Annotated in this window: 47 protein-coding genes (1 of these 47 running past the window's edge); 23 read left to right on the forward strand and 24 right to left on the reverse strand. The window is 45.1% G+C overall.

Annotation, left to right across the window (positions count from 1 at the left end):
• Positions 1-922 precede the first annotated feature (922 nt).
• From ACXAGV_RS08805 to ACXAGV_RS08835, 7 genes are all read right to left on the reverse strand, one after another.
• The gene (locus tag ACXAGV_RS08805) at positions 923-1,168 is read right to left on the reverse strand and encodes a hypothetical protein (RefSeq protein ID WP_474872929.1); all 246 of its coding nucleotides are present in this window, start codon (positions 1,166-1,168) and stop codon (positions 923-925) included.
• A 131-nt stretch (positions 1,169-1,299) separates the two neighbouring features.
• Positions 1,300-1,851, reverse strand: coding sequence for a hypothetical protein (locus ACXAGV_RS08810; protein ID WP_474872930.1), 552 nt, complete (start codon positions 1,849-1,851; stop codon positions 1,300-1,302).
• Positions 1,852-1,978: 127 nt separating this feature from the next.
• The gene (locus ACXAGV_RS08815) at positions 1,979-2,563 is read right to left on the reverse strand and encodes a hypothetical protein (protein ID WP_474872931.1); all 585 of its coding nucleotides are present in this window, start codon (positions 2,561-2,563) and stop codon (positions 1,979-1,981) included.
• A 389-nt stretch (positions 2,564-2,952) separates the two neighbouring features.
• Positions 2,953-3,624 carry a hypothetical protein gene (locus ACXAGV_RS08820; RefSeq protein ID WP_474872932.1) on the reverse strand — a complete coding sequence of 224 codons (672 nt, stop codon included), beginning with the start codon at positions 3,622-3,624 and terminating at the stop codon, positions 2,953-2,955.
• Between the two features lie 1,119 nt (positions 3,625-4,743).
• On the reverse strand, positions 4,744-5,067 hold the full coding sequence (locus tag ACXAGV_RS08825) for a hypothetical protein (protein ID WP_474872933.1): 324 nt from the start codon (positions 5,065-5,067) through the stop codon (positions 4,744-4,746).
• Positions 5,068-6,029: 962 nt separating this feature from the next.
• On the reverse strand, positions 6,030-6,488 hold the full coding sequence (locus tag ACXAGV_RS08830; protein ID WP_474872934.1) for a hypothetical protein: 459 nt from the start codon (positions 6,486-6,488) through the stop codon (positions 6,030-6,032).
• Positions 6,489-6,540: 52 nt separating this feature from the next.
• Positions 6,541-6,927 carry a hypothetical protein gene (locus tag ACXAGV_RS08835; RefSeq protein WP_474872935.1) on the reverse strand — a complete coding sequence of 129 codons (387 nt, stop codon included), beginning with the start codon at positions 6,925-6,927 and terminating at the stop codon, positions 6,541-6,543.
• A 286-nt stretch (positions 6,928-7,213) separates the two neighbouring features.
• Between ACXAGV_RS08835 and ACXAGV_RS08840 the strand changes: the two genes are divergently transcribed.
• Complete coding sequence (locus ACXAGV_RS08840; protein ID WP_474872936.1) at positions 7,214-8,182, forward strand: integron integrase; 969 nt, start codon at positions 7,214-7,216, stop codon at positions 8,180-8,182.
• Between the two features lie 77 nt (positions 8,183-8,259).
• Here the strand turns inward: ACXAGV_RS08840 and fadA are convergent, their stop codons facing one another.
• Entirely contained in the window at positions 8,260-9,423 is a 1,164-nt protein-coding gene (gene fadA, locus ACXAGV_RS08845) for an acetyl-CoA C-acyltransferase FadA (protein ID WP_024015658.1), read from the reverse strand.
• Positions 9,424-9,441: 18 nt separating this feature from the next.
• Complete coding sequence (gene fadB, locus ACXAGV_RS08850; protein ID WP_474872937.1) at positions 9,442-11,592, reverse strand: fatty acid oxidation complex subunit alpha FadB; 2,151 nt, start codon at positions 11,590-11,592, stop codon at positions 9,442-9,444.
• A gap of 494 nt (positions 11,593-12,086) precedes the next feature.
• Between fadB and ACXAGV_RS08855 the strand changes: the two genes are divergently transcribed.
• The 3 genes from ACXAGV_RS08855 to ACXAGV_RS08865 all read left to right on the forward strand — a co-directional run bounded on the left by ACXAGV_RS08855 (position 12,087) and on the right by ACXAGV_RS08865 (position 16,562).
• Positions 12,087-14,150 (forward strand): transglycosylase SLT domain-containing protein, encoded by a 2,064-nt coding sequence (locus ACXAGV_RS08855; RefSeq protein WP_474872938.1) that lies wholly within the window; start codon positions 12,087-12,089, stop codon positions 14,148-14,150.
• 167 nt (positions 14,151-14,317) lie between these two features.
• Complete coding sequence (gene pepQ / locus ACXAGV_RS08860) at positions 14,318-15,649, forward strand: Xaa-Pro dipeptidase (RefSeq protein WP_474872939.1); 1,332 nt, start codon at positions 14,318-14,320, stop codon at positions 15,647-15,649.
• A gap of 196 nt (positions 15,650-15,845) precedes the next feature.
• A complete protein-coding gene (locus ACXAGV_RS08865) occupies positions 15,846-16,562 on the forward strand; it encodes a ZIP family metal transporter (RefSeq protein WP_474872940.1) in 717 nt (238 codons plus the stop codon).
• A gap of 221 nt (positions 16,563-16,783) precedes the next feature.
• Here the strand turns inward: ACXAGV_RS08865 and ispB are convergent, their stop codons facing one another.
• Complete coding sequence (gene ispB, locus ACXAGV_RS08870) at positions 16,784-17,758, reverse strand: octaprenyl diphosphate synthase (protein WP_474872941.1); 975 nt, start codon at positions 17,756-17,758, stop codon at positions 16,784-16,786.
• A gap of 855 nt (positions 17,759-18,613) precedes the next feature.
• On the opposite strand from ispB, the gene rplU reads away from it, so the two are divergent.
• The 3 genes from rplU to cgtA all read left to right on the forward strand — a co-directional run bounded on the left by rplU (position 18,614) and on the right by cgtA (position 20,633).
• A complete protein-coding gene (gene rplU / locus ACXAGV_RS08875) occupies positions 18,614-18,925 on the forward strand; it encodes a 50S ribosomal protein L21 (protein WP_012517169.1) in 312 nt (103 codons plus the stop codon).
• A gap of 15 nt (positions 18,926-18,940) precedes the next feature.
• Entirely contained in the window at positions 18,941-19,198 is a 258-nt protein-coding gene (rpmA, locus tag ACXAGV_RS08880; RefSeq protein WP_012517170.1) for a 50S ribosomal protein L27, read from the forward strand.
• Positions 19,199-19,454: 256 nt separating this feature from the next.
• The gene (gene cgtA, locus ACXAGV_RS08885) at positions 19,455-20,633 is read left to right on the forward strand and encodes an Obg family GTPase CgtA (protein ID WP_474872942.1); all 1,179 of its coding nucleotides are present in this window, start codon (positions 19,455-19,457) and stop codon (positions 20,631-20,633) included.
• A gap of 111 nt (positions 20,634-20,744) precedes the next feature.
• Here the strand turns inward: cgtA and ACXAGV_RS08890 are convergent, their stop codons facing one another.
• The gene (locus ACXAGV_RS08890) at positions 20,745-21,110 is read right to left on the reverse strand and encodes a hypothetical protein (RefSeq protein ID WP_474872943.1); all 366 of its coding nucleotides are present in this window, start codon (positions 21,108-21,110) and stop codon (positions 20,745-20,747) included.
• A gap of 163 nt (positions 21,111-21,273) precedes the next feature.
• On the opposite strand from ACXAGV_RS08890, the gene folA reads away from it, so the two are divergent.
• A complete protein-coding gene (folA, locus tag ACXAGV_RS08895; RefSeq protein WP_474873244.1) occupies positions 21,274-21,771 on the forward strand; it encodes a type 3 dihydrofolate reductase in 498 nt (165 codons plus the stop codon).
• 129 nt (positions 21,772-21,900) lie between these two features.
• Here the strand turns inward: folA and rpoS are convergent, their stop codons facing one another.
• From rpoS to ACXAGV_RS08945, 10 genes are all read right to left on the reverse strand, one after another.
• Positions 21,901-22,893 carry an RNA polymerase sigma factor RpoS gene (gene rpoS, locus ACXAGV_RS08900; RefSeq protein ID WP_474873245.1) on the reverse strand — a complete coding sequence of 331 codons (993 nt, stop codon included), beginning with the start codon at positions 22,891-22,893 and terminating at the stop codon, positions 21,901-21,903.
• 72 nt (positions 22,894-22,965) lie between these two features.
• The gene (locus tag ACXAGV_RS08905; protein ID WP_474872944.1) at positions 22,966-23,835 is read right to left on the reverse strand and encodes a peptidoglycan DD-metalloendopeptidase family protein; all 870 of its coding nucleotides are present in this window, start codon (positions 23,833-23,835) and stop codon (positions 22,966-22,968) included.
• A 1-nt stretch (position 23,836) separates the two neighbouring features.
• Positions 23,837-24,415 (reverse strand): YqaA family protein, encoded by a 579-nt coding sequence (locus ACXAGV_RS08910; RefSeq protein ID WP_474872945.1) that lies wholly within the window; start codon positions 24,413-24,415, stop codon positions 23,837-23,839.
• Positions 24,412-25,047: a protein-L-isoaspartate(D-aspartate) O-methyltransferase gene (locus ACXAGV_RS08915; RefSeq protein WP_474872946.1), complete on the reverse strand. Its 636-nt coding sequence runs from the start codon at positions 25,045-25,047 to the stop codon at positions 24,412-24,414. Before ACXAGV_RS08915 ends, ACXAGV_RS08910 begins: the two co-directional genes overlap by 4 nt.
• Positions 25,048-25,128: 81 nt before the next feature.
• Complete coding sequence (truD, locus tag ACXAGV_RS08920; protein WP_474872947.1) at positions 25,129-26,214, reverse strand: tRNA pseudouridine(13) synthase TruD; 1,086 nt, start codon at positions 26,212-26,214, stop codon at positions 25,129-25,131.
• Positions 26,211-26,684 carry a 2-C-methyl-D-erythritol 2,4-cyclodiphosphate synthase gene (gene ispF, locus ACXAGV_RS08925; protein WP_474872948.1) on the reverse strand — a complete coding sequence of 158 codons (474 nt, stop codon included), beginning with the start codon at positions 26,682-26,684 and terminating at the stop codon, positions 26,211-26,213. Before ispF ends, truD begins: the two co-directional genes overlap by 4 nt.
• Positions 26,684-27,430: a 2-C-methyl-D-erythritol 4-phosphate cytidylyltransferase gene (gene ispD, locus ACXAGV_RS08930; RefSeq protein WP_474872949.1), complete on the reverse strand. Its 747-nt coding sequence runs from the start codon at positions 27,428-27,430 to the stop codon at positions 26,684-26,686. Before ispD ends, ispF begins: the two co-directional genes overlap by 1 nt.
• A gap of 5 nt (positions 27,431-27,435) precedes the next feature.
• Positions 27,436-27,726 carry a cell division protein FtsB gene (gene ftsB, locus ACXAGV_RS08935; RefSeq protein ID WP_474872950.1) on the reverse strand — a complete coding sequence of 97 codons (291 nt, stop codon included), beginning with the start codon at positions 27,724-27,726 and terminating at the stop codon, positions 27,436-27,438.
• Between the two features lie 98 nt (positions 27,727-27,824).
• Positions 27,825-29,540, reverse strand: a complete 1,716-nt coding sequence (locus ACXAGV_RS08940; RefSeq protein WP_474872951.1) for a TIGR03545 family protein — start codon at positions 29,538-29,540, stop codon at positions 27,825-27,827.
• Positions 29,541-29,868: 328 nt separating this feature from the next.
• Positions 29,869-31,491 carry a methyl-accepting chemotaxis protein gene (locus ACXAGV_RS08945; RefSeq protein ID WP_474872952.1) on the reverse strand — a complete coding sequence of 541 codons (1,623 nt, stop codon included), beginning with the start codon at positions 31,489-31,491 and terminating at the stop codon, positions 29,869-29,871.
• A 444-nt stretch (positions 31,492-31,935) separates the two neighbouring features.
• On the opposite strand from ACXAGV_RS08945, the gene putA reads away from it, so the two are divergent.
• From putA to ACXAGV_RS08975, 6 genes are all read left to right on the forward strand, one after another.
• Positions 31,936-35,733 carry a bifunctional proline dehydrogenase/L-glutamate gamma-semialdehyde dehydrogenase PutA gene (putA, locus tag ACXAGV_RS08950; RefSeq protein ID WP_474872953.1) on the forward strand — a complete coding sequence of 1,266 codons (3,798 nt, stop codon included), beginning with the start codon at positions 31,936-31,938 and terminating at the stop codon, positions 35,731-35,733.
• Positions 35,734-35,996: 263 nt separating this feature from the next.
• The gene (locus tag ACXAGV_RS08955) at positions 35,997-37,448 is read left to right on the forward strand and encodes a TolC family protein (RefSeq protein WP_474872954.1); all 1,452 of its coding nucleotides are present in this window, start codon (positions 35,997-35,999) and stop codon (positions 37,446-37,448) included.
• Positions 37,445-38,947 (forward strand): efflux RND transporter periplasmic adaptor subunit, encoded by a 1,503-nt coding sequence (locus ACXAGV_RS08960; protein WP_474872955.1) that lies wholly within the window; start codon positions 37,445-37,447, stop codon positions 38,945-38,947. Before ACXAGV_RS08955 ends, ACXAGV_RS08960 begins: the two co-directional genes overlap by 4 nt.
• Positions 38,937-42,164 (forward strand): efflux RND transporter permease subunit, encoded by a 3,228-nt coding sequence (locus ACXAGV_RS08965; protein WP_474872956.1) that lies wholly within the window; start codon positions 38,937-38,939, stop codon positions 42,162-42,164. The genes ACXAGV_RS08960 and ACXAGV_RS08965 overlap by 11 nt, the downstream gene beginning before the upstream one ends.
• Entirely contained in the window at positions 42,136-42,876 is a 741-nt protein-coding gene (locus ACXAGV_RS08970; RefSeq protein ID WP_474872957.1) for a response regulator transcription factor, read from the forward strand. Before ACXAGV_RS08965 ends, ACXAGV_RS08970 begins: the two co-directional genes overlap by 29 nt.
• A complete protein-coding gene (locus ACXAGV_RS08975) occupies positions 42,870-44,204 on the forward strand; it encodes a sensor histidine kinase (protein ID WP_474872958.1) in 1,335 nt (444 codons plus the stop codon). The genes ACXAGV_RS08970 and ACXAGV_RS08975 overlap by 7 nt, the downstream gene beginning before the upstream one ends.
• 154 nt (positions 44,205-44,358) lie before the next feature.
• Here ACXAGV_RS08975 and ACXAGV_RS08980 read toward each other — a convergent pair whose 3' ends face one another.
• Positions 44,359-44,961, reverse strand: a complete 603-nt coding sequence (locus ACXAGV_RS08980; RefSeq protein WP_474872959.1) for a TIGR04211 family SH3 domain-containing protein — start codon at positions 44,959-44,961, stop codon at positions 44,359-44,361.
• 172 nt (positions 44,962-45,133) lie between these two features.
• Here ACXAGV_RS08980 and ACXAGV_RS08985 point away from each other — a divergent pair, with 172 nt between their 5' ends.
• Together ACXAGV_RS08985 and ACXAGV_RS08990 are read left to right on the forward strand one after the other, a co-directional pair.
• Positions 45,134-46,639: a CYTH domain-containing protein gene (locus ACXAGV_RS08985; protein ID WP_474872960.1), complete on the forward strand. Its 1,506-nt coding sequence runs from the start codon at positions 45,134-45,136 to the stop codon at positions 46,637-46,639.
• 59 nt (positions 46,640-46,698) lie between these two features.
• Positions 46,699-47,772, forward strand: a complete 1,074-nt coding sequence (locus tag ACXAGV_RS08990) for a helix-turn-helix domain-containing protein (RefSeq protein ID WP_474872961.1) — start codon at positions 46,699-46,701, stop codon at positions 47,770-47,772.
• Positions 47,773-47,835: 63 nt separating this feature from the next.
• On the opposite strand, the gene mutH is transcribed toward ACXAGV_RS08990, so the two are convergent.
• Positions 47,836-48,513 (reverse strand): DNA mismatch repair endonuclease MutH, encoded by a 678-nt coding sequence (gene mutH / locus ACXAGV_RS08995; protein ID WP_474872962.1) that lies wholly within the window; start codon positions 48,511-48,513, stop codon positions 47,836-47,838.
• Positions 48,514-48,625: 112 nt separating this feature from the next.
• Here mutH and rppH point away from each other — a divergent pair, with 112 nt between their 5' ends.
• From rppH to ACXAGV_RS09030, 7 genes are all read left to right on the forward strand, one after another.
• A complete protein-coding gene (gene rppH, locus ACXAGV_RS09000) occupies positions 48,626-49,168 on the forward strand; it encodes an RNA pyrophosphohydrolase (RefSeq protein ID WP_474873246.1) in 543 nt (180 codons plus the stop codon).
• Positions 49,169-49,303: 135 nt separating this feature from the next.
• Positions 49,304-51,595, forward strand: coding sequence for a phosphoenolpyruvate--protein phosphotransferase (gene ptsP, locus ACXAGV_RS09005; protein ID WP_474873247.1), 2,292 nt, complete (start codon positions 49,304-49,306; stop codon positions 51,593-51,595).
• Positions 51,596-51,598: 3 nt separating this feature from the next.
• Positions 51,599-52,405 carry a sulfite exporter TauE/SafE family protein gene (locus tag ACXAGV_RS09010; protein ID WP_474872963.1) on the forward strand — a complete coding sequence of 269 codons (807 nt, stop codon included), beginning with the start codon at positions 51,599-51,601 and terminating at the stop codon, positions 52,403-52,405.
• A gap of 4 nt (positions 52,406-52,409) precedes the next feature.
• A complete protein-coding gene (gene lgt / locus ACXAGV_RS09015; RefSeq protein WP_474872964.1) occupies positions 52,410-53,222 on the forward strand; it encodes a prolipoprotein diacylglyceryl transferase in 813 nt (270 codons plus the stop codon).
• A gap of 8 nt (positions 53,223-53,230) precedes the next feature.
• Positions 53,231-54,064, forward strand: a complete 834-nt coding sequence (locus ACXAGV_RS09020; RefSeq protein ID WP_474872965.1) for a thymidylate synthase — start codon at positions 53,231-53,233, stop codon at positions 54,062-54,064.
• 9 nt (positions 54,065-54,073) lie between these two features.
• A complete protein-coding gene (locus tag ACXAGV_RS09025) occupies positions 54,074-55,138 on the forward strand; it encodes a response regulator (protein WP_474872966.1) in 1,065 nt (354 codons plus the stop codon).
• Positions 55,135-56,109, forward strand: a complete 975-nt coding sequence (locus ACXAGV_RS09030; RefSeq protein WP_474872967.1) for a GGDEF domain-containing protein — start codon at positions 55,135-55,137, stop codon at positions 56,107-56,109. Before ACXAGV_RS09025 ends, ACXAGV_RS09030 begins: the two co-directional genes overlap by 4 nt.
• 13 nt (positions 56,110-56,122) lie before the next feature.
• Here the strand turns inward: ACXAGV_RS09030 and ACXAGV_RS09035 are convergent, their stop codons facing one another.
• Positions 56,123-57,671: the 3' portion of a response regulator gene (locus ACXAGV_RS09035; RefSeq protein WP_474872968.1), read on the reverse strand. 632 nt of this gene lie beyond the right edge of the window; the window shows 1,549 of its 2,181 coding nt (coding positions 633-2,181); its start codon lies off the right edge, out of view; the stop codon is at positions 56,123-56,125.

Genomic DNA, 57,671 nt, shown 5'->3' on the forward strand with positions numbered 1-57,671 from the left:
CGTGTTAGCGTCCCAGCGACCGGAGGGAGTGCCAACAGCGTTTTGTTAGGCGTACAAAGAAACGTACGCAGCTTTGCTGCCACCACTAGCCAAATAGACCGCGTGTTTAAATTATTGAATTTAAGATAAAACAACCCAGTGCGAAATGCCAGATGTAAGCGACATTGCCGGATAAAAGAGCGAGTTTAGACAGCTGGTGATGTTGAATGTTGGCGTTGCTGTGTTGATGAAAAACGCGTTGCTAAAGCCGTTAAAATAACTGAGAAAGCTAGCTGTGAAGACAACCTACCGAAACAACCTTTATGCTGGAATGTCACGCTTAAACCCACATTTTTATGCTGTAAGTAAATGACGCCTAACTTTAAGCTAAGGGGCGCTAGCATGTGGGCTAAAATCCGAACGAAGTGAGTCAGCCCACATGTTAGCGTCCCAGCGACCGAAGGGAGTGAACTTGAGCGCTTTGTTAGAAGCAGAGCCTGTTCCTTTGGCCTTATTAAAAACTAATAGAGCCAGCATACGATTGATTATTAACACAAACAAGCAAAACGACAGTGCAGTGATGTTTTTGATTTGACTGAAGCAAGCCGCCTTTTGGACTAACAAACGCATTGGCGCTTGCTGACGGTGAACAACAACTTGGCGATAAAGCGCCTAATGCGCAACCTTTGAGGTTAATGTGGCGATATTAAAGCTACCACAAGCCAGAGCGATGCTAATGAAAACAGGTGAGGGTAGTTGCACTGGGTTTTTTATAAAGCCAAACGCAGTTTAGGCTGACGCCTTATAACTTTTAAATAAGGGGCGATAACGCGTAGGGCATAATAGCGAAGCGGCCCTGCGTGTTAGCGTCCCAACGAGCGACAGCGAGTGACTTTATTTTTTTGTTATATGCGAGCATAAACAACCTTGAATCCAGTGCTCGTTATCTTGGCCTACTGAATGGATTTATTTGAAAAGGGTTTTTACTATGTTTGCCCGCATTCCAAAAGCCCAAAGCGAGTAGTGCAATTAAAACTGCTTTAGCGCAGCCATGCAATACAGCAATAATGTCTGGTAACGCAAATAAGCTTGAAACAAATAGTGTTACAGCAAAAAAGCCACAAATGAACGCACCAAGCAGTGCGAATGCCTTGGTGACTGGATGAAAAGCGTTGCTTTGTTTATTCATAAAAATTCCGTTTTCAATTTCCTAGAAGCATATAACTTTTAAATAAGGGGCGCAGGCATGTAGGGCATAATGGCGAAGCCGCCCGGCATGTATGCGTCCCAGCGAACGAAGTGAGTGACTTGATTTTTTTGTTAGATGGCATTAGCCGCAAGTGTTCGAAGCTCACTTTCGTATCCTTGCAAGTTGAAATTCGTTGAGCACTTATTCATAAAACCATGAAAATAAGGCACCTGCCTAATTTTGGTTCTTTCTGTGTTGCGCAATTCCGAGATTAATTCTGGTACCGAAAAGTGTTTTTCTGTTTTTGGGAAAACAAGAGTAACTGGAAATAATGGAACAACTTTTCGGTTGTTTCTTATTTGAGACCCGTAAAAGCATATAGCTTTTTTTATGCGTGAAGATGCAAAACTTTCTGAGAGATTCCAAATGGCAGCAGCACCGATACTGAATCCGACGAGATTTACAGAAGAACCCAAGTTGGTTAGCGAGTTAATCAAATGCTTGCTGTAATTTCCCAAGCCGATATTAGAGGAGAAATACTCGTATGCATCGCTTTCAGTTTGGAACATTTTATATTGACCGTCATACGGGTCGACGATGAGATGGTTCTTACAAATGATATTTGCCAACTCTTCAAGAGCTGGTGTTTTACCAAAAATATCTGCAACGATTACAGTAGTCACCTAAATCTCCGTGCCATCTAACTTTTAAATAAGGGGCGCAGGCATGTGGGGCATAATGGCGAAGCCGCCCCGCATGTATGCGTCCCAGCGAACGAAGTGAGTGACTTTATTTTTTTGTTAGGTGCGTTTATGAAAAATGACACAGACCTGCCTTTTTAATGTAAGGAGCTAAAGCCGCTATCGTTGTGTTGTCACGATACCAAACAATATAAGTATAATCCCATTCCTCTGAGATAACGCATTCTAGTTCTGGAATTACAAACTGATAAAACTGTGAAGAGTCTTTATTCAATGATTGTTCATAGCTATCAAGAACAGTTGAAACGTTGGTTATTTTAGTTAGTGTTTCAGTGCTGAAATTTGCCTTTTGAATTTGAAACTTACTTTCTAAAAGAAATAAGAAATTGTGAAATCTTTGCCACTCATGCTCAGTGACCGAATCCAGTTTGTACTGGTTGTTTTCACCGAGCCAACCAGACCATAAGGAAATGTATTCCTTTCGAAATTCCGATTTTACTTCCGAATTCTGAAAATATTTGCGATACATGGTTTTACTTGAAGCACCTAACGCAAAGCTTTGGGGCGCTAGCACGTGGGCTAAAATCCGAACGAAGTGAGTCAGCCCACGTGTTAGCGTCCCAGCGACCGGAGGGAGTGCCAACAGCGTTTTGTTAGGCGTACAAAGGAACGTACGCAGCTTTGCTGCCACCACTAGCCAAACAGACCGCGTGTTTAAATTATTGAATTTAAGATAAAACAACCCTGTGCGAAATGCCAGATGTTAAGGACATTGCTGAATAAAAGAGCGAGTTTAGAAGACTGGTGATGTTAAATGTTGGCGTTGCGGTGTTGATAAAAAGCGAGTTGCTAAAGCCGTTGAAACTACCGAAAAAGCAAGCTGTAAAGACAACCTAGCGAAACAACCTTGATGCCGGAATGTCACGGTTGAGCTTACTTTTTAATGCTGTAAGTAAATGACGCCTAACGCCCGCATAACGGGCAAAAATACGTAGGCTATAATACTGAGCGAAGCGAAGGGAGCCTACGTGTTTTTGTCCCTAGCGAGCGTAGCGAGTGTTAATGCGTTTGTTAGCTTCCTTGTTATTCGAAGAACATACTTGCTGCTTTAGTTGCTGCATCTTCAGAATAATAAATAAGTTTTAAGACTTCGCTGTGTTCTAGTTTCGAAACGTCGTTAAAATTTTGATAAACAGAGCTATGGTGGTCATTTGTAATAAATGTACTACCAACATATTTTCCAGAATTAGCGTCAAATACTAGCGCTACATAAATAGGGACAAAACTCCTGACGTCGCTCATTTGAGTCTTGAACCATGCTCCACTGCAAGCCTCGCCTTTATAAAAGTTTTCGTAGTCTCTCGCGACAAGGAGAAAGTCTAAGTCATACTTAGCTTGAATTTCTCTAAGCTTATTTAATCCCTGTGGCACCAATTTGGCACTAGCGTCCCAGGATGAGTAACTTAAATAATTGCTCCAATCAATACTAGAGTCTATTTGAACGGGAGTGTTAAAAGTGTTTTTAATTCCTTCAACATAGCCTTTTGTGACTAAGGCGTTGACATTTTCAGTAATAGGGTAAATTTCTTCAGTGTTTTGGAATACTGTCTTGCCAAGGTGGGTGTGGCATAGTTTTAAAGTTTCATTTAGCTTGTAGTCAACACCGATTCGACTATTTTTGAAAGAAACTGGTTCAGATGTGCTTGAACATCCGACTAATAAAAGACATACACTTAAAAAAAATACAAGTTTCAATTTAAAACCTCTGGGAAGCTAACGCTAAGCTTTGGGGCGCTAGCACGTGGGCTAAAATCCGAACGAAGTGAGTCAGCCCACGTGTTAGCGTCCCAGCGACCGGAGGGAGTGCCAACAGCGTTTTGTTAGGCGTACAAAGGAATGTACGCAGCTTTGCTGCCACCACTAGCCAAATAGACCGCGTGTTTAAATTATTGAATTTAAGATAAAACAACCCTGTGCGAAAAGCCAGATGTTAACGGTAATGCTGGATAAAAGAACGAGTTTAGAAGACTGGTGATGTTAAATGTTGGCGTTGCGGTGTTTATGAAAAGCACATTGCTAAAGCCGTTAAAACAACTGGGAAAGCTTGCCGCGAATACAACCTAGCGAAACAGCCTTTATGCTGGAATGTCACGCTTAAACCCACTTTATTATGCTGTAAGTAAATGACGCCTAACTTTCCAATAACGGGCGCAGACATGTGGGGCATAATGGCGCAGCCGCCCCGCGTGTATGCGTCCCAGCGAACGCAGTGAGTGTGTTGATTGGGTTGTTATACACCCCTACCCAAACTCCCACTATTCTGACTCAATTTATTTATTATATACGCTGTCATTTTTTGGTTAGCAGTAAAAGACAAAAATAACAGAATAAACCCGATGGAGTAAGACAAATGATCAGGAACGTATTTAGGCTCCGAAGGCACGAAAACAATAGCGATTAATAGCGCTGAAATGACTGTGACAAGAATGTTGTCCGAAGTTGAATAGGTCTTTGGTTTATTCAGCCTTACAACTAACTCGGATAGAAATGAAGATATAATAAAAGTTGAAAATAAACCTACAAACCACGTTCCGCGAATCAGCCACATTAACTGAATATCAGAGTAAGTAGTGTTTTCTAGAAATGGAATGACATTAAATGGGTGGAGCCCTATCCATGCGGCAGGAAACGCTAGTATATGCCAAATTAGTGCAAACATTACAACTCGATAAATCAACGCTTGGTCTCCACTAGGGTGTATAACTTTCCAATAACGGGCGCAGACATGTGGGGCATAATGGCGAAGCCGGCCCGCGTGTATGCGTCCCAGCGAACGAAGTGAGTGTGTTGATTGGCTTGTTAGCCACGCTTTGCTTACGAAGCACTTGTTTGAAACTTACGCATAGCTTTAACGACATTAATAATCGGCAATGTCGAGAAGAGAACAAAAATAGCTATGAAAAGCATAAGGTTTAAATAAGCTAAGTAAGCCAACACCCCAATTAAGATTTGCACAGTACCAGATAATAAGAAGCTACTGCCTACGTATTTGCAGAAAGCAGGTAAGTCAGCAATTTTAGAAAAGTCGATGCCGTTAAGTACATCCGCTTTTTGCTTGAAGGTAAGCAAATAGCCAATGATTAAATATATAAAGCCGCTTAAGCAAGATATTAAAAGAATTAGAAAACCTATATCCATGGAAAATCCTTTTTAGTGGCTAACGCTAAGCTTTGGGGCGCTAGCACGTGGGCTAAAATCCGAGCGAAGCGAGCCAGCCCACGTGTTAGCGTCCCAGCGACCGAAGGGAGTGCCAACAGCGTTTTGTTAGGCGTACAAAGGAAAGTACGCAGCTTTGCTGCCACCACTAGCCGATTAGACCGCGTGTTTAAATTATTGAATTTAAGATAAAACAACCCTGTGCGAAATGCCAGATGTTAACGGTAATGTTGGATAAAAGAACGAGTTTAGAAGACTGGTGATGTTAAATGTTGGCGTTGCGGTGTTTATGAAAAGCACATTGCTAAAGTTGTTTAAACAACTGAGAAAGCAAGCCGAAAGGACAACCTAGCAGAACAGCCTTGATGCGGGAATGTCACGGCTGAAGCCACTTTTTTATACTGTAAGTAAATGACGCCTAACGCTAAGCTTTGGGGCGCTAGCACGTGGGCTAAAATCCGAACGAAGTGAGTCAGCCCACGTGTTAGCGTCCCAGCGACCGAAGGGAGTGACAACAGCGTTTTGTTAGGCGTACAACGAAACGTACGCAGCTTTGCTGCCACCACTAGCCAAATAGACCGCGTGTTTAAATTATTGAATTTAAGATAAAACAACCCTGTGCGAAAAGCTAGATGTTGACGGCAATGCTGAATAAAAGAGCGAGTTTAGAAGACTGATGATGTTAAATGTTGGCGTTGCGGTATTGGCGAAAAGCGCGTTGCTAAAGCCGTTAAAACAACCGAGAAAGCTAGCCGCGAAGACAGCCTAGCGAAACAACCTTAATGCTGGAATGTCACGTCAGAACCCACATTTAAATGCTGTAAGTAAATGACGCCTAACGGCCCGCATAACGGGCAAAAATACGTAGGCTATAATACCGAGCGAAGCGAAGGGAGCCTACGTGTTTTTGTCCCAGCGAGCCCGCGAGCGAGTTTATGCGTTTGTTAGCTATGTCTTAAAACTTCAATCCCAAGTACACATGATACGGATAAAAGGCCGAACCACCCTAAAATATGCCCAAAGTCCTCGCCGAAATAATCTAGTGACGAAAAGCCTTCAATGATTTCACTGGCAGGTTTGGAAAACACGATAAGACTAATACTTAGACCTGGTTCCCATAGCAAATACCAATAAGTTGATAATCTCCAGCTAGTCCCTTCAGTTGTAGCTATGAAAAAGGTCAACACAGTGAAGAATACAATGCCAATAATCTTGGAGTTTCTCCACCTTTTAAAACTGGTCGCTAATGAATGCTGATATTCATATTTTGAGTAAAGGAATACAAAGGCAATTGGCGACAAATAGAGTAAAAAAATAGCAAATGAAAATAGCATGTTCACCAAAATAGCTAACTTCCAAATATGGGGCGCAGACATGTGCGCAATAATGGCGAAGCCGCGCACGTGTTTGCGTCCCAGCGAGCGGCAGCGAGTGACATAATTTGTTTGTTATGTTTCATTTACTCCGGCCGTAAATAGTAAACTCGTTGGACGATGCGTCTTTAAAAAATGTAACGCTGTTACTACCGGTTGAGCGTAACAAATGAACTTTTTCAGCGAGGTTATCTACTGTAACGTTTTCTACGTAACTGTCAAAATAACAGCCAGATACTTCTTTATTAAATGAGCTATTGGAGTTGAGGTTAAGGTCGAGCGCTTTGTATTCGGAAAGAAAACTAGGTCCGATGATATTTGTCTCACTAGACGGCGTACGTAATTTATTAATACATTCCGCTTGTGACGAATTAGCTATGACCAAGTTTGCAGATTTCGGGCTGAACTTAAATTGATAGACATTAATTGCTAGTGACAATGCCAGCGCGGCTATCAAGAATACTTTCACTTAATTTTCCTCGAAACATAACAATTTAATCGTTCCCTAAACGGGGCGATTTAACGAACCAGAACGGGGTTTTTGTCCGTTTGGTTTTAAATATGGTTAAACCATAACCTATCGATAGGGTTAGTAAAATACGTTTTTGGTGTATTTTGCTCAAAAGTTAAAAACACCAAATCGGGTTGCAGGTGAATTGGGGGGATTTCGTGAATACTCTTGCAATAAAACAGGTACTAAAGTCAGTTATCTCGTTGTGATTTTTTAAATAGACTTTTTTATTTTGGAGTCGAACATGAAGTCCCAGTTTATTAAATCCCTGTACGAGCACATGATGCTCAAGCGCTATGCAAAGCGTACCATACAAACCTATATCAACTGGATTTCAGACTACATTCGTTTTCATAAATTTCAACACCCGAAAGACCTCGACGTTCTGCATGTTGAAGCATACCTTACGCATTTATCCATCAAGCGAAAAAATGCGCGGTCTACACAAGCCACTGCACTAAATGCGCTGGTTTTTCTCTACAACAAGTATTTAGAGCAGCCGCTACCTTCCGACATGAATTTTGTGGGAAGTGGAAGGGAAAGGAAGCTGCCAGTTGTGTTAACCCAGTTAGAAGTAAAAGCATTGCTTGGTAGGGTGCCTACCCATCATTACCTAGCAGTAGCACTTCTGTATGGAAGTGGCCTTAGGTTAATGGAGTGTGTTCGCCTTAGAACGGGAGATATAGACTTCGACTACAAGTGTGTGAGGATTTGGTTTGGGAAAGGGGGCAAGCATCGAGTGGTAACGCTGTCAGAATCACTTATCCCACTTTTAAAAAATCATATAAGTGAAAGTGAAACACTTTTGCAACGAGATTTGATGGTGCCAGACTTTGCTGGTGCTTGGATCCCGCACGGGTTGAGGAAAAAGTATCAACAGCGTAATAAAACGCTGGAATGGCAGTATTTGTTCCCCGCATCAAAACTAAGTATTGACCCAGAAAGTAAGCTACTGCGACGACATCATATAGATGAAAAACAGATACAGCGCGCGGTAAGTCGTGCTTCAAGTGATGCGGGAATAATTAAGCATGTTACGCCACACACGCTTCGTCACTCATTTGCTACGCATTTACTGCAATCAGGTGCAGACATCAGAACAGTGCAAGACCAACTAGGTCACGCCGATGTTAGAACTACTCAAATCTATACCCATATACTTCAACAAGGGGCTAATGGTGTTGTCAGCCCACTTTCTAATTTAGCGTTTTAGTTTTCTTGTTCACGGAAACAAAAAAGGGCCTGAAGGCCCTTTTCAAAATTTAGCTTTAAACACTTTTATATAAACGCTTATACACGCTCAAATACAGTAGCAATACCTTGGCCTAAACCAATACACATGGTTGCTAAGCCTAGGCTTACGTCTTGTGATTCCATTAGGTTGATAAGCGTACCCGAGATACGTGAACCAGAACAACCTAGTGGGTGACCAAGTGCAATAGCGCCACCGTTAAGGTTAATCTTAGTATCTAGATGGTCCATCCAACCTAGCTGCTTAATGCACGATAGTGCCTGAGCCGCGAACGCTTCGTTAAACTCTGCAAGTTCAATATCGTCCATAGTAAGGCCAGCGCGCTTAAGGGCTTTTTGTGTTGCTGGCACTGGGCCATAGCCCATAATTGCCGCATCACAACCAGCCACTGCCATTGCACGAATTTTCGCACGTGGCGTTAGGCCAAGCTCTTTCGCACGGTCTGCCGACATAAGTAGCATACCTGATGCACCGTCAGACAGCGCAGAAGACGTACCCGCCGTAACCGTACCGTTTACTGGGTCAAACACAGGGCGAAGTGCCGCCATGCTCTCAGCCGTGCTTTCTGGGCGTACTACTTCATCGTAGTCAATTAGCTTTAATACGCCGTTTGCGTCGTGACCTTCAACAGGTACAATCTCGTTAGCCCAGCGGCCTTCAAGGTGTGCTTTGTGCGCTAGCTGGTGCGAGCGTGCACCGAATGCGTCTTGTTGTTCACGAGTAATTCCGTTTTGACGGCCAAGTAGCTCGGCGGTCATCCCCATCATGCCCGACGCTTTCGCTGTGTATTTAGCAAGGCCTGGGTGGAAGTCGATGTTGTAGTTCATCGGTACGTGACCCATGTGCTCAACACCACCAATCATGTAAATGTCACCACGGCCGCTCATGATGCCACTTGTTGCATCGTGAAGGGCTTGCATTGATGAACCACATAAACGGTTAACCGTTACCGCGCCTGTTGTGCGTGGAATTTGTGTTAGTAGTTGCGCGTTACGTGCAACGTTGAAGCCTTGTTCTTTAGTTTGCTGAACACAGCCCCAAATGATGTCTTCAATTTCCGCTGGGTTTACGCCAGGGTTACGCTCTAGTAGCGCGGTCATTAGCGCAGCAGATAGGTCTTCTGCGCGCACATTTCTGAAAACACCGTTTTTTGAACGACCCATAGGGGTACGTACGCAATCGATTACGACCACTTCTTTCATTAGTTTTTCCTCCGGGTCTTATGCGAAATATGATTTACCAGCAGCGGCCATTTCACGAACGCCATCTGAAATCTGATAAATTGGACCAAGTTCAGCGTACTTGTCTGCCATAGCAACAAAGTTCGCCAAGCCAATGGTTTCAATCCAACGGAAAATACCACCGCGGAATGGAGGGAAACCTAAGCCGTAAAGTAGCGCCATATCTGCTTCAGCTGCGCTATCTACAATGCCTTCTTCCAGGCAGCGAATTGCTTCGTTTGCCATAGGGATCATAAGGCGTGCAATAATGTCGTCAGCTTCAAAGTCTGTCTTGTCAGCTACGTGTGGTGCCATTAGAGCATATGCTTCTTCAGCAGGTGTTTTAGACGGCTTGCCGCGCTTATCAACACCGTAGTTGTAGAAACCTTTACCGTTCTTCTGACCTAAACGCTCTTCTTTGTAGAACAGTGTTACCGGGTCGTTGTCTAGGCGAGCCATACGCTCTGGAATACCCGCTGCCATAACGTCTGCTGCGTGATCGCCAGTGTCGATACCTACAACGTCCATTAGGTAAGCAGGGCCCATTGGCCAACCGAAGATTTTTTCCATTACTTTATCAACCGCAACAAAGTCTGCGCCGTCGATAAGTAGCTTACTGAAGCCCGCAAAGTACGGGAACAATACGCGGTTTACTAAGAACCCTGGGCAGTCGTTAACCACAATTGGGGTTTTGCCCATTTTAAGGGTAGCGGCTACTACTGCATTGATGGTTTCTTCAGAGGTTTTTTCGCCACGAATAATTTCAACAAGCGGCATGCGGTGCACTGGGTTGAAGAAGTGCATACCACAGAAGCGCTCTGGCTTGTCTAAGCTTTCAGCTAGCTGGTTAATAGAGATAGTCGAAGTATTTGAAGTGATGATAGCGTCGTCAGCTACATTGTCTTCTACTTCTTTAAGCACAATGCCTTTTACTTTCGGATTTTCTACAACCGCTTCAATAACAAGGTCTGAATCTTTAAGTGTGCTGTACTCAAGGGTAGGGGTAATAGCGTTAAGTGTTTGCGCCATTTTAGTCGCATCAACTTTGCCGCGCTTCATGCCTTTACCAAGAATTTTGGCCGCTTCTGAAAGGCCAAGGTCTAGTGCACCTTGGTTAATGTCTTTCATGATTACCGGTGTGCCTTTCACAGCGCTTTGGTATGCAATACCGCCACCCATGATGCCAGCACCTAGTACAGCGTTAAGCTTAGATTGCTTAGTAGCTGCTTTCGCTTGCTTTTTACCTTTGCTCTTAACTAGCTGGTCGGCAAGGAAGATACCAATTTGTGCTTTCGCAGCGTCTGTTTTCGCAAGCGCTACAAAGCCTTCGTTTTCAAGCTTAAGTGCGCCGTCACGGTCTAGTCCAGCTGCTTTTTGTACTGTCTCAACCATTTTGTGCGGTGCCGGGTAATGTTTACCAGCTTGTGCAAATACCATGGCTTGAGCAGTAGAGAAGCTCATCATAGCTTCGTTTTTGTTTAGCTGTAGTGGAGCTTTCTTAACCGCACGACGTGCTTGCCAGTCAAGTTTACCGTCAGCTGCGTCTTTCACCATTGAAAGCGCACCTTCAACGAGTGCTTCTGGAGCAACAACTGCGTCAACCGCACCTTCAGCAAGGGCTTTTGCGCCTTTTCTGTCGCGGCCAGTAGTCATCCACTCAAGCGCATTATCTGCGCCAATAAGACGAGGTAGGCGAACCGTACCACCAAAACCAGGCATAAGGCCTAGCTTAACTTCTGGCAAACCAATTGAAGCCGTGGTGTCTGCAATACGCATGTCACATGCCAATGCCATTTCACAGCCGCCACCAAGCGCGAAGCCATTAACAGCAGCAATGGTAGGGAAAGGTAGGTCTTCGAAGCGGTCGAATACTTGTGACGTATTGGCAACCCACTGTAGTACTTCGGCATCGTCCATGGCGAAAAGGCCAGTGAACTCGGTGATATCTGCACCTACGATAAATGCAGGTTTTGCACTGCGTACTACTAAGCCTTTAACATCGCCTTTAGCAAGTAGGGCTTGGGTTGCTTCGTCAAGTTCGCTCACTGTTTGGCGGTCGAACTTGTTTACTGAACCTTCGGCGTCGAATACCAGCTCAGCAAAGCCGTCATCTAACAGGCTGACGGAAAGACTTTTGCCTGTGTATATCATTATCATCTCCTTCGGCATTGGCCAGGATGTTAGTGAAGTAATCCAACTGATTTGTAGGGTCGTATGCATTCACTAACGCGTTAGGGTGGCTAGATTCTTTACAAAGCCACACAAAATTTCAACAAAAAATCAAACAAGCGTTTCAATTTGTCTAAGGTAGTGGTCGGATGACTTAAATTCAAGTCTAAATATCGAATTCAAGCTTCATTTCGATATTGGTGGTTGTATAATGAGCGTTATTGGCCCAAAGCGCCAATCCAGCAAAAGAATAATCTACAATCACGTCAACTATGTGTGTAAAGCATAGCTAACGACAGCTGGCACAACATCTTCTTTGGCAAGGAGCCAGACTGACATTTTTCCCTCGTTTGTAAAAAAATGTAGTGGGTCAGTCGCAATGCTGCTTTTTCAGCAACATTTTATAATCAGCTCGTTTTGGCAAAGTCGCCAACGCTCATAAGCGTTCGAGTGTAGAACAGGGTAGGAGCTCTATTGTGTCTGGTTTTTATTTTAGTTCACGGTCAGGTCAGCGCTCGCTGGCAAAAAATAATAAATTATTCGCCTCCGTTGTGGGGGCATTAGTTTGCTCGCTTTCTTCATTTTTCTCTATTGGCGCATGGGCTGCACAGCCTTTAACACTACCCGAAGATATTTTCGAAAAAGATCGCGCTCGTTATCTGGAAGTTGAAAAAAAGCTGTTAACGTATTCGAAGCGAAGCGTTCAGCGCCTCGATAATGACATTTATGAATTGGCGAACTATCCACTTTACCCGTACCTTCTACGGCTTAAATTAGAGCGCACAATGTCGATAAGAACAAAGCGCGAAGTTAAACAGTTTTTACAAGACTTTAACGGTCAGCCGGTAAGCTATGGCGTGCGTTATAAATGGCTTAACTACCTTGCTAAGAACGATTATCGCAGCACTTTCTTAGACAATTATCGCCCCGGCATGGGCGCAAGGCTTACCTGTATTGCGCTTAATTACCGCTTAAAAGAAGGTGAAAGCGAACAAGCTATATTGCCAGAAGTTGACGCTTTATGGCTTCACGGTCAGTCGCAACCGGATGAATGCGATCCGCTTTTTGCTAAGTGGAAAAAAGCGGGCATGATGACACCAGAAATGGTGATTGAACGCATTGAAATTGCGGCAAAAGAAGATAACCGAAGCATTATCTCTTATCTTAAACGCCAACTTCCCGGTGATAAGCAATACCTAGCTGACGCATGGCTTTCGGTAACCCGAGACACCAGCCGAGTAAATAGAACGGCGCTCTTTCCACTAAAAAATGCATCGCATGAAGCTGAGGTAATTGTATGGGCGGTCGAGAAACTTGCGTGGCGAAACCCTGACTTAGCGGGCACGGTATTTAACCGCTACAACGACAAAAACGTGTTCTCGCCAGCGCAGCAGCACGTTATGCGAAGAGCGATAGCGCTTAGCTACACGCTAGACCGCCTTCCTCAAGCGCATTATTGGCTTGAACTTGCTGATGTGCAGGGGGCCAGTGAAGATGTAAAGCTTTGGCATATTTCCCATTTATTGCGCACGAAAAAGTGGCAGGAAGTGGTTAATGTTATTGATAGCGCTCCTGCCAGTTTGCAGCAAGAAGAAAACTATCGCTACTGGAAAGCCCGTGCTTTAGAAGCGCTTGGTCAAACTATGCAGGCTACGGTGCTTTATAAAGAGCTTTCTCAAGAACGCCATTATTATGGCTTTATGGCAAGTGCGCACATAGGCGAAATTCCGTCGCTTGCACACACGCCAGCACCAAGAGACACAGCAGCTATTGCCAGTGTGGCGAAAACCCCTGCTACCATGCGGTCTGTTGAATTTTTCAGGTTAGACAGAACCACAGAAGCGCGCCGAGAGTGGTTTTATTTACTGTCGCATTTACCCGAATCGAAAGTGACCGATGCGGGCATTTTGGCGTATGAGTGGGGCTTGTACGATCAAGCTATTACCAGTTTTGCGCGAAGTGGCTATTGGGATGATGTCGAGCGCAGATTCCCACTGGCCTTTAACGATGTATTCAGCGAAAAATCTCAGGCATATAGCATTTCAAAGTCGCTGGCAATGGCTATTGCACGCCGCGAAAGCTCGTTTAGAAGCGATGCTATCTCGCCAGTTGGAGCGGCAGGTCTGATGCAGTTAATGCCTGGAACAGCACGTTACGTGGCAAAAGAAAAAGTAAGTAGAAACAAGCTGTTTAAAGTCGACGACAACGTTGATTATGGTGTGCAGTATCTGCGTTATTTGATGGACAAGCTCAATAATAACCCAGTACTGGTTTCTGCGTCTTACAACGCGGGGTGGCGCAAAGTATTGGAATGGCTGCCTGCTGATGAAGCGCTACCGGTCGATATCTGGATTGAAAATATCCCTTATAAAGAAACTCGCGCCTACGTAAAAGCTGTTATGGCGTACCAGCATATCTACGATCAACAGCTAGGTGGAAACGAGAACATCTTCCCTCAACTTACCCGCGATATGATCCCTTCCGCAGATGCAGTAAGTACACATCCGGTAACAGGTACACTGCAACTAGCACCGCGATAGCTATCAAAGGTTAGGCGTATACGGGTACGCCTTTCATTACGTTACTATTTTGCCAGTATGGGAAACTTAACGTATACAACAGCACAGCGGTCTGAGCCAGTATGCATGTCATGCTGGCCTCGTGGTACACTAGTAGCTAACTAACGACTAAAAAGATAAGAGGGGCTATGTCGCAACATAAAGCAACCTACCAACAGCATATCGAAGAGCTTCAAGCTAGAACTCGCGAAGCACTACAGCGAGAAGGGCTAGACGGACTAGTTATTCACTCAGGGCAGGGCAAACGTCTTTTCTTGGACGATAATCACTACCCATTTAAGGTAAACCCGCAGTTCAAAGCATGGGTGCCTGTGATTGATAACCCTAACTGTTGGCTGGTGGTAAACGGTATAGACAAGCCTACGCTTATTTTCTATCGCCCTGAAGATTTCTGGCACAAAGTGCCACCTGAGCCAAATGACTTTTGGACTGACAGCTTCGACATTAAACTACTTCAACAGGCCGACGCGGTAGAGAAATTTCTGCCTTACGATAAAAGCCGTTTTGCCTATGTAGGCGAATATATTGAAGTGGCAAAAGCGTTGGGTTTTGACAATGTAAATCCAGACCGAGTGTTGCATTATTTGCACTATCAACGTGCTTATAAAACCGACTATGAACTTGACTGCATGCGTGAAGCTAACAAGTTGGCGGTGGCAGGTCATAAGGCCGCTGAGCAAGCCTTCCGTGAAGGAAAAAGCGAGTTTGATATTAATCTTGCTTACGCAACGGCAAGCCGACAAGGTGACAACGATGTGCCGTACACCAGTATTGTGGCACTTAACGAGCATGCTTCAATTCTGCATTACATGCAGTGTGATACCGTAGCGCCAAAAGAATCACGTTCGTTTCTGATTGATGCAGGTGCAAATTATCATGGCTATGCGGCAGATATTACACGTACTTACGCTCAAGAAGGGGTTCATAATTCAGCGATGTTCCGCGACCTCATTCAAGCGGTAGATAAGGTAACGCTGACCTTAGTCGATTCGTTAAAGCCGGGTGTCGCTTACACAGACATTCACTTGTTAGCCCACGATGGTATTGCGCAAATTCTTCACGATACCGGCATGGTGAACCTAACGCCGCCAGAAATCGTGGATATGGGCATTACGCGCACGTTCTTCCCTCACGGCATTGGCCACTTCCTGGGTCTACAAGTTCACGATGTGGGCGGATTGGTTAATGATGACAGAGGCACGCCTAAGCCTGCTCCTGACGATCACCCGTTCTTGCGCTGCACGCGTATGGTAGAAGCGCGTCAAGTGTTCACTATTGAGCCGGGCCTGTACTTCATCGATAGTCTACTGCGCGACCTTAAAGCGACGCCTGCGTCTAAGTACATCAACTGGGATACCATTGATGTATACAAACCGTTTGGCGGCATTCGCATTGAAGACAACATTATTGTGCATCGCGATAAGAACGAGAACATGACCCGAGATTTGGACTTAAATTAATCGATTTTTTGTGTATAGCCAACACAACCCATCGGAATAAATGCAAAGAGCAGCCTTAGGCTGCTCTTTTTCGTTACGCGCTTTTAAAATGTACGGAAATTTACATCTATGCGGACTGGTATTATTTGTAAACCAATGGTGCTGTGTGTAGTAATCAATAGGAAGATGTACAAACAATGGTTAGAAAGGAGTCGTTATGCAACAAGGCGATATCGTAGGTTTATTAATAATGGCAACGGTGGCAGGTCTTGCTATGCCCGCAGGCGCTATTTTAGCGACTTACCAAGGCATTCAGCCTAAGTGGCTAGAAAAAGAGTTACGCCATGGCATTTTAGCGTTAGGAGCAGGAGCGCTAATTTCAGCCGTGGGTCTTGTACTTGTACCTGAAGGCATAAAAGACGTATCGGTATTTATGGCCATAATGTGCTTCGTTGGCGGTGCCTTAGCTTTTATGGCCCTTGATATTTACTTGGCGAAAAAGAAAACCGAAGGCAGCCAGTTAGCCGCCATGCTTAGTGATTTTGTACCTGAGTCTATCGCCCTTGGTACAACGGCAGCATTAGGCGGTGGCACTATGTTGTTAGGCCTATTGATTGCGGTTCAAAATCTACCTGAAGGGTTTAATGCCTACAGAGAGATGTTGCCCAAAAACAAACTGCGTAGCAATAAACTCATTGTTATCTTTGTTTTGATGGCGCTACTTGGCCCCTTGTTCAGTTTGCTAGGCTTTTATTATTTAGCCCAATTCCCAGTGGTTATGAGTGGGATCATGTTGTTTGCTGCAGGTGGTATTCTTTATTCAGTGTTCCAAGATATTGCTCCGCAAATTCGTATGGAAAACCATTGGTTGCCACCCCTTGGCGGTATTCTTGGTTTCTTAGTAGGCCTGATCGGCTTTATGCTAGAAGGCTAGCTTGTAAAAATGCGCTAAGCCCGAACGCAGCACAAATGCTTGGTTAAAGCAGAAAACGTATATTTCTTTACCTGCTTGCAAGAGTTGGGGAAGTGCTTAGCGCACCAATAAGTTCAAAGCCTACGTGGCGTATAATATTCTGGCTTTACTAACAAAAAAGGCGTGTTGCTTACAACACGCCTACTCATATCACTTATCGACAATTGGTTATTTATCGCTAGTTAGCTCGTACGCTCAATTGAAATATGTGCCAGTGCAATAAGCGCTTCTTTATATTCAGAGTCTTCTATAGCGTTAAGGCTATCAATGGCCATTTGCACTTCTTTTTGTGCACATTGACGTGTGTAGTCCAAAGCGCCGGTTTCTTTCATAATACCTTGAATACGCGTGAGGTGTGGTAGGCCATTACTTTGTTCAATGGCTTCTTGAATAAGCGCTTTGTCGTCGTCATTATTTGCATGCCACATAGCGTACAACAATGGCAGCGTAGGCTTACCTTCAGCTAAGTCGTCGCCAGCATTCTTGCCCATTTCTTCACTGTCAGCCATGTAGTCCAGAATATCGTCAGCTAGCTGAAAGGCAGTACCCAGGTGCTTGCCGTATTCTTGCATGGCGTGTTCAATGTGCTTATTTTGGTCGGTCAGCACAGCCGCTAACTGTGTAGCAGCTTCAAACAAGCGCGCTGTTTTGCCGTAGATAACGTCAAAGTAGCGGGCTTCTGTAGTGCTGGCATCGTTACAATTCATCAACTGCAACACTTCGCCTTCTGCAATTTGGTTTGTGGCTTCCGACAGTATTTCCATAACGCGCATGCGTTTAAGGCTTACCATCATTTGAAAAGAGCGAGTATAAAGAAAGTCGCCTACCAATACCGATGCCTGATTACCAAAGATAGCATTTGCAGTCTCACGCCCTCTGCGCATGGTTGACTCGTCAACCACATCGTCGTGTAGCAGGGTAGCGGTATGAATAAATTCTACAATTGCTGCAAGCGTGTGGTGATCATTATTATTAATACCCATTGCCCGCGCACTTAACACGGTAAGAAGTGGGCGTAAGCGTTTGCCGCCACTGTTTACTATGTAAAAACCAAGCTGATTAATAAGGGCAACATCAGAGTCGACTTGTTGTTGAATCAGCTGGTTTACCGCCTGCATATCATCATTAGACAGGGCGCGGATTTGATCTATATCCATAGGCATGGCAATAAATACTTACTCTTACGTCTTGGGCAATTATTGGTGGCGATTGTACCTTAATCATCCGTACTATCCACCAAATTGTCTTAAAAAATGACGGCTTAACGCATTTACCTGTAATTCCTTAAATACGGTTAAACCGAAAGTGAAATTAGTTGGAACGCAATCCACTAGCGAAAAACTGTTTTTTTGCAGCGTGTTCGTTTGAGCATACTCTTTCTAAATCCAGCGAATCCATTCAATTACCTTTGATTATAGGTACTCTTGTTAATTTTTCATTCCAAAGCGCTATTTTTTGATGTTTAAGTAAGTATATTGATGAGTTCTGCCAAAGGAAGTTTGGCGCTAAAACACAAAATGAAACGGATGACAGGGATCGCAATCTGACGTTAAAAGTAAAGCGGTGTGGTGTTGAAGCGAGCCGCAATTGGGACCCAATAAGGGCTTTTTCAAACAAGCCCTAGCACTATAGTCGTAGCAATCTTGACTAATAGTAAAGTCAGAATTTTAGCATTTGATCGTACTTCCACGCTGTCGATCTGGTAGCGATCCCGCTAACTGATCTGTCGCAATAAGGATCGCGCTTTTCATCAGACTTAACTTGTAATACAGCAATTTTTATCTATCAACGCTACGAGTTTTTTGCTGATTTAACGAATAAAATTGTGATTTTTTAACGGTTTTTTGGCATTTGAAGCTGCATCAAATAAGCAATTGGGGCATAATTCGCCCCATGTTGGAAAAATAATCTATTTTTCTGCGAATCGGGGTTGTGATTTACGGATGTTTCACGTACAATTCGCGCCCTGTTTTTTGAATTGAAGCGTCAGTGGACGCAGAGCGGAGTTAACTATGTACGCGGTTTTCCAAAGTGGCGGTAAACAACACCGTGTGGCCGAAGGCCAAACCGTTCGTCTTGAAAAAATCGAAGTAGCCCCAGGCGAAACGGTTGAATTTGACAAAGTTTTAATGGTAAGCAACGGTGACGACGTAAAAATCGGCACACCAATCGTTGCTGGTGGTAAGGTGACTGCTGAGGTTGTTACACACGGTCGTGGCGATAAAGTAAAAATCGTTAAGTTCCGTCGTCGTAAGCACTCTCGTAAGCAAGCGGGTCACCGTCAGTGGTTCACAGAAGTGAAAATCACTGGTATCAACGCATAATAGGAGCACGAACACATGGCACACAAAAAAGCTGGTGGTAGTACCAAAAACGGTCGTGATTCAGAGAGTAAACGCCTAGGTGTTAAGCGCTTTGGTGGCGAATCTGTTCTTGCTGGTAACATCATTGTTCGTCAACGTGGTACTCGTTTCCACGCTGGTGACAACATGGGTATCGGTAAAGACCACACGTTGTTTGCACTAAAAGACGGTAAAGTTCAGTTCGACGTTAAAGGACCGAAGAACCGTAAATTTGTAAGCATCGTAGCTGAGTAAGCGCGAAAGCTTCTCGCCGAACAGGCTTAGAAAAACCCCGCGCAAGCGGGGTTTTTTGTTTTGTGAAACCTTTCTTTCTTTTACTGTTCTTATTTATGGCGTGTAAATTCTAGAACGAATTAACGCTAGGCAAGGTTTTACTTCTCGTTTTTTAGAATGCTGAGCAGACACAAAAGCGCCAATGGGTAATTTGGTGTAAACTTAGTATTCGCATTAAAAAGTTAACAACCCACGGCATTACAGCCCGGAGTGATAAATGAAATTTGTAGATGAAGCTGAAATTCGCGTTGAAGCCGGTGACGGTGGCAACGGTACCATTGGCTTTAGAAGGGAAAAATACGTACCTAAAGGTGGCCCAGACGGTGGCGACGGTGGTGACGGCGGCAGTGTATTCTTACAAGCCGATGAAAACCTAAATACATTGATCGATTATCGCTTCGAGCGTTTTCATCGTGCTGAGCGCGGCCAAAATGGGCAAGGCGGCAACTGTATCGGTAAGAAAGGCAAAGACCTCACCGTAATGGTGCCAGTGGGTACACGTGCTACTGACAGCGATACTGGTGAAGTACTGGGTGACTTAACTCGCCATGGTCAAAAGCTAAAAGTGGCACAAGGCGGTTTTCACGGTTTAGGTAATGCTCGCTTTAAAAGCAGTACTAACCGTGCCCCACGTCAAAAGACTAATGGTACGCCTGGTGAAATTCGCAACCTTAAGCTAGAGCTTATGCTTCTAGCCGATGTTGGCTTACTCGGTATGCCTAACGCGGGTAAATCAACCTTTATCCGCTCTGTATCGGCAGCTAAGCCTAAAGTGGCTGACTACCCGTTTACTACGCTAGTGCCTAACTTAGGTGTGGTTCGCCAAGACTCACAGCGTAGCTTCGTTGTCGCTGATATTCCTGGTTTGATTGAAGGTGCAGCCGATGGGGCAGGTTTAGGTATACGCTTCTTAAAGCACTTAGAGCGCTGCCGTATCTTGCTTCACGTGGTAGATATCTTCCCTGTTGATGAAACCGATCCTGCCGAAAATGCTAAAGCAATCATTGAAGAGCTTGAAAAATACAGCCCTAAATTGGCTGAAAAGCCACGTTGGTTAGTATTTAACAAAGTTGATTTGCTGCTTGAAGAAGAAGCAGAAGAGCGCTGCCAGCACGTTATTGATGCGTTAGAGTGGGATGGCCCAGTTTATCAAATCTCTGCGTTCCAGAAGATGAACTTAGATCCGCTCTGTAACGATGTTATGGACTTCATTGAAACTCTTCCTGCAGAAATAGAAGAGGAAGAAGAGAAGAAAGAAGTAGAATTTAAGTGGGACACATACCACAAGAATACGCTTGAAGCTCACGATGAATTCGAAGATGGTTTAGGTGACGATCTCGATGACGACGACTGGGACGAAGACGATTACGACGTGGAAGTTGAGTATCGTCGCTGAGAAACAGTCGCTGAGAAACAGCTGTTGAGAAACAATCGTATGTCGGAATTATAAAGCTCGCATATTTGTTAAAGCAAAGTGCGAGCTTTTTTCATATTGCTCAAACTATTTCTACACTGCAAAACGCATTGATATCGTGTTGTTGGCAACACTATTAGACGCTTTAATTACTGCGTGAGCCCTATCCACTATAGCGTTTCTATAGTGGGCAAGCTTCAAATGAAAATAGATTTCTTCAAGTAAACTGGTTAAGTGCATTATCTTATTTGTCATAGCGCTGTTTTCGCCACCATCAACTTCAAGCAATATAACGGCGATATCAAATGCACATCCAAGGTAAGGGATTGCTTCACTTAACTGACCACACTGCATAAGCATAGTGCCTTGCATTTCGTCCCGTGCCATTACGTGTAATGCTTGCTCGGGGTTGTTATAAACCCAGTCTGCATGTTTAGGGCATAGATAGTTTATTTGCATAGTAGCGACCTCCTGTATACACACTAGAACAGATGTGGCAATAGTGCAAATGATAATTATTACTATTCGCCTTGTTGGGGTGGCGCATTTCCTATCTGATGTTGATATACTTCGCCTTGAAGAATTAGAACTTAGCCTGAAGGTGTAAAAAATGAAAATAGCGATGATTGCTGCTATGGCAAAAAACAGAATTATCGGTGCAGACAATGATATGCCGTGGCATTTACCCGCTGACTTGAAGCATTTTAAAGCTATCACCTTGGGCAAGGCAGTTATCATGGGGCGCAAAACCTACGAATCAATCGGTAGGGCGCTTCCGGGTAGGCCGAATATAGTGATTACGAGTAATGCTGACTATAGCTTATCGGATGCTACAGTAGTGGACTCGCCGGAATCAGCATTTGAAGTAGCAAAAGCGTTGAGTAATAACAGTGGCGAAAATGACGAGGTAATGATTATTGGTGGCGGTACTATTTATCAGTCATTTTTAGATAAAGCGGATATTTTGTACCTTACTCATATCGACCTAACTGTTGAGGGAGATACCCAGTTTCCGGATTATGAAGCAGCAGCAACTTGGACTGAAGTATCGCGGGAAGCGCACAGCGCCGATGAAAAGAATGCGCATGATTATACTTTTGTAACGCTTGAGAGAAACTAATATAGTCAGAACTAGTAGAAACTTGCTAGGTTGCTTTAAATTTAAAATAAAAAATGCCAGTGTTGAAACGCTTGTTTAAGAGCGTCACAACACTGGCATTTTAGCTTTACTCTGCATTATGAGTAGTAGCTACTTCATTTGGTCGAATAAGTTCTCTAATGAAAGACCTTGATGACCCAGCATATCGCGAAGACGGCGAAGTGCTTCCACTTGAATTTGACGAACACGCTCACGTGTTAAGCCAATTTCTGCACCCACATCTTCAAGGGTTGAAGGCTCATATCCCATAAGACCAAAACGGCGAGCGAGTACTTCGCGCTGCTTAGGGTTAAGCTCTTCAAGCCAAGTTACAATATTACTTTTGATATCTGAGTCTTGTAAGCTCTCTTCAGGGCTAAACTCCTTCTCATCAGCAATAATGTCGAGGAGCGCTTTATCATTTTCTCCGCCAATAGGCGTATCGACAGAGGTAATGCGTTCATTTAAACGAAGCATCTTTGTTACATCTTCCACTGGCTTATCAAGCGCCGCCGCAATTTCTTCTGCAGTTGGCTCATGGTCAAGCTTTTGTGAAAGTTCACGAGAAGCACGTAGATAAACGTTTAGTTCTTTGACTACGTGGATTGGTAAACGTATCGTACGCGTTTGATTCATTATAGCGCGCTCGATAGTTTGGCGAATCCACCAGGTTGCATACGTTGAAAAGCGAAATCCGCGTTCAGGATCAAACTTTTCTACGGCACGGATTAGACCCAAATTACCTTCTTCAATTAAATCGAGAAGTGCTAAACCACGGTTGTTATAACGGCGAGCAATTTTAACAACAAGGCGAAGGTTGCTAACAATCATTCGTTTGCGAGAGGCTTCGCAGCCTTTCAGTGAGCGGCGCGCAAAATAAACTTCTTCTTCTGCGGTTAGCAGTGGTGAAAAACCAATCTCGCCTAGATAAAGCTGTGTGGCATCTAGGTTTTTAGGTTGGTCGTCCTGACTGAAAATGGCATCGTCATTTTCTAGGTCAGCGTCGTTAGTTAAGGTTTCGCCAGTTTTCATATCAGCTGGCATATCGATGACATCTAAGTCATCTTGCGGTTTTGATTCCAAGGCTTTATTTGACTTACCCATCATGAATCTCCTGCTACAAGGTTTACCTTATGACGTTTCTCCTTTGTCTTTTTTTATTATTATTTATTATTATTATTTTAATAATGGCAGATATTTCAAAGGGTCTAATGATTTCCCTCTATACCTAACTTCAAAGTGAAGTTTTACCGAATTTGTGCCGCTATCACCCATGGTTGCAATCTGCTGCCCTGCCGACACCCACTCTCGTTCTTTCACTAAAATAGTGTCGTTGTAGGCGTAAGCACTTAAGAACGTATCGGTGTGTTTAACAATCACTAAATTACCGTAACCTCTTAAGGCACTCCCTGAGTAAACAACTTTTCCATCCGCTGCTGCGACGACTTTACTGCCTTTAGCACCAGCGATATCAATTCCTTTGTTGCCTGATTCAGACTTACTGAAAGTACCAACTAGCTTACCTTCTGCTGGCCAAACCCACTTTTCAACTTTACTTGGGAAACTCGTTGGCGTTTGTTTTTTGACGCTTTTTGACGGCTTCTTGACAGTTGTAACATTTTGTGGGTTAACAACTTTTTCACTTTCACGATACGCCTGTGGTGATGGGCGGTCAACCAAACTTTTGTCTACATTGTAGGTGGTCGGAGTTGTTGACTGCTTGGTCTTAGTCTCAGTTTTAATGGGAGGTACAGCTACATTTGCAGGTGGTGTTACCTTTAAAATTTGGCCTGGGAATATAGTGTAAGGGGCTGATAATGCGTTGTATTTTGCTAAGTCGCGATAGTCGTTTCCGGTGTACCAAGCTACCGCGAAAAGTGTGTCGCCGCGTTGTACTTTATAGGTTTTTTTTGTGTATTCCTCGCTTCCGTCTGACACTTGGCTATTTAATAAAACAACAGGGGCAGGCGCAGTTCTTCCTGCACAACCCCCAATGAGTACACAAATATATAACAAAATTCCTATGTGAATATTGGGTATACGCATGTCATCGCAGTAGTAAATAGGCGAGTATGGCAAGAATGACGACAGTCCATCCAAGCACTTCTACATACTGTTTAAGCTTTTGTTCCATGGCTGCACCACCCCAACGCATGAGCGCTGCGACCAAAAAGAAGCGGGCGCCTCGACCAATAGCTGATGCAAGTACAAAGGGTAAGAAAGCCATTTGCAAGAATCCAGCACTCACAGTAAAGATTTTATAGGGAATAGGCGAAAAGCCAGCAAGAAAAACCACCCATACACCGTAGTCCTTAAACCACTGCATTGCAGTTTCAATTTTATGGGTATACCCCCAGCTTTCTATGAGCGGCGCCAGCCAAGCGTCAAAAGCAAAGTATCCAAGCCAGTAGCCCGCAATACCACCCAAAATAGACGCAACAGTAGTAATGAAGGCAAACTGCCATGCTCTATTAGGTTGTGATAGCGCCATAGGAGCCAGCATAACGTCAGGTGGAATAGGGAAGAACACCGACTCTGAGAAGCTTAACCCACCTAAATATTTGGTTGCGTGGCGATGCCTCGCCCAGCGTAACGCCATGTCATAACACGGCTCAAAAAGCTTCACATTAGCTCTCCTGCTACAAGAGGAACAAATCGAACCGATTCAATGGTCGATGTTTTAAGTTCCCCTTCAATCCTATCAATACACAGTAACGACTGTTGTTCGTTACCTACGGGAATAATCAACCGTCCGCCTTCTTTCAGCTGATCGCACAAATCCTGTGGAAGACTTGCAGCGGCGGCGGTGACAATAATGGCATCGTAAGGGCCCTTAGACGCCCAACCTTTCCAACCATCGCCGTGTTTCATTGCAATATTGTGAAGGTCGAGCTGATTCATTCGACGTTTCGCTTGGAATTGCAATGATTTTATACGTTCAACGCTGAATACTTTGGCGAATAGCTGCGCAAGAATAGCGGTCTGATAACCCGAACCCGTACCGATTTCTAGTACTTTCTCGGGTTTATTAGGGCTATCGAGCAGCAGCTCAGTCATTTTCGCAACGATATAAGGCTGCGAAATAGTTTGACCTTGGCCTATCGGCAGTGCCGTATTTTGATAGGCCTTATGTTTCAGCGCGTCGGGTAAAAAGATTTCCCGCGGCGTACCAGCAATGGCGTTCAATACTGCTTGCGAACGTATTCCCTCGTTATAAAGCAGTTGTGCTAACGCGTCTCCTTTTCTAGAAGCTCTCATGATGTTGCGTACTTCCTTTATTTTTATTCACAGCTACGCGAGGTTAAGTCTGTTGCGCGCCACACTTTTTTATCAATACTGTTAAACCCGATTAATGGGGGATAAGGTCTCTACGCACTCTCTAAGGACTGAGGTTGCAAAGCAGCCGCTTGGAAGCGCAAATGAGATAGTAAATGTATCACCCTTGCTCTGCCATTCAAGCTGTGAAGGCCATATTTTTACCGCTCGACGCTCTTGTTCAAAGCCGCATTGGCTCAAAAAGTCGATAACTTCACTATTTTGCTCTGCAACGGACTGTTCTAAAACGAGTGTGTCAGCTTGCGTAACAAGGTCTCCTTTGCCCCATAGTGGAGCCGATGGACACACATCTTTTGCATCGAAACGACGTTGTGCATCTTGCTGTTGTTCTGAGCCGTCATCGTCTTCTTGAATGAAAAAACTGTTGGAGCCTGAGAGCACCAATGCATCGCCGCTTAGTACCTTATCGAATGCTTGCTTTTCCAAACGAGCCGAAAGCATTTCATTGAATAACCAACTGCGCAGTGCAGACAACGCCATCGAACGTTTGTTGCGGTGTCTAATGGTTTCGCCATTTACCATGCGTTCGGCCATTACCAGATTCCCGCCGCGCTGTACCTCACCCATATCATTTAAGCGCATTACACCAAAGCGTTGCTCGCCATAGTAATTAGGTACCCCGTGCTCTGCAATTTCTTGCAAACGCTCTTCAATAGCTTCTGGGTGTAAAACCTGACGCAGAGTAATTGTAAAGTGATTGCCTTTAAGTTGGCCCGTACGCAGCTTTTTATTGTGACGCATTTGCTTTAGCACTTTAACGCCCTCCAGCTCAAAGTTGCTGAAGTCGAAATCTGGCTTGCCTGGGGCGTGAATACCAAACCACTGCTGCGTTACTGCGTATTTGTCTTTGCGACCTGCATAGGTAATCTGGCGTAGTGGCAGGTTAACGAAGCGCGCTAGTTGTTCGGCCACAAACGCGGTATTGGTGTTGGTCTTTTCAATAAATACAAACTGGTGTTCACCTTCACCACAGGGTGTATAACCCAAATCCTCGACAACTTGAAAGTCGTCGGCTTGGAATTTAAAAATACCGGTGGATACAGGCTTTGTGAAATAGTACTGCCAGTGGTCAGTGTGTAAAGGCTTCATAATTTTTCCAGTAGAACAACGGCGTGAGAGGCAATGCCTTCTTTACGGCCTGTATAGCCTAACTTTTCAGTGGTTGTTGCTTTTACGTTAATGTCGTCAAGCGCGACGCTGCAGTCGTCGGCAATAATCTCGCGCATAGCAGCAATATGCGGCGCCATTTTAGGTGCTTGCGCCACAATGGTCATATCAGCGTTACTCAGCTTATAGCCTTTATCTTTTACTACCTTTACTACGTGACGTAACAGCACGCGGCTGTCTGCACCCGCGTAAGCGTCGTCAGTGTCGGGGAAATGCTTTCCAATATCACCTAGTGCGGCTGCACCTAACATGGCATCACATAGTGCGTGAAGTAATACGTCACCATCTGAATGGGCTAATAGTCCTTGTTCATAGTCGATGTTTACACCACCTATTGTGATGGGGCCTTCGCCGCCAAATTTGTGTACATCAAATCCGTGTCCAATTCGCATTATGATTGTGCCTTTTGATTTTTTGCGCTGTAGTTATGCGAGTTATCGCATGACGCGCTAAATTTTTGTTTAAGATAAAATTCTGCCAAAGGAAGGTCGGCGGGATGGGTTATTTTTATATTTGCCGGACTTCCACTCACCATGGCAACCGTATAGCCCTCCAGCTCCATTGCCGATGCTTCGTCTGTAATGTTCGCACCTTGTGATAAACCATTTTGAAGGGCGCGCTTGAGTAACCTTGCTGGAAATAGCTGCGGCGTTAACGCGTGCCAAAGGCCGTCTCGGTCCTCAGTATGAGAAATAACATTAGTTGAAGGTTTGACCCGCTTCATGGTGTCACGAACCGGCGTTGCTAAAATGCCGCCAGAAACGTCTTCACTATTGATTAATTCAAGCAGTGCGGAAATATCGTTTGCCTCAATACAAGGCCTTGCCGCATCGTGGACTAGTGCCCAATCGTTCTGACCAAGTGACATAAGAGCGTTCAATACGCTATCAGCGCGTTCCTTTCCGCCATCTACAACGTGAATAGGCTTTTCACGTAGCTGGTATTCATCAAAATACGCGTCATCTGGGCTTATCGCTACAATCACATCATCGATCAGCGGGTGCTGTAGTAGCGCGTCGATCGTGTGTTCAAGAATAGTTTTACCATTTAGGGTTAGATATTGCTTTGGGCGGTCAGCCTGCATACGGCTGCCAACTCCGGCTGCGGGTATAACCGCAACAACGCGGGGCGATGTCATTTTCTTCACTTAGAATCTGCGGGCAAAATACGATAAAAGGTTTCTCCCTTTTTAATTAAACCGAGTTCGTTACGCGCTCTTTCTTCAATGGCTTCTAAACCAATTTTTAAGTCGCTGATATCAGCTTTTAGTAATGCATTGCGCTGAGCTAGATTGGCGTTTTGAAGGGCTTGAGTGTGAACTTCTTGCTTTCGGTTGAAATAATCGGGAATACTATTTTTTCCAAACCATAGCCTGTATTGCAATAGACCAAGCAGCACTATCAATACAATGGGAAGCCATTTACCTTGCAACACAGATTCACCTGACAATATGGTTAAGCGGAAAAAAGCAGAGGCGCTGTGCCTCTGCCGTGTCTTATTATGCCGCGAAGAAGCGCCGAGTCAAAGGTGCATTATTCGCCCTGACCAAATTTACCCTTCAATTTGTCAAACAGTTTGCTTTTTTGCTGTTCAACAACGTTGTTAAGCTGGGCTTGAAGTAGTTCCTGTAAGGCTGCACTGTCGCCTTGAGCTGCGCTTAGCATACTGTTAACGTCAACGAGCTCACCAGACAGTAGTGATTGCTCGCTACTTATCATGCTATTGAGCTTATTGTTTAATTCATCAAGTTTGTCTTTCTGGCTGTCAGTTAGCTGGGAAAGCGCCGCCTTAGCTAACTTATTATCAAGGTCAGACTTGATATTAAAGCCAGGATCCGAAAGGGTACCATCAAGCAGCATAGTCATGTTCAAGCTGGTTAGTGTTTGCAATGCCTGAGCGATAGCACTGGTAATATCACTGGTGCCAGTTGCTTCCATGACAAGTTGTTGGAGGTCGACTTCGCCGGTACCGGTAAGCATATTGTCAGTCACCTTCATCGACCCGTTAGTCTTCATTAACGCAGATTTGAGCACGGCATTAAGCGTTTCATTGCCACTAAACGAAATGTCAGACATATTTACGCCGGCTAGCTCCCATACTTGGCTAGCATCAACACCTTCACCATCAATCCAAAACTCACCGCTAGAGGTAAACGACTTTAGTAAATCGCCAGCCGCTTCAATAGTAAAGGTGGTTGGGTTACCAAATACTTCGTGAACGTTAGTGATATTGTTCCACTTGCTCGTGATAGATTCGTTTTGCCATAGTACAGAGACATTAGCCTCTTTTACTAAAATTGAGGGCACTTCAGCAGGTGCTTCACTTTTTTCTTCACCCTGAATAAGCGGCATAACAATTTGCATTGCGGCCATTAAATACTCAGTGTATTCCGCCGCTTTGTCACCAAACACAAAATATGTCACTTGAGAAAGGGCGGCTTGGTCGCCAGCAATCACCCCTTTTAGTAACGCGTAATCTTCTTGTGGTGCTTTTTTTAGTGCTTCAACACTTTCACTTAAAGCTTGTTTTGCATCGCTAGCCTTTTCAGTGAAGTTGCTGATAATCGCGCGGTCTGCCTGCATTTCTTCTTTCAGTTTATCGAATGCTGACTTGGCTTGAACCAACGCTTGAGGGTCTTTGTAATCCGTTTCTTTTAGCTGAGCGACCTGTGTTTTGTAGTACTCAATGCGCGATTTATCAGGTAAAGATTCATAGTCGTCTTTCAAACCTTTGCCATAAGTTTCGTAAGCAGTCTTTGCATTTTCAATGGCGGCGGTGGTTTTTAGTGGGTTTCGAGCAAGAAGCTCGTCAACCGAAGGCACGGCTTCTTTGGCTTTTGCTTTAATTTCGTCAAACGATAGGGAGCGTTGTGGAACGCGATACACTTCACCCTCAGACTCACGCTCAGTATCAAACTGTACATTAAGTAGGTTTAAGTTATTAACAATAACCTGGTCATCAAGCAGTGGCTTTAACTCTACGTCCGCATTCGCTTCACCCACAAAAACTTGGTTATGTGACGGTTTGGTTGGGTTGGTTAGCGCGATGCCTTTCAGCGTAACGGTAGTGGGGAAAAGAGAATGGTCGAACTCGTCGATGTTCACTTCTGCGCCGTATGATTCCCCTAATTTTGACTCAAGAATAGATTTTATAATGGTGTTGGCGAACAAAAAGTACACCAAGAATAGCAACACAAAAAAACCGGCAACCCATAGTAAAATAGGCTTCCCCTTAGAACCACTACTCATATTCAACTCCTTGATTTGATGCGCGTCTAACGTAACAAGCGCTTAAGCCATTGCCAAATTGCGATAGCATAGCCGATTACCTAGAAGAAATCGGCACTCGGCCACTTTATGTGCTTCTGAGTGTAATGCACTCAGACCTTTTGTTCCACAGGCAGAGCTTACCACTGATGGTTTAAGAGCGTCTAAATGCTACAAAGTTTCGTTCTTAGTATCGAAAACAATCGCATTTAAAGTTTGAGTTAAAGCAAGGAAGGATATAAAGAAAGGTGTAAGCGGCCTGAACGCGCGCGAATTGCTTCACGGGTTCTCTAAGCCGCGTTCGAAATGTTTACAGCTTAAAACGGTTTGCTATATCCATAATTGCTAAGCAACTGCTTTTAAGTGCTTGGCTTGCAGCCGCCAGTTCATCTGCTGTTTTTAAGCTACTGTCAGCAGCCCCTGACAACGCATTTATTCGCATATTCGCTTCTGTTGCGGCTTCCGCCTGTTGCTCGGTAGCCCGCGCAATTTCGCTACTCATATCTGCAATTTCAGTCATTAAGCGGTCAGCTTCTTGCAGGTTTTGGTTGGCTTGAATCGCGTTGTCCACGGTTTTGGCTGACGCTGACTGGCTTACTTTTACCGCATCTACAGCGCTTTTAGCATTACTTTGCAGCTTTTCTATCATAGCCTGAATTTCGTCGGTGCTTTGTCCAGTACGACTTGCCAAAGTACGAACTTCATCCGCTACTACAGCGAAGCCTCTTCCTTGCTCGCCAGCTCTGGCAGCCTCAATCGCGGCATTAAGGGCGAGCAAGTTGGTTTGTTCTGCAATGCCTCGGATCACGTCAAGTACAGCGCCAATGCTATCTGTTTGGGCTGCAAGTTCTGTAACAACCGTACTCACACTTTCGATGTCCGAAGTGAGTGAGCGTATGTCCTGTACCGTGCTATCGACCACCGACGCGCCATTTTGAACGTTACCGCGAGCACCAATGGTGCTTTTTTCCGCAGATTCTGCATTGCCGCTCACGTCGTTAATTTGTGTTGTCATTTCTTCCATCGCTGCGGCAACTTGCAGCATGTTTTCGTTTTGCGTTTGGGCTTGCGCATTACTATTTTGGCTGGATGTTTCGACTAATTCTGCCTGCTGGGTGAGCGAACTAATATTTTCACGGATACCTAATAGTGACTGGCGCATTTTATCCGTGTATTCATTGAAATAGCGTGCCAAACGCGTTATCTCGTCTTGACCTGTTTCAGGAAGGGAACGCGTTAAATCGCCCTCTCCTTGAGAAATGTCTTTCATTCGCTCAGTGACTTCTTGAACAGGTTTTACGATGCTACCGCCTATCACATATACCAGTAACACAATCAGTACAATGCTCACTAAACAAAATACAATGATTAGGTTTCTCAGGTGAGCGAATTCTTTTTCGAGATTGGTAAGGTATATGCCTGAACCAACAGTCCAGCCCCACGGCTTAAACTCTTTAACATAGGAAATTTTGTCCGTAGGTGTTTCTTCGCCGGGGAGGGGCCAGACGTAATCAACAAAGCCATCACCTTTTGCTTTGACTTTTTGCGCCATCTCGATAAAGAAAGTTTTGCCGTTTCCATCTTTGAATGTCCTGAGATCTTTGCCATCGAGCGCTGGCTTTATGGGGTGCATGACCATGGATGGTGTTTGGTCTTGTATCCAAAAATAGTTACTCCCGTCATACCTAAGCGCTTTCACCGCTTGTAGTGCCTGTTGTTTAGCTGTTGCTTCGTCAACGTCGGTACGTGCTTCGAAGCTACCTAGCATAGTGTGAACCACTTCAACCAAGTGCTGATTTTCGTCATAAGACTTCTGCTTCAAAGCTTCGTAGTGCCTGTTTAGGACAACTGCAGTAAGAAGTACAAATAACAACGTTAAAAGGGCAACGATGATGCCCAGTCGTTGAATTAAACTGAATTTTCTTAACCACATCTGCAAATACCTTTTTTGTCTTCTTGTTTTTTTTAAAGTGTAGACGCTTTTTTGTTAACCGCAGTTAATTGCAATTAAGAATAGACCATTTTATTAAATGCATAGCATGGGCTATACCACCAGTCTGTTAACCCGGGTTTTAGTCAAATTTAATGTGATATCGAAAGGTTGAAAAATGTCATCTAACGTAGTGAGTACGTAGCTTGTCATAGAATCCCGAAAAACTTTGCTGCTAGGGGCTTGGCAGAGCATTTTTGTGTGCTACTATCCGCCCAAATTTGGCTCCGTCGTGATCTTCATCCAAAAGTATGAAGTTAAAAGAAGAACGATAGGTCAACGCAGGGTTTCGACTTTGCTTGTTTTTTAGCCGCTTCCATGTAACCGTGGGCAGTCTTACACGGCGGGAACGCTTTTTGTTACAGCTATTTCTATGAAAGGGTTGCAATGCTCATTAACGACACACTTCATACAACTTCACCCCTACGCCAGCGCATAAGAGACTACTATCGCATTAGTGAGTCGGTGGCTGTGGATCAAATTCTTCCTATTGCCGAGGTCAACCCGCGTGCACGAAGTCGCGCATGGGAACGCGCACGAAAGATGGTGCTTCAAATTCGTCGTGAACAAGAAGGTCACGGTGGCGTTGACGCACTATTGAATGAATACTCGCTATCTACTGCAGAAGGTGTGGTATTGATGTGCTTGGCTGAAGCCTTGCTGCGTGTTCCAGACAAAGCTACTCAAGATGAGCTTATTCGTGACAAACTGTCGCAAGGACAGTGGACGCCTCACTTGGGGAATTCAGAGTCGTTATTTGTTAACGCATCGGCGTGGGGCTTGTTGTTTACGGGCAATATGGTGAACTATGCCGACAAGCGCAAGAAAGAACAGTTTGGCTTGTTAAAACAAACCCTTGGCCGCTTAGGGGAACCTGTTATTCGCCGTGCAATGAATATTGCTATGCGCGTTATGGGCCGTCAGTTCGTTATGGGCGAAACCATTGAAGACGCGGTAGAACGCGCCAAACAGAAAGAAACCAAAGGATATGTGTATTCTTACGATATGCTAGGTGAAGGCGCACGTACCATGCATGATGCTGAGCGTTACTACGATGCATACGTGAAAGCCATTAAAGTTATCGGTAAAGCGGCCAATGGTCGTGGGCCTAAGCGTTCACCGGGTATTTCGGTAAAACTTTCTGCTATTCATCCGCGCTTTGAATTTTCTCATCGCGAACGCGCCATGGAAGAAATACCGCCGCGTTTAAAAGCGCTGTGTATGATGGCGAAGGAATACGATATTGGTTTAACGGTAGATGCGGAAGAAGCCGACCGCCTTGAACTTTCCTTAGATATCATCGAAGCCGTATTCCGCGACGAAGATTTAAATGGCTGGACAGGCTTTGGCTTGGCTGTGCAGGCTTACCAAAAACGTGCAATCCACGTTATTGAACACTTACGCGAGCTTACCCTAGAGGTAGGTCGCCCGCTAATGGTGCGTTTGGTTAAAGGCGCCTATTGGGATACTGAGATTAAGCTTACTCAGCAGGCGGGTCTTGAAGAATTTCCTGTATTTACCCGTAAGTCATCAACTGACGTGTCATACCACGCCTGTGCGAACCGTTTACTTGAGTACCGCGATACCATCTATCCGCAGTTTGCTACGCATAATGCTTACACAGCATCTGTTATTGTTGAGCTTGCTGGCGATGACAAAGAAGGTTTCGAGTTCCAGTGTCTGCACGGTATGGGCGATACCCTTTACGATCAGGTGGTGACCGAAGATAAAATTCAGTGTCGCGTGTACGCGCCAGTTGGTGAACACGAAGATCTATTGGCCTACTTGGTACGCCGTCTTCTTGAAAATGGTGCGAACTCATCATTCGTTAACGCTATTGTTGATGATGAAAAGCCAGTTGAAGCCTTGCTTGAAGATCCAGTAGAGAAAACGCAGCGGTTGAAGGTGCGTTATAACAAGTTAATTAAAACGCCACGTGGGCTGTATGCGCCAGAGCGTGACAACTCGCGCGGTTTAGACCTTACCGACACTAATGCGGTAACGGCACTCAAACATGAACTTGAACGCTGGCAGGATTACTACAAAGCAAAAGGCGACATTCCTGCAGGCGCTACACCTGTTGTAAACCCTCTAGATCACAACGATATTGTGGGCTACCACCACTACGCAACGCCCGATGAAATGCGTAAAGCGTTAGATGACACTGATGCAGGTTTTGATGCCTGGTCTAAGCGTGATGTGAGCGAACGCGCAGAGATTCTGAATCGTACGGCAGATGCGCTTGAGCGCCATATGGCTGAGCTTATTGCCATTTGTATGCGCGAAGCGGGTAAAGTTGCGCAAGACAGCATTGATGAAGTACGTGAAGCGGTAGACTTCTGTCGCTATTATGCAGTGCGCGCTGAAGAGCTTGCTGAAGACCAGCGCTTAAAGCCTCGTGGCGTAGTACTTTGCATCAGCCCATGGAACTTCCCATTGGCCATATTCCTTGGACAGGTTACAGCGGCATTAGCAACGGGCAATACGGTTATTGCTAAACCTGCTGAGCAAACAAGCATTGTTGCACAGCGCGCGATCGACATTATGCACTCGGTAGGTTTACCGGAAGATGCATTAAAGCTTATCGTATCGCCAGGTAAAGAAGTGGGTGAAACCTTATTGCCTGATGAGCGCATTAAAGCGGTAATGTTTACGGGCTCAACGCAAACGGGTACGTTGATTTCACAAGTGCTTGCAGAGCGCGGAGGCGAACAGGTACCGCTTATTGCAGAAACGGGCGGTCAAAACTGTATGATTGTTGATTCGACGGCACTGCCAGAGCAGGTCGTTGACGATGTCATCCGCTCAGGCTTCCAGAGTGCTGGTCAGCGCTGTTCTGCGCTTCGTGTGCTCTATGTACAGGAAGAGATCGCAGATGACCTTACTGAAATGCTTATTGGTGCAATGAAGGAGTTAACAGTAGGCGACCCCACGCAGCTAGCAACCGATGTGGGCCCTGTTATCGATGAGAAGGCACTTAAAAGCCTAACAGACCATCAAAAAGCAATGGAAGATAAAGCAAAGCTGCTTTATCGCTCACCATTGCCTGAACAATTCGAAAACGGTACCTTCTTCCCACCGACTTTGTATGAAATCAAGAACATTGATGTGTTGGAAAAGGAAGTATTCGGTCCAGTGGTTCATATTGTACGCTTCAAGTCGAAAGAGCTTGATGGCGTACTTGAGCAGATTAACGGCACGGGCTATGGCTTAACAATGGGTGTTCACTCGCGCATTGAAGAGCGTGCTAATGAAATTGCAGCGAAAAGTCGCGCAGGTAACGTTTATATTAACCGCGATATCATTGGCGCTATCGTTGGTGTTCAGCCGTTTGGTGGCCGTGGGTTATCTGGTACGGGTCCAAAAGCAGGTGGTCCTAACTATTTGTCTCGCTTGATGATGGAGCGTGCTACGCCTAAGCCTTCACATATTGATGATATAGACGGTACTGATACTGCACTTGTAGGTGATGAAAAGATTGCCGAACGTGCACACGTTATGATGGATAGAGCAAAGGCAGTGGAAGTGCAGTGGCGTCATACGCCGTTGAACGACCGGATCTCTATGGTACGCCAACTTCTAGCGAAAATTGCGAAAGTAGACATTGTTGACGAGCTAGCCGACGACTTAAACCGTACACTTGCGACGGCGCGTCAGCAGCTGATCAGCGTTGAGCGCAAGTTAGCAAAACCACAAGTTCTGCCGGGGCCAACAGGTGAGTCGAACAAACTTTACCTAGAGCCGCGCGGTATCTTGGTATGTTTTGCCGATAAAGAAGTAACCTTTGAATATTGGTTACTCTCTGTTGTAACAGCACTTTCAACCGGCAACCCAGTAGTGTCAGTTGTGTCTGAAATCTTCTATGATGAAGCCGTAGAAATTCAGAACAAATTTGAATCGACAGGCGCACCAAAAGGCTTATTCCAAGTAGCGCGCCTTGCCCACTTAGATACCCTGTTGATGGATGAAGATTTATCGGGTGTTGTAGTGGATTCGAGTACTGAACGTACGGCGAGAATCTCGGCCATGCTGTCTTCTCGTGAAGGGGCTATTTTGCCGGTAATTACCGCGGAATATAACGATAACCTTATTCAGCGTTTGATGACCGAAAAAACTATCAGTATTGATACAACGGCATCAGGCGGCAACACGTCATTGATGACTCTAGTTGAAGATGATGAATAAGCGGTAGCGTTCGCTGGAAATAGCTAATTCATTAAATAGCTATTGTATCAATATCTTAGGCCAGCTTGACGCTGGCCTTTTTTATTCGACTTACTCTGGGCTTGATCTAAGCCTTTTCATGCCTTTCTCCTCTTTTTCTTACCACTTTCTCATGCCTTAACCCTGCCTTAACCCTGCGTTTGAAATACTAGCGTCAGTTAATTTAAACAAGTTGCGTATAGGCCTTAAAAAGTAAGCTATGCGCCAAGCAATAGGCATAAGTAATGGGTAAGATAAAACTGACGGTAAATAGTATTACCCTTTGTATTTTATTGTTTGCATGCACAAGTACTGATGACAGAAGGTTGAGCGAATCAGCATTCCTTACAGCGGGAAATGATGTTGTGTGGCAGTCCCAAGCACAGCAACGGGTTTCAGCGCAAACCCTAGTGTTGAATTCAGACACTGGGTTAACCGACGTCATAGACCTCAATCAGCTTCCGCATTTAGCAGATTTTATTGATGAAGCTTTGTCTTCCAATGCAAGTCTGCAGCAGGCGTTAATCACGCTTCGTAAAGCACAAGTTGCCATTGATAGTGCAAAAGCAGACAGAAATCTAAATATTGACGCAAGCTTTTCGTCAACAAAAAGTGAAACTACAGGCAGCAGTTCATCTACTACTAGTACGGACGTAAATACAAGTAATCAGCTAAACAACCCAAGCTATAGCGCAAGTTTAAACGTTAGTTGGGAGTTAGATTTGTGGCAGAAAATTAGCGATGGCATAAGTGCTGCAAAATTAGATGCCGCGAGTGCCAGAGCCAGCTATCAATCCGCCAGAGATTCACTGGTTGCCAGCGTAATAAGAAGCTATATCGATGTACTCACTCAACAGCAATTACTAAATATCGAACAGGCTCGGTTATCGGTACTAGAAAACAATGAAGCAGTGATCTTAACGCGCTATCGCACCGGGCTTGGAAGTCTAGATGATTTAGATACCGCGCGTACAAGCAGCGCAAATACCCGTGCATCTATTGCCCTGTATGAAAATGCACTGTCATCAGCAAAGCGCACATTGGCAGTACTCCTAGGCAGACAAAACCAATCGCTAAGCGCCCTTGATACGCAGGTTAATTTTCCAGATATCCTGTTGCCGCTTGCTAATTTGCCAAAACAAGACCTTGCCCGCAGACCTGACCTTCAGGCGGCCTTCTACACGATACAAGCAACAGAGTTTGAAGTTGATGTGGCCTATAAATCACTGCTGCCAAGCATTAGCCTGTCTGCATCGCTATCTGACAGTGCCTCTACGCCTTCTCAAGCTTTGTTTACAAACCCTGTATGGACATTGCTTGGACAGATGACGACACCTCTTTTTCAGGGAGGCGCATTAAGGGCGCAAGTAGAAGACGCAAAACTTACCGCAGCAAATGCTTGGTGGCAGTATCGCGAAACGCTATTAACTGCGGTGCAGGAAACCCAAAACGCACTGGATAGTGAAACTGCCTACAGCGCGCGAATTGGCCATACAAATGTGGCGCTTGCTAACGCAGAGCGCAGTGTAGCTACTGTTGAAGGTCAATATCGACAAGGCCTTGCTGATATTTTGGACTTACTTTCTGTGTATAACACGCGCTTTGACTTAAAAGCTCAGGCAGTTGAGCTTCACGCCCAAAAATTACAAAACCGAATTGACTTAGGCCTGGCTCTTGGCCTTGGAGTGTCGCAATGAGAAATAAACGAATTATCGTAACCTTAATCGCTGCTGCGAGTATTGCGCTGGCAGTCATGTATACCATGATGAACATGGGGGCTCAGCATCCTGGCGCTCGGCCGCAAGGGGCCTCTGAATCAACCCCGCCAGCTTCGCCATTACCTGATGATACTGAGCAATTAAAAGGTGACGCTTCAACAATGAGGCCGACAGGCGGTGAAAAGCCTCTTAAAGGCGAACTGGCTGAAAACGCTATGCGTCGTCCACCCAGAGAAAGCGAAACGGAAGTAGCTAAAGAGGCAGGTGAAAGGCCATCTGCAGATAGCACTACTTATCGCGCGCCAAAAGGAGAACAAAGTACCGACTCTCAACTGGCTCAAGTTGGGGTTATCAACGTAACCACAGACAGCTACAAGGCCAAAGTAAAGGGGTATGGTCAGGTAGTTCCTCAAGATAGCTTGAGCTTAGTCGCACAGGTTAGCGGGCAAGTTACTCACGTATCATCAACTTTTAAGACTGGCGCGTTAGTTGAAAGTGAAACAATTTTAGCGCGCATTGATGACACCAGCTATCAGCAGGCATTAGCAAGTGCTAATGCGACTTATCAAGCCGCTGTAGTAAGCCTAGAAGAAGAGCGCTTACAGGGGATGCAAGCTAAAGACGAGTGGACACGTTCAGGGCTTGACGGTGAGCCACTATCCGCATTGGTATTAAGAAAGCCACAGCTAGAAGCCGCGCAAGCAACCTTGGATGAAGCCCAGCAGACGGTAAACTCTGCAAAGCGAGACTTAGCTTTTACAGCATTACGTTCACCTTTTAATGCTGTGGTGGTGAGCCGTGATATAGCGCAGGGAAGCTTTGTTCAGGCCGGCAGTGCTGTTGCAACACTTTATTCTGCTGATGTTGCCGAGGTTGCTATAGGGCTGTCTCCGAGCCAATGGACTCAGTTACCTTCGGTTTCTGGAGCGCAGCTCTCTGGTGATGCTACTTTTAATTGGTCGGTCACCCTGACCGATACCACCACAGGCAATAAATGGCGTGCCAATATCGCTCGAGCTGAATGGCATCAAAGCGATACAACGCGCCAGCGCAACGCTATTGCGGTTATTGAAAAGCCATTAGATCAAGCAAATCCGCTTTTATTCGGCAGCTTTGTGCAGGCAGAAATTGAAGGAAGGCAGCTCGAAAATGTATGGAAGCTACCGGCTTCTGCCATTTCACAAAAACAAGAAGTATGGTTGGTAATGCCGGCCACCGGGCAGCTAGCGAAGTTTACTCCCTCAGTGCTTTTTGAAAGCGATAGCTATGCCTACATCACTCCACCTAAGGCGAGTGATATTGCTGGCGACATTACCAATGAGTCTGGGAGCAATACGGGCAGTGAAGCCGAGCCGGAACTTGAAGGGGAAATTCGCCAAGCGATGGTCGTTGCGCGCCCTTTAAACAGTTACCTGATCAACACGAAAGTTAAGCCTGTTGTAGAAGGGCAAACGGGAGGGCAAGCCAATGACAAATAACCGAAACGGCGGGCCTTTTGATGGCAGCGAAGAGCCTAAAAGTAATAGACATAATGGGAAAAGTCCTCGGGGAATTATCGCTTGGTTTGCACAAAATTCGGTGGCGGCCAATTTACTGATGGTCAGTCTTATCGTGCTGGGTTTAGTCTCCTTGAACGATATCCGCAAAGAGGCGTTTCCAAGCATGGAGCCACGCTTTGTTACCATATCAATGACATATGATAGCGGTGACCCCAAGCAAGCCGAAGAAGGCATTGCCATCAAAATTGAAACTGCGCTAGAGGCCATTCCCGGTATAAAGCGAATCACGTCTACCTCAAATGCCAGCGGCGCCAGTGTGCAGGTGGAAAAGGAAACCGAATACGATCTAGACATGCTTTTCAACGACATTAAAACCGAAGTAGACAGTATTTCTAACTTCCCGTCGGATGCTGAAAACCCAGTGATCAGCAAAGCGCGCCGCCAAGAGCATGCTATTTGGGTGCAGCTTTACGGTGATGTCGACCACGCTACGCTTCAGTACTTGGGTGAGCAATTAGAGCGCGATTTACTGGTCGAAGAGGATATTCGGGAGGTCAGCGCGGGTAGTTTTGTCGACCCCATGATGTCTATTGAAATAGACGAGGGTAAGCTTCAGGCCTATGGTTTAACGCTATCTGATGTGGCAGATGCGGTAAACCAAGAGTCTAATACCGCCCTTACAACCAGTTTGCGTAACAAAGAAAAAGTAATTCGGTTAAAAGCCTCTGAACAGTCTTATTGGGCGAAGGATTTTGCTGACATTCCCCTTATTACCGATACGAATGGCGTAATACTTTCCGTTGGCGATGTGGCGACGGTACGCGATATGTTTGCCGATGACAGCTATCACTTGTCTCGTTACAACGGAACCAATGGATATGGTATTCAGGTGCTAATGGATGAATATGGCGACGTAACGAAAATGGTGCAGCAGGCCCACGAGGTAGTGGATGCGTGGCATGATAAAGGTTTACTACCTCAAGGTGTCGAACTCGAAACCTGGTATGACAAAAGCACGCTTATTACCGAGCGTTTGGAACTGCTCACTAGTAACGCACTAATGGGGATTGTGTTGGTGTTTGTTACCCTTGCTGTGTTTCTTAATTTGCGTGTGGCATTTTGGGTAGCGGCTGGCTTGCCGTTTATTTTCTTCGGCACCTTGTACTTCATGACCGATAGCTACACGGGAATGACGCTAAACGAGATGACCACGTTCGGCTTTATAATGGCACTTGGCATAGTGGTAGACGATGCCGTAGTGGTAGGAGAGAGCGTTTACGCCACGCGAAAACAGCATGGCGATACGTTACATAATACCATTTTAGGTACGCATAAAGTGGCGGTGCCCACACTGTTTGGGGTGTTGACCACGGTAGCAACCTTCTTCGCGCTATCGAACGTATCTGGCGGCTTAGGTACCTTGTACTCGCAGTTTGGCACTATTGTTACTTTGTGTTTACTGCTCTCGGTGGTGGAGTCAAAGCTCATTTTGCCCTCGCATTTAGCCCACCTGCCAACCAAACAGAAAACCCGAAAGGGGGTAGGCGGCCTGTGGAATAAAGTGCAGCAAAAAGCGGATGGTGGACTTCAATGGTTTAACTACCGAGTCTATCAACGCTTGTTGAAGGTCACTGTAGCCTACCGCTATGCAGCCGTTTTATTGTTTATCGCGCTTTTTATCTTGGTTGTTAGTTTACCGCTAACGGGCGCTGTACGTGTAAGCTTTTTCCCCAGCATGCAAGGTGATACTGTTTCGGCGAATATGTCCCTTTATAGTGATGCTAGCTACGGGCAGAACGAACGCAACTTAATGCTGCTAGAGAAAAATGCGCTTGAAGCAGATCGCCAGCTAATCCAAGAAAATGGCACTAGTGAAAGCGGTATTAGTAGTTTACAAGTAACGGCGAGTGGCGACCAAAGTGGCACAATCACTATATCACTTGATGAAAACTCGTCGTATTCTTTGGATGAGTTGTCTGCACGCTGGAATGCCTTAACCGGCAGTTTAGAAGGCGTAAAAAGCTTAAAAATACGCTCTCGACGAGAAATGGTAGACGGGTTTAATGTTGAAATAAAAAGCATTAACGACGATACCTTAACGGCGGCGAATGACGCCTTTGTTCAAGTGCTTAACAATATTGATGGCGTATATGCAGTAGAAAGCTCACTTACACCCGGCGAAGCCATGATGCGCTTTGAACTTACCCCTGAAGGACGAGCCTTGGGGGTAAATACCCAAAGCCTATCGCAGCAGCTGTTAAAAGCGTTCGGCGGAGAAATTGTTCAGCGCTACCTGCGCGATAAAAACGAAGTGAAAGTGCGGGTACGTTACCCTGAAAAGGATAGGATGAACCCGTCGGATGTGATGAATACCCAAGTGCGCCTAGATGATGGCACTGTGGTACCACTTTCCGTAGTGGCGAATGTTATTCAAGATGTACAAGAAAAACAGGTAGTGCGTATAGACGGTTTGCGCGCTTTAACGGTAAGTGCGTCGGTGGATAGCGATGTTATTACTTCTACAGAATTGGTTAACTATCTCAATAGTGAGTTTGTACCCCAGTTAGAACGTCAATACCAAGATTTATCGCTTTATTTTGCCGGTGAAGCCGAGCAGCAAGCGGAAACACAAAGCTCAATGCAAAGCGTGTTCATACTCGCTTTATTGTCTATTTTTGCGTTATTAGCAATACCACTTAAATCCTATGTGCAGCCGCTCATTATTATGACTGCAATTCCCTTTGGTATCGTGGGAGCTATTCTTGGGCACTGGTCAAATGACCTCATGATAAGCCTACTGTCGTTAAACGGCATATTGGCGCTTAGCGGTGTAGTAGTAAACGATAGCTTGTTGTTAGTTTCACGATTCAACGCTTTACGCGAAGACGGAATGCCTGTGAATGCGGCAGTAATTGAAGCGTGCACCAGCCGCCTGCGCGCGGTACTGCTAACCTCAATTACGACCTTTGTAGGCTTATACCCCATACTAGGGGAAACGTCGGTACAAGCGCAGTTCCTCATTCCGGCAGCGGCGTCATTGGGTTATGGTATTTTGTTTGCCACTCTTATCACGCTTTTATTAATTCCGGCATTGCTGTTAATTTATGAAGATGTAAGCCGTTTAATGGCAAAGTATTTGGTCAAACCCTTAACGGAGAGTACGGTTAATGATCCGCGTGTTACTAGTGGAAGATGATATGGGCCTAGCCGGCAATATCATTGACTATTTAGAACTTGAAAATATGGTGTGCGACCACGCTGCTAATGGCGTGGCAGCACTAACGTTTATCCAAACTAATCCGTATGACGTTTTAGTATTAGATATCAATTTACCAAGACTTGATGGCTTAAGCGTATGCGAAAAAGTACGCGGTGACGGCAACGATACGCCTATCATTATGCTGACGGCCCGTGACCAGTTGGAAAACAAGTTAGAAGGGTTTCAAAAAGGGGCCGATGATTATTTAGTAAAACCCTTTGATATGCCTGAACTGGTTGCACGAGTTTCAGTGCTGGCGCACAGGCGCTCATCGCAAGTGAAAAGGCTAAACTTCGGGAATGTGAGCTTAGAATTAGGTAGCGAAGTGGCAAGTGTTGATAACACGCCTATTAAGCTAAGTCCTACTGGCTTTACCTTGCTAAAATCCTTATTGCAGCAGCAAGGAAAGGTTATGCCACGGGAGCGTTTACTCGATGCGGTGTGGGGAGAGGATGCGCCCGAAAGTAATGCGCTAAAAGTCCACCTTCACAATTTGCGCAAATCGTTGGCTCAAGCTAAGACAAACATAGAAATTAAAGCCGTACCAGGCACAGGGTTTTGTGTTGCCTTAAAAGCTGATCAAATGGCAAATGAGGGCTTGGGTAACACTTTGTCGTCAAATAAAAGTAAGGACACTGACCAATGGTAAACGGCCTTCGCATCAGCTTAAGACGTTATGTCTTATGGTCGTTGCTAAGTTTAGCGACTATAGTCATTGTGTTGTTTTCTATACAGAGTAGCGATAGCTTTTTCGATGGTATGGACGGCATGCTCAGAAATACCATGATAAGGGCCGCAAACAGTACCGAGTTTGATAACCGCAATCATGCGCAGATCCTCGATTTACATGTTTATGCTCATTACAATGACCTGCCTGATGAAGTGAAGCAAATCTTTTCCAAAGAGCGCTTTGAGCCATATACCCTATTAAAAGATATCAATAAGCCAGATTGGTTTTCTCGCCCAGTTTCGGCGCATTTTGCTGTGTTGGTCCCTCTGGATGATGGAAGGCTTCGATACGTTTCCCAAGTGTTCCGAGCGCCGCCCTCAGATGGTCAAAAGCACTTTAGAATTAACCATGTTATCTACAGTGCTTTTGTAGGTTTTGTCGCACTTATTTCCTTTTCTGTCGCGCTTCTATTTTTAATGCGCAGCGTGTCTCGTCCCATAGAATCATTACAACGCTGGGCAGCCTCTCTTGATGAGAAAGAGCTCGACAAGCCTATTCCTGAGTTTCGCTATAAAGAGCTTAACGCGCTCGCAGCGATAATTCACGGTAGCTTGCAAAACGTACGCACTACGCTTAACCGAGAGCGGGAGTTTGTTAATCATGCCAGCCATGAGCTTAGAACGCCTATTGCCGTTATTAGAAGCAGTGCGGCTTTGCTGCATAGAGTGTTAGATAGTGGGAATACCAAAGGCAACAACGCTCTAGCGCGGGTGGATCACGCCTCAAAAACCATGGCGGATTTGACAGAAACTTTACTTTGGCTAGGAAGAAATGAAGAGACTGCGCTGCCTAAAGAGAACGTTGATCTAAAAGCCATGGTTGAGGCTCTTAGCCAAGACTTAATGTATTTGCTGTCAGGCAAAAATGTGAATGTGCAATTGCACCTGAATGAATGTGAATTAATGCTGCCTAAAACCGCAAGCGAAATAGTGATTGGAAACGTAATTCGAAACGCTTACCAGCATACTCAGCAAGGTAACGTCACTATCACGCTTTCAGGTGCAACGCTTACCGTACTTAATGAAGAAGGTGGCATAGAGCAAGACGAAAGTGCCTCTTTATCGGTAACGCCAAATAGTGAGTTAGATGGCGGTTTTGGAATAGGCTTAAAACTCATTGATAAGCTATGTTCGAAGCTGGAGTGGGGATATTCACACAAAAAAGTCATTGCACAAGATACAAAAGACAATATAAAAGGTATGAGCTCTGTGGCGCAGGGGTATAGCGTTGTGCTAAGACTACAATAATCTGAAAACACGGTGGCGTGAGTTTGCTAATACACGAGTATTCTTAATTTGTTGCCTTTGTTGCGCTTGAGTGAAAGTGATTAACTAAAACATAAACGCCGATGTTTAACATCGGCGTTTATGTTTGCTTAGACACTTTTTAAAAATGCTAGCACTACATCCATTCGCTGTTTCTACGTTTGCGCTTAGGAAGGTAAGTGAGCATTACACCAAGCAATATTCCCACGCCTGCCACTATGCCACCGCGAGTAAACCAAGTAACAAGCTCATCTTTATTCGCGCTTTCAACCTTGGCGGTTAAGCGAATGATTTGAGATGCTTGTTCGTCGTTTGTAGTGGTAAGTTTAGACACCTTTTGACGAGCATCGTTAAGCTGCTGACGAAGTTTGGCATTTTCTGATTGTGCAGCTTGCAGAGCACTTTGGCTCTCAGCAAGCTTCTCACTAACAATAGGCAACTGCTCTGCTTGCGACATAGTATTAGACACAAACTTACTTTCAACCCAGCCTTTACGTCCTTCATCGTCGGTAATTTGCGTGAATTCAGCATCATTGTCGCGGGAAAGCACCGTTATAGGTGTACCAGCTTCAATTGAACCCAGAATGCGATAGTTACGACCAGGTCCAGTATGCATAAAGATAAACAAGTCATCTCTTATATAGTGCGAAGAAGACGCTTCTAAATCAGCGGTATCTTGTAGCGAAAATGCTTGAAAAGAGCATGCAATAAGGGCTGCTGCTAACCACTTTCGAATCATATGAAGTCCAATTTTAGAATTTAAAACGTGAAGATGGTATTGGTTGACCGCGATAAAGGCAAGTTTGTTCCATTTTTGTCTAATTTAAGCGACTTGTTTAACAGCAGCAACATTGCGAAAAGTGAGCGACAAAGGTAAGGTGTCAGCATCATAAGCTGTGCTTAGCGCAACCATGTCAGAAATAGAATTAAAATTTGTAACGGGTGACAATGCTCACCAGGCGTTTACCCAACGTGTACTCCCTCTTTTTGAAAAACACAATATCCAGGTTAACTCTCATCGTGAAATGCGCCTTGAGAATGACTATTACGATACAGATAAGCTCGATTTTCAAAACAATAAAATGGGCTTTCGTGTTCGAGGTAACAATGGTGAATACGAACAGACGCTAAAGACTAATGGCGTGGTCAGCGGTGGTCTTCACAAACGCATGGAATACAATGTGAGCCTTGATAATTCAAGGCCCGATCTAACGCTATTTGAAGCCAGCGCTTGGCCCCAGGATTGGGATGTGGCGGCAAAAAACACGCGGCTATCTAAACAGTTTAGCACTCACTTTACTCGAAATGCCTATGTGGTTAGTGTGGGTGAAAGTGTGGTTGAGATTGTTTTGGACTGTGGCGAAGTAAGTACAGAAAAAGCCAGCTCCCCAATCAACGAAATAGAGCTTGAGTTGATGTCAGGTAATATCAACAGTTTGTTTACGTTGGCTGTGCTAATAAACGACAACATGCCGGTACGCCTTAGTGATGTGTCAAAAGCGGCGCAGGGATATCAATTACTGCACGGCTTTAACGCTAAAGTTCGACACCTGCCGGATTTCCTTGCGCTTGAAGACACAACCACCACGGAAGAAGCATTTAGCCACGCGGTTCAAACTGCATTAGCGCATTGGCAGCACCACGAGCATGTGTTTTGCGAAAGTGGCTCAATAAAAATGCTCGCAGAAGTCGCCAAGAGTGTACGCTTGTTACTTCAAAGTGTGTCGCTTTACTTGCCGGTTCTGCAGTGCCCTGAGCTACTAGCCCTGCATAAAAAACTGGTCACCCATGCGCAAAAGTGGGGCTGGCAAGACGACTTACAAAGTTTACGTTACCTGCTCTCCAAAAAGAGCATGTTTAACAAAACACTCAGCAAACATCATGCGGTTGTAAGTTACCTGCAAGGACGACAAACAGGCTTAATGCAGGCTCATGAGCCCGAAAAGCTGTTTTTCGATAACGACGCTACAGACATTAAACTCCACGCCATAAGCCTTATTCAGAACAAGCCTTGGCAAAAGGTAGCTACGGGATTTGATCACCCTGTACTTGACCATGCAAAAGGATGGTTATCGCAAGGGTGGCAAACCGTGCAGCAGAGTATGCCCCTCAGTAAAACCATGGGGCCAGCTAATTACAGTGCAGTGGAAATAATGCTAAGACAAACCCTGTGGAGTGGTTTTTTACTTGGTGACCTGTTTGTTGAAGAGCGAGGTAACTTTCGTGCGCCTTGGTTAGACTTACTTACCGGCATTGATGAATTAAACGCATTGCTTATGCTGAAGCAATCAATAGACGATGCGGAAGTTGATTCTCACGATGAGGTGCGCAAATGGACAGCAGAAAAACTCAGCACGCTCATTAGAATTATGGAGCGAACACGCACTGTGGCTATGCAACGTGAAATCTATTGGTAAGCCATGTCACTAGATGCGTATTGCGTTAGCAAATTTTATTTCAAGGAAGAAGGGTGTTAATGACTTCAAACTACTATGACTACTTTCTTTATTCTTTATTGGCCGTCTACTTGTTCTGTTTTGCGCGCCTGTTTGTTCAGAAATTTAATTTAGGCAGTATGCGTTGGCTAGTAGGGGCGTTTATTTGCTGGCCTATTTTTATGCTGGATGAATGGTTGCGAATAGCACATGCGACGTCATTGGCAGCTTTGTATGGTTTGTCAGATGTGTTTGCTGTTGTTGCTATAACCTGTTGTTATCGTGCCATAAAACCTATGTTACTCGCGCACCCCACCGCAAGAAAACGATTGTGGTGGCCTACAGTGGTGACGGCGTGTTTTCAGTGTACCGTTTTGCTTATTCCAGTAGATGATAAACAACAATGGCTTTCAGCTTCACCGACTGGCGAGCCTTTGTTGCTATGGCCTGCTTATTTTGCCTCACTGTTAACCGGTTTCAGCGTATTGCTGATTGGCATTCTTATCACCGAGCATATTCAAATGTATCACAGGCATTTGCCTGAGCAGGCCGTAGACATTAAAAACTTAAAAATGCCTAGGCTTGCCGGTGTAATGGGAAGCATGGTTGGTGTAGCCTTCATGAGTATTCTACTTGTTACCGCCGCGACATTTGGCTTTTTCCCCGTTTCCTTCTGGGAAAGCTTGCATCATTTAATGATTGGCTGTGCGCTGTTGGTCGTTCTGTTTTCATTAACCTTTATTCGCCGCACTGCACCATCACCCCTTGACTACGAACGACTAGATGAAGGTAAGGCGACGCCTTACGAAATAAGCAGTATAATTTCTAAAGCTGAGCGCTATACCATTGAATCGAAAGCTTACAAAACCCGTTTCCTTACGCTTGATGATTTTTGCCAAGGCGCTGATATTGACTCCACATCGCTGGCCATAGCTTTGCAGCTTACTGACAAGAAGAACTTTAGGCGGTTTATTTTTCACTACCGATTGGAATACGCAAAAAACGTACTGCTTCGCAGTGACGCTAAGCTTGAAGCCGTGGCAAAACGCATGGGCATAAATTCAGAAAAGTTTTTGAGTGAGTATTTGGTCAAGCACTTAAATTCTCGCTCTTAAAAATAACAGAGATGTTTTACCGGGTGCTTACGCCTGTGAACTACCAACATGATTCATCAACCTTCACCCACCAAATGCATTGCGCAGTATTTGATGGGTGAAGGTTTTGCGCAAATAAAAGCCTCTAGGACGAGTTTTAATACGTTGGCCCTCTGGTCCTAATGCATCGGTAAGCACTTTGCCATTAGCCGCTTTGGGGCGAACATGAAGTGCTTCACCTTGTCGAGAGGTAATAAATTCCACCTGTCCCGTAGCGATTTGTTCTACCAATTCTTCCCAATCGTTTCTGAGAATTGCGTTTTCATCCTCATTTGGACGCCAATAAAACCCGGTCGCCACACGCCTGTGTGCTAACGGAATGGCTCTGTCGCCTTCTATGGGTAACCATAGTACTTGCTGTAGCTTGTTCCGAACATTTGAGGTTTCCCACGTAATCCCCGGCGCCATTAAAAGCGGCGCAAAACAAACATACGTGGTTTCTAATGGTGAAAAGTTAGCATCGATTGGGATGGTTTTAAGTTCTATGCCTAACTCGGGGAAGTCCTGCTGTGGCTTTGAACCTGCGCTTGCGCCAAGCCATTTTTCAATAAGCATGCCTGGCCACCCTTTGTGGCGTTGTAAATTGGCAGGGATGGCAACATTGGCCATGTCCGCCAGTTCTCCTAAGGTTAAACCTGCAATGGCGTGACATCGTGCCAAAAGACTGTTTGGCGAAGATGGAGGCGATGAAGGAGGTTGCATAAAGGTGGTTAATTTCCTGTTTGAAAGCGAAGGCGAACATTAAGACTATGATTGGAGCATAGTTTGTGGAAGAATGAAAACATATACAAGTATAGTGTGCCCGGGAGTCTATGTGATAGATGCCGATGGATTCCGTGCGAATGTGGGCATAGTGATTTGCAACAAAATGGGTCAAATATTTTGGGCAAGACGTTATGGTCAACATTCATGGCAGTTCCCTCAAGGCGGAATTGATGAAGGGGAATCTGCTGAACAAGCTATGTACCGCGAGCTTCACGAAGAAGTAGGGCTGACACCGAAAGATGTCACCATTTTAAGTGTTACCCGTAACTGGCTTAGATATAAGCTACCAAAGCGATTAATTCGACAAGGCAGCAACCCTGTTTGTATAGGGCAAAAACAAAAGTGGTTCTTGTTGCAGCTAGATTGCAACGAGCGCGACGTTAATGTGCTAAAAACAGGCCATCCTGAATTTGATGACTGGAGGTGGGTAAGCTACTGGTATCCCATTAGAAATGTTGTATCGTTTAAACGAGATGTATACAGACGAGTTATGAAAGAGTTCTCGCCGGTAGTTATGTCTGTGCAACATCGACCTCAGCAGCGCCCAAATGCAGCCCCGCACAAGCGTGGTAAAAAGCGCAGGCGCGGTTAAGCCGCTAATTGGAAAAGTTTGTAAGGTAGCAGAGATGTTAAAGGTGTCAAAGGTGGCGATGTGCAACACTAAACGACGAGCAAACTGTGATTACTTAAGGATAAGCCAGTGAGCCCTCAGAGCCAGCAAGGCGCAATGTTAACGACATTAAAACGTATCGTGCAGGAAATGAATCAAATTCCTGCACTTGATACCGCTTTGTTTAAGCTGGCTACAGGTGTAAAGCAAACCCTTAGCGTTGACTCCTGTTCTATTTACCTTGCCGATTACGACGCGCAAGAATTCATTCTTAAAGCCACCGACGGCCTTCATCCCGATGCAGTAGAACAAGTTCGTATCGGTTTTTCGGAGGGGCTTATCGGTTTAGTTGGTCAACGTGAAGAACCGCTTAATATCGTAAACGCGCACAACCACCCTAGATTCAAACACTATCCCGAAGTAAAAGAAGAAAAGTATAATGCTTTCTTAGGTACGCCCATTATCAACCAAAGGCGTGTATTAGGTGTTATCACACTTCAGCAATCTCAGATGCGACGCTTTAGCGAAGATGAAGAGGCGTTTTTAGTTACCCTTGCTGCACAGCTTGCGTTAGAGATCACTAATGCTGACATACGCGGCGCATTGACGTTATCAAACTCCACCGACAACATTGCTCGGCAAAAAAATGTGCGTGGTATCGCTGGCTCACCGGGTTTGGCTATAGGTAAAGGGGTCTCCCCCGATAAGTCTATTAACCTCAAAAACTGGGTAGTAAAACGCACACAGTCGCCGCAAGATCAAATTCAGCTTTACCGCAAAGGTGTTGAGGTAACAAGGGGGCATGTTGACGCCCTGTCTCAGCGATTGGATGACGGAATCCCCGATGACGTTAAATCCATTTTCCAGCTGTACCATCACCTATTAGATGCCAATAGTCTTGGGCGCGAAGTAGAAGAAAAAATTCGCCAAGGTTGGGATGCTGCATCGTCGTTGAAAATGGTTGTAGAAAGCTATGCCGCGCGCTTTCAGGCAATGGAAGACCCTTACATGCAAGAGCGTGCTATTGACATTGTCGATTTATCAGACCGTATCCTAGCCAATATTTTGTATGAGGCGAATGGACAAAAAGTTTCTGAGCAGGTTATTACTGAGGCCAGTATTTTAGTCGCTGATGAAGTGTCAGCCCCCATGCTTGCTGAGTTTCCGCGAGATAAGCTCAAAGGCATTATCTCCATTCGTGGCTCGAATAACTCTCATGCAGCAATCTTGGCAAGGGCCATGGGCGTACCCGCCGTAATGGGCTGTCAAAATGTCACCCCAGCGCTACTTGAAGATAAAGAGATTCTGCTTGATGGTTATTCGGGCGAAGTCATTATTTCGCCAGAACGTAACATTAAGACCGAATTTATTCAGCTTATTGAAGAAGAGTCAGCGATTGCGGATAAAATCGACGCTGAGGCTGATAAACCTTGCGAGAGCATAGATGGCTGTAAAATGTCACTATTTATCAACGCAGGCCTTTCTGCTGAAGTGGAACTTAACGCTGAACAAATTGGAGCTGGCGTTGGATTGTATCGCACAGAAATTCCGTTCATGCTGCGCGAGCGTTTTCCATCAGAGCAAGAGCAAGTACTGTTGTACCGTCAAGTGCTTGAAGCGGCACCTTCGTTACCCATCACCATGCGTACACTCGATGTGGGGGGCGATAAACCACTGCCTTATTTCCCAATTAATGAAGAAAACCCGTTTTTAGGGTGGCGTGGCATACGTCTTACACTTGACCATCCAGAAATATTCTTGGTTCAGGTTCGCGCTATGCTTCGGGCAAGCGTAGGGCTAAGCAACCTTCAGATTATGCTGCCTATGATATCTACGGTATCTGAAGTACAGGAATCTAAGCGCCTTATTAATCAGGCGTTTTATGAGATATCTGACGAGATTGCAGAGTCTGGACAAAGCCTGATTAAGCCAAAACTGGGTATTATGCTTGAAGTGCCGTCGGTACTTTATCAGCTACCTCAATTGGCCAAGCACGTCGATTTCTTTTCAGTGGGCAGTAATGACTTAACCCAATATCTATTGGCGGTGGATAGAAATAACACGCGAGTGGCAGGGCTTTATAATAGCTATCATCCTGCCGTTTTAGGGGCGCTTTACGATGTAGTTCAAAAAGCCAATCAAAGCCAAGTGCCAGTGACTATTTGCGGTGAAATTGCGGGTGAGCCTGCTGGCGCTTTATTGTTGATGGGCATGGGCTATCGCCGATTAAGCATGAACGGCTTTAACTTAAGAAAAATAAACTGGCTTATTAGAAAAGTCACGCTGGATGAATGCAAACAGCTACTATCATTGGCACTCACCTCTGTAAGCCAAGAAGAAGTTTTTGTGCACTTGAATCAATATCTTGAAACTAAGGGCCTAGGAGGCCTTATCCGAGCAGGTGCTTAAAAAGTGGACCCATTTGTAGTAATTATTGTTAGCTGTTTGATGTTGGGCGCTGTGGTTGGAATGCTGGCGGGTATGTTAGGTATTGGGGGCGGTTTAATTATCGTACCTGCGCTATCATACTTACTGATTCATTTTCTGGGCATGACTACCGAAACAGTTATGCCTGTCGCTATCGCCACTTCTCTATCGACCATTATTTTCACTGGCATGTCGTCGGCTTTAGCGCATTACAAACTGGGTAATATTCAGCGTCATATTGTGCTTTATACAGGGTTAGGGATTGCATTTGGCGCAATTGCCGGTGCCCAGGTGGCAAGTCATATCTCGGGCGAATTGCTCAAAGATGTGTTCGCTGTACTAGTTATCTTGATAGCCCTACAGATGATTTTTGGTAAACAAAAAGCATCTGAAAATGAAGCGTCCAAAGGTTCGTTAGCCGCTGTTGGTGGCGGAGCAGGCATGCTAAGTGCGCTAATGGGAATTGGCGGTGGCGCATTACTTGTACCCGCTTTAGTGTGGTTTCGTGTTAATGTACGCGCGGCTATAGGTTGCGCCGCTTTTTGCGGGCTGGTTATTGCCGTTTTTGGTACCACCAGTTTTGTTATCGCTGGGTGGGGTGAGATAGATGTACCAGAATACAGTATGGGTTATGTTTATCTGCCTGCGACAGCTGGTATTGTTGCAACCTCTATGTTTACCGCAAACATAGGGGCTAAGCTTGGACAGCGAGTAAATGTACGCGTGTTGAAAGCGATGTTGGCATGCTTACTTGTTTTAGTAAGTATTAGAATGATTTTAGGAATTGAATAAAATAATGGAACAGAGCAGTTATCTGGTATTTCCCAGTATCGACCCCGTTATCTTCAGTGTCGGTCCGTTAAGTGTCCGCTGGTACGGCTTAATGTATTTGGTGGGTTTTATTGCCGCATACTTGCTGGCACAAAAGCGTCTTTCACAGACTAACTGGAGCCGTGAGCAGCTAAGCGATCTGCTTTTTTGGAGCTTTGTTGGCGTGATTTTGGGCGGCCGCATAGGCTATGTGCTTTTCTACCAGTTTGGCATGTTCTTAGATGATCCTTTGTATCTGTTTAAAATTTGGGCAGGTGGGATGTCTTTCCATGGAGGCTTGTTAGGGGTATTAGTAGCCCTGTTTTGGCGCGCGAAGTGTATGAATACCACCTTCCTTCGTTTAGGGGATTTCGTTGCACCACTGGTGCCCATTGGCTTAGGTGCAGGCAGAATTGGCAATTTTCTGAATGCCGAGCTTTGGGGACGCACCACGGACGTACCTTGGGCCGTCATTTTCCCTAACGCTGGTCATGTTCCTCGTCACCCGTCTCAGCTATACGAATTTGCTCTTGAGGGCGTGTTGCTCTTTATTATCCTATGGCTTTATTCTGCCAAGAAGCGCCCGGTAGGGGCAGTCAGTGGCTTGTTCTTACTTGGCTATGGAAGCTTCCGATTTATCGTTGAGTATTTCAGAGAACCCGACGCACATATTGGCTTATATCAAATGGGCCTAAGCCAGGGGCAACTTCTTTGTTTACCTATGATAGCTTTAGGAATAGGATTAATAGTCCGCGCTTATATGCGCGGAAAAGACCGTGTTGAACAACAAAAAATATAAGAATAACGATGAAAGAATATCTCGCATTAATGCGCCATGTACGTGATACGGGTGTGAAAAAGGAAGATCGAACTGGTACAGGTACATTAAGTGTATTCGGCTATCAGATGCGGTTTAATTTACAGGAAGGTTTCCCTTTGGTGACAACAAAGAAATGTCACTTAAAATCAATTATTCACGAACTACTTTGGTTCTTAAAAGGCGAAACAAATATTGCCTATTTAAAAGAACATGGCGTAAAAATTTGGGATGAATGGGCTACCGATGAAGGCGAGCTTGGTCCGGTTTATGGTCATCAGTGGCGAAGTTGGGATCGCGGTGACGGTACCTCGGTTGACCAAATTGCCGAAGTGGTAGAGCAAATTAAAAATAACCCTGATTCACGTCGTCTCATCGTTAGCGGCTGGAACCCTGCGGTACTGCCTGATACTAGCTATTCACCTAAAGAAAATGCGGCAATGGGCAAGCAGGCGCTTCCTCCATGCCATACGCTTTTCCAGTTTTACGTTTTAGAAGGAAAGCTAAGCTGCCAGCTTTACCAGCGTAGCGGTGATATCTTTCTTGGCGTTCCGTTTAACATTGCAAGCTACGCACTGCTTACCATGATGATTGCACAAGTATGTGACCTAGAGCCAGGTGATTTCATCCATACTTTAGGTGACGCGCACTTGTATTCAAATCACCTTGAACAGGTAGAACTTCAGCTTAGTCGTGAACCGTTTGCCCGTCCAACGATGGAAATTAATCCTGAGGTGAAAGATATCTTCGGATTTTCCTTCGACGACTTTACGCTTAAAAATTACCAGTCACATCCACACATTAAAGCCCCTGTTGCCATATAAGGAGTTACCATGAGTACTCCTATATTAATATGCGACGACTCAGGTTTCGCAAGGCGTCAGATGGCGCGCAGTTTACCTGATGGCTGGGACGTGGATATTTCGTTTGCCGAGAATGGTGAGCAAGCCCTCGCGCTTGTTCGCGAAGGCAAAGGCGATGTGGTGTTCCTCGATTTAAACATGCCGGTAATGGACGGTTACCAAACCATGGAGGCTATCCGTCAGCAGGACCTACCGTGTTTAGTGGTAGTGGTCTCTGGAGATGTCCAATCACAAGCGCGAGAAAAAATGCTTGCCCTTGGGGCTTTGGATTTCATTCGAAAGCCTATTGATAACGAAAAGCTTATTCACATCTTAGCCTCTTATGGTATTTACAGCGGGGAGAAACACTCTTCTGGTACGCGGTTGCAAAAAGTCCAGAATGAGCCGGGTAAAGCTCAACCCAATGGTCAAACAAGTAAAGAAGATCAATTAGACGCATGCCGTGAAATGGTGAATATAGCCATGGGACGTGCTGGAGAAAATCTTGCTGCGTTGCTAGGCGAGTTTATTGACTTACCCATACCAAACGTAAACTTAATTGAAAGCAATGAACTGTCCATGGCAATTGCTGAGATTAATCGTAGCGACAGTGTTTCAGCGGTTTCGAAAGGGTTTATTAGCGAAGGGATAAGCGGTGAGGCTCTGGTTATCTTTAATGATACTAACTCACAGAATATTGTGGAGTTATTAAAATATCCCCCATCTGCATCTTCAGATAAGCTCGCTCTTGAGGCACTAATGGATGTTTCAAACATTCTCATAGGCGCTTGTTTGAACGGTTTGTCAGAGCAGCTTAGTGTTGCCTTCAGCCATACGCATCCTGTTTTGCTAGGGCAGCATCAAGGGTTATCAACCCTATTGAGCGATAATGTGCAGCGCTGGGGAAAGTTGATGGCCATTGAAATTGGCTACGCGATCAAATCAAAGGATATCGCTTTTGACCTATTACTGCTGTTTCCTGGTGATGCAATGAATCACATTTACGCCAGATTGTTCGATGACGGCGCAGTAACACAGGACCAGGAAAGCCTATGAATGTTTCAACTGATATGAGCAATGCTGGTGCGCTTATTGACTCATCATACGTACCTGCTGAGTTACTTGATTCAATCGAAGTTGGGATCGCAGTACTAGATCGCAATTTCAACGTGCAAGTATGGAACAAATTTCTAGAGAACCATGGTGCCAAGAAAGCTGAATCTATTATTGGAGACCGCTTGTTCACCCACTTTCCTGAAATAGAAGAAAGGTGGCTTAGAACCAAAGTTGACCCTGTATTTAATTTAAAAAGCCCAGTGTTTATCATTTGGGAGCAGCGACCTTATTTATTTAAATTCGATTGTAACCGCCCGGTAACTTGCGCTGCTGATTTTATGTACCAAAACGTGACAATGTTCCCAATTGTGGATCAGAGTGGCCATGTAGAGCGGTTCTGTATGTTAGTTTACGATGTAACTGAACAGGCGCTTGGTAAGCTTGGCATGGAACATCTAAACGAAGAATTGAAAACCGCAAGCCGAGTGGATGGTTTAACAGGGTTATTTAACCGCCGTTATTGGCAAGAACGCTTCGATGAAATGCACAAATTGTGTGTTCGGCGAGAAAAGCCTAGCACTGCCCTTATGCTGGATATCGACCACTTTAAGCGCATTAATGATACCTACGGTCACCAGGCAGGCGACAAGGTGATAAAAATGCTTGCCGCTTTGATCAAGCGTTGTGTGCGTGAGACTGACCTAGCGGGGCGCTATGGCGGTGAGGAGTTTGCCATTATTCTTAACGATTCATCTGTTGAAGATGCTCAAGCGGTAGCAGAGCGAATTCGACAGCTGGCACAGCGTTTGGTGGTTGATCACGATGGTGAGTCGATAACTTTTACCGTTAGTCTTGGCTTGGCGCAATTCTCGCCCGATTTTAAAGGTGCAATGGCATGGCTGGAGTGTGCTGACCAAGCCCTTTATAAAGCCAAAGAGGGTGGCCGAAACCAGTACTGCATTTACGCTTAAGCTTAGGGGCCTTCTACGTTAATGCAAGGCGTAGGGTGTTTCTGAGCTCTTGAAAAGTGACTGGCTTTACTAGGTGATAGCGAATGCCCGCTTGTAGGGAAGCCTCTTTGTCATTTCTGTGGGCGTTAGCGGTAAGCGCAATGATAGGAAGGTTAGGGTGCCCTTCTTTCATAATTTTTGCTACTTCTAAGCCGTTAATATCTGGCAGGTTAATGTCGAGCAACACGCAGTCAAAGGTGGTTTCGTTAGTCCGGCTAATGGCGTCGTCTCCGGTGTAGCTCACGGTCACATTGTGCCCCATACTCTGTAGCATGTACTCTACCATTTCTGCATTAATCGGTTCATCTTCAACAACCAAAACGTTGGCTTTGGCTAAATCTTTGATAATTTTAGCGTTGCTTGCTGTTAATTGATGAATGGCGTCGACAAACCGGTTTCTATCGATGGGTTTTACAAAGCTCTGGTATATGGGGAGCTCGCTGTTGGCGATTATATTTGCAATATCCGGTGTTGCCGATAATACGATGACCGGTGGCACTCGCTCTCCGTAGATGGCGCGTAGTGTTTTCACCAGTTCAAGTCCATTCATCCCAGGCATATATAAATCGGCAATAATGCCCGAGAATTGAAGCAGTTCTTCGTGAAGGTTCAAAAGGTTGGCGCCAGACGAAAATGTTCTTACGCTATACCCTTCTTTGGTAATAATGGACTGAAGGTGAAGCCTTGATATTTCTAAATCGTCGACAACCGCGAATTTGGCATTTGAAGGGTTAGATGACACCGATGGTGAATCTTCTAGGGGCTTAATAGGCAGTGATATTTTAAATTCCGAACCGACGCCGACAGTACTATTAACCTGAAGAGTACCGCCAAGTCTATCAATACTGCGCTTGGCTACTGATAAGCCAATTCCTGCACCTGGGTAGCGCTGACTTTGCGAATGTTCCCCTCGGTAAAAGCGCTCGAACATATGCTCCTGCGTATTATCATCAATGCCAATGCCGGTGTCATTAACGGTGATTACTAAGAATATTCGTTTATTTTTTACTAAGGTTGTGATGGTTACATCAATAAGCCCTGTAGAAGTAAACTTTACGGCGTTATCGAGAATATTCGTAACGACTTTAGAAAGAGTTATAGGGTCGGTTTCAGCATAGCTAGGTACGCTATGACTGCAATGCATGTTGAATTCAAGCTTTTTGTCTTTAACTCTAACCGAAAACGGTGAAATACACTCGTCTAACAGACCGATTAAATCTACATTCGAAAGCTGAAGGTCATCCTCTACGTGGTTATTGAGTATATCAGTAAGATTGTTTGTTAAATTTAGTAACCGGTAGCTGGATTGCTCAGCTTGCTGAATCAATCGAGTGCGCTGCCCTTCCAAATTAGGAATTAGCTCCAAGGCACTAATGATGGCGCTAATGGGGGCCCTAAATTCATGGCTGATAAGTTTCAAAAACTCTTTATTTTGCAAATCCGTCTCATCATCTGCGATTGCCAGTCTCAGTTTTGATTTATGTAGTTTTCGCAATGGTCTTTTGACTGAGCCTTTGTAAAAG

The organism is Alteromonas sp. ABH4_453 (genome assembly GCF_056160665.1).

What these genes read in the sequence shown, in the direction of transcription:
- ACXAGV_RS08805 (WP_474872929.1), bottom strand. Translation starts at nt 1,168, where the DNA reads ATGAATAAACAAAGCAACGCTTTTCATCCAGTCACCAAGGCATTCGCA.
- ACXAGV_RS08825 (WP_474872933.1), bottom strand. Translation starts at nt 5,067, where the DNA reads ATGGATATAGGTTTTCTAATTCTTTTAATATCTTGCTTAAGCGGCTTT.
- ACXAGV_RS08840 (WP_474872936.1), top strand. Translation starts at nt 7,214, where the DNA reads ATGAAGTCCCAGTTTATTAAATCCCTGTACGAGCACATGATGCTCAAG.
- fadA (WP_024015658.1), bottom strand. Translation starts at nt 9,423, where the DNA reads ATGAAAGAAGTGGTCGTAATCGATTGCGTACGTACCCCTATGGGTCGT.
- fadB (WP_474872937.1), bottom strand. Translation starts at nt 11,592, where the DNA reads ATGATATACACAGGCAAAAGTCTTTCCGTCAGCCTGTTAGATGACGGC.
- pepQ (WP_474872939.1), top strand. Translation starts at nt 14,318, where the DNA reads ATGTCGCAACATAAAGCAACCTACCAACAGCATATCGAAGAGCTTCAA.
- ACXAGV_RS08865 (WP_474872940.1), top strand. Translation starts at nt 15,846, where the DNA reads ATGCAACAAGGCGATATCGTAGGTTTATTAATAATGGCAACGGTGGCA.
- ispB (WP_474872941.1), bottom strand. Translation starts at nt 17,758, where the DNA reads ATGGATATAGATCAAATCCGCGCCCTGTCTAATGATGATATGCAGGCG.
- rplU (WP_012517169.1), top strand. Translation starts at nt 18,614, where the DNA reads ATGTACGCGGTTTTCCAAAGTGGCGGTAAACAACACCGTGTGGCCGAA.
- rpmA (WP_012517170.1), top strand. Translation starts at nt 18,941, where the DNA reads ATGGCACACAAAAAAGCTGGTGGTAGTACCAAAAACGGTCGTGATTCA.
- cgtA (WP_474872942.1), top strand. Translation starts at nt 19,455, where the DNA reads ATGAAATTTGTAGATGAAGCTGAAATTCGCGTTGAAGCCGGTGACGGT.
- ACXAGV_RS08890 (WP_474872943.1), bottom strand. Translation starts at nt 21,110, where the DNA reads ATGCAAATAAACTATCTATGCCCTAAACATGCAGACTGGGTTTATAAC.
- folA (WP_474873244.1), top strand. Translation starts at nt 21,274, where the DNA reads ATGATTGCTGCTATGGCAAAAAACAGAATTATCGGTGCAGACAATGAT.
- rpoS (WP_474873245.1), bottom strand. Translation starts at nt 22,893, where the DNA reads ATGGGTAAGTCAAATAAAGCCTTGGAATCAAAACCGCAAGATGACTTA.
- ACXAGV_RS08905 (WP_474872944.1), bottom strand. Translation starts at nt 23,835, where the DNA reads ATGCGTATACCCAATATTCACATAGGAATTTTGTTATATATTTGTGTA.
- ACXAGV_RS08915 (WP_474872946.1), bottom strand. Translation starts at nt 25,047, where the DNA reads ATGAGAGCTTCTAGAAAAGGAGACGCGTTAGCACAACTGCTTTATAAC.
- truD (WP_474872947.1), bottom strand. Translation starts at nt 26,214, where the DNA reads ATGAAGCCTTTACACACTGACCACTGGCAGTACTATTTCACAAAGCCT.
- ispF (WP_474872948.1), bottom strand. Translation starts at nt 26,684, where the DNA reads ATGCGAATTGGACACGGATTTGATGTACACAAATTTGGCGGCGAAGGC.
- ispD (WP_474872949.1), bottom strand. Translation starts at nt 27,430, where the DNA reads ATGACATCGCCCCGCGTTGTTGCGGTTATACCCGCAGCCGGAGTTGGC.
- ACXAGV_RS08940 (WP_474872951.1), bottom strand. Translation starts at nt 29,540, where the DNA reads ATGAGTAGTGGTTCTAAGGGGAAGCCTATTTTACTATGGGTTGCCGGT.
- ACXAGV_RS08945 (WP_474872952.1), bottom strand. Translation starts at nt 31,491, where the DNA reads ATGTGGTTAAGAAAATTCAGTTTAATTCAACGACTGGGCATCATCGTT.
- putA (WP_474872953.1), top strand. Translation starts at nt 31,936, where the DNA reads ATGCTCATTAACGACACACTTCATACAACTTCACCCCTACGCCAGCGC.
- ACXAGV_RS08955 (WP_474872954.1), top strand. Translation starts at nt 35,997, where the DNA reads ATGGGTAAGATAAAACTGACGGTAAATAGTATTACCCTTTGTATTTTA.
- ACXAGV_RS08960 (WP_474872955.1), top strand. Translation starts at nt 37,445, where the DNA reads ATGAGAAATAAACGAATTATCGTAACCTTAATCGCTGCTGCGAGTATT.
- ACXAGV_RS08965 (WP_474872956.1), top strand. Translation starts at nt 38,937, where the DNA reads ATGACAAATAACCGAAACGGCGGGCCTTTTGATGGCAGCGAAGAGCCT.
- ACXAGV_RS08970 (WP_474872957.1), top strand. Translation starts at nt 42,136, where the DNA reads ATGATCCGCGTGTTACTAGTGGAAGATGATATGGGCCTAGCCGGCAAT.
- ACXAGV_RS08975 (WP_474872958.1), top strand. Translation starts at nt 42,870, where the DNA reads ATGGTAAACGGCCTTCGCATCAGCTTAAGACGTTATGTCTTATGGTCG.
- ACXAGV_RS08980 (WP_474872959.1), bottom strand. Translation starts at nt 44,961, where the DNA reads ATGATTCGAAAGTGGTTAGCAGCAGCCCTTATTGCATGCTCTTTTCAA.
- ACXAGV_RS08985 (WP_474872960.1), top strand. Translation starts at nt 45,134, where the DNA reads ATGTCAGAAATAGAATTAAAATTTGTAACGGGTGACAATGCTCACCAG.
- ACXAGV_RS08990 (WP_474872961.1), top strand. Translation starts at nt 46,699, where the DNA reads ATGACTTCAAACTACTATGACTACTTTCTTTATTCTTTATTGGCCGTC.
- mutH (WP_474872962.1), bottom strand. Translation starts at nt 48,513, where the DNA reads ATGCAACCTCCTTCATCGCCTCCATCTTCGCCAAACAGTCTTTTGGCA.
- ptsP (WP_474873247.1), top strand. Translation starts at nt 49,304, where the DNA reads ATGTTAACGACATTAAAACGTATCGTGCAGGAAATGAATCAAATTCCT.
- lgt (WP_474872964.1), top strand. Translation starts at nt 52,410, where the DNA reads ATGGAACAGAGCAGTTATCTGGTATTTCCCAGTATCGACCCCGTTATC.
- ACXAGV_RS09020 (WP_474872965.1), top strand. Translation starts at nt 53,231, where the DNA reads ATGAAAGAATATCTCGCATTAATGCGCCATGTACGTGATACGGGTGTG.
- ACXAGV_RS09025 (WP_474872966.1), top strand. Translation starts at nt 54,074, where the DNA reads ATGAGTACTCCTATATTAATATGCGACGACTCAGGTTTCGCAAGGCGT.
- ACXAGV_RS09030 (WP_474872967.1), top strand. Translation starts at nt 55,135, where the DNA reads ATGAATGTTTCAACTGATATGAGCAATGCTGGTGCGCTTATTGACTCA.